We start from the raw sequence: 41,592 nt of genomic DNA on the forward strand, positions 1-41,592 counted from the left end.
AAATTTATATGTTTTTATAAAGTAAAGACAAAAGAGATATTTTCAGGAATGAAAATATCTCTTTTGTCAACGGTCTGTACGAAGCTACTTTCATATGTATGAAAGTAGCTTCGTGATTAGTTTTTGTTAAATTCTTTTATTTTTTAATTTCTTCTTAATAAATTAAATCTTATCTAATAATAAGTTTCTTAGTTCTTTAAAATCAGAAACTTCATAGGTTGGACTTAATTCAGTTTTATTTTCTAATTTATTAGGATTAAACCAGCAAGTTTCTATATTGTAATCAATTCCACCTTTTATATCAGAATGTAAAGTATCTCCTACTATAAGAATTTCGCTTTTGTTAAAATTACCAAGATTGTTTATAGCATGCTCAAATATAGCTGGATTTGGCTTTGATACACCTATTTCTTCTGAAATTACTATATCTTTAAAAAATTTTGATATAACAGATTTTTTAATTCTTCTTTCTTGAACTGATGTAAGTCCATTAGTTATAATAGAAAGTATGTAGTTTTTGCTTAATTCTTCCACAAGTTCACTAGCTCCATCTAATAAAAATGAATTATTACCTAAGTGATTCATATAAGAAGTTGCAAACTCATTTTCATTAAAACTTATATTTAATTTTTGACTTAATCTTTTAAATCTTTCTAATTTCAATTTTGATTGAGTAATAAGACCTTCTTCAAGTTCTTTCCAAATAGCTGTGTTTATTTTTTTGTATATATTAAAATGATAATTTTCATCATAATTAATACCAAATTCTATTATAGTATTTTTAAAAGCTTCTTTTTCAGACTTCTTAAAATCAAATAAAGTATCATCAGCATCGAATAATATTACTTTGTATTTCATAAATTAAATTCTCCTTTATAGCTTGTTTTATTTAAAGCATTCCTATTTACCTACAGGTTATATAAATAATCATTATCGCAAATTCTTTTTTGCCATGTATTAAAAGCCTTTTTATGAGGTAATCTAGTTCAACTATATCTGCTGGATGTTTGAACTTAGTAATGATACTTCTATTCCTAAGTAATTCTCTGACATATTCATTTAAATTATCTCTTTTAACTTTACCAAGCCAAACTACACTTCTTCTATGGCACATTCCTTCTACTTCAAAATTATCATCTATAAATCTTTTCATTAATTTATAGCCAATATTGTTTACATTCCAAAATCTAAGACTAAGATTTTGGTTGGTTTTATGTCTAATTACTTAAAAAGAGCCTTTAGAAAGTTGCTTTATTATACTCTCAGGCTTTTCCCTGAAACCATCTTTCACCCATTGATAGACAACTCCAAATAAGCCCCCAGCAAGAAAAGCATCAGCGTAGAGATTTTGAGCTTGTTTCCTTGGATCCATCACTGTACTTACATAAAAAATTTCAAAAATAATATCTGTCAGTCCGTTTTTATAAAGCCATATAAACTGCTCTTTTTCTTCATAAAGATAATTCATTAAAGCTTGTGATAAATTCGTTTTTATACTCTCTGGATGATTTTCAGAATATATTCCCCAGGCACGAGATATTTTATAAAAAACGACATCCTTCTTTCCATCTGAATTGTTGAAGTACCTGTAAAATGTCGTCCGACCAATTCCTGCTCTTTTACATATATCCACCACGCTGATCTCATTGTAAGACTTTTCTTTTGCCAACTGTGCTAGAGCTTCAGCAACACAATCTCTTATAAATAATTCATCTATATTTTTTCTGCGCATAATAGGAACAAAATCTCCTTTCTGTTCCGCTATTTGATTTACATATTGATTTTTTTAATATGTAAACCTATAATTAACTAAAAAAGGAACAACTGTACCTAAATGATAGCAAAATTTTTCACAGTTGTATAGGGGGATAAAATATGTTCTTGAAGAAAAATGAAAGACAAAGGGAGAAATCAGGAAAACCAAAAAGGAGAAAAATGTGGAAAATTATTGTTACTGTCATGTTAATTACTCTTGGATGCTTTGTAGGTAATCTTATAAATGAAGGAAATCATGGAAAGGGTGCTTTGGCATTTCTGTGTTATTTACAGAATCCTGGCGCATTAGCTGAAACACAGTACAGCTATCAGGAGACAGCCATTGAAGTAGCGAACAATGGTGAGACTATTCGAGGTACACTCTATGTGCCAGATGATAACAGAGAGGCAAGAGAAATTCTTATTATCTCCCATGGATTTAATTGTCAGTCTGCACTTCTTGCAAATAAAGCAAAGTCACTGGCTGCATCTGGAATTGCTACACTTATCTTTGATTTTCGTGGAGGTTCTCTCCGTGGACAAAGTGACGGAGCTTTCGAAAACATGACATACTTGACGGAAATTTCCGACCTAGAATGTATGATGAAAAAAGTAAAAAGCTACAAATGGGTAGATCAAAGTAAAATTTATCTTATGGGCGAGAGCTTTGGTGGATTGGTTTCAGCACTTACTGCAGCTCAAAATCCTGATGTTGCAGGGTTAATTCTTTGTTTTCCTGCACTTAGTTCTGTGGACTCAGCAAGAGCTAATTTCACTTCCATAGATGATATTCCAGATACACTTGCTGTTGGTAAAATGTCCACAGGGAAAGAATTCTGGAAAACTTTATATAATCTTGATGTGTACAATAAGATTGGAAATTACAAAGGAAGAGTTATTATTATGCATGGTACCAAAGACCAGAACGTGGATCCTAAATATTCCATCAAGGCAAATAACGTATATAAAAATTCGGAGCTTTTCCTAATTGAAGGCGCTGGACATGGATTTGGAAGTAAAGATGCACAGAGCACCTTAAAGACGATTTACCAATTTGTCACACAAAAAAATTAGCACCCTTTATTAAATAAAATCTATGGATTAAAACTGAAACAGATTAAAAATAACCTCCATGATTACCAGATAATCTCATCTAGTGGTCAAAGAGGTTTCTTAACCTATCATTAATATTAAAGTGACTATATTTAATTGGAATGATGCTAATCTTTGCCTTTCATCTTATCCTTCACCAAGCTAACATAACTCCCAAGTAGCGCAAGACTCCTCACCAATTCATCTAGATCAAAATTCAAAGTATGATTTTTCCTCATTAAGTCCTCTTTAAGCTTAAAAAGCATAGCTCCACCTTCCTTTAATCCTAATTCATTACAATTTACAGCTATTCTATTTACTTCTTTCAAAGTACCTTCTCCAACCACACTAACACCACTTAATAAAATTCCATCTAAAAGTATTTCTATATCCTCAATCACGCTCTTTAAGCCTTCATTATTCGCCACGAAATCCCTCCCTTCATATAGTCAAGTTCACTAAAGCTCCATCTTCATAATAGGCTGTTATAGGCACTGCTATAAATCCAGATTCTCCTAAGTATACTCTAGTCAAAAGCATAAAAGGATAGTTTTTCATTCTTTCCATCCTCTCCAGCTTTTCTATAAGCTTCTTATTAAATATAGAATACTTAACCTCAATACTTACACTTTCTTCTCTTTCATCATATAATGTCATTTTGAAAAGCTGCTGAATTTTATCAAAGCTACTTTCTCCAAACTTTGATGGCTTTATAAGGAATAAATCATAATTTTCTTCTCTTTCATTAAAGAATAAACCCGAGTTTTGTGAAACTGCTGAAAATAAATCCTTCCATGAGTTAAAAGTTTTATCTTTAAGGTATATGTTAGGAATATCTGTAGCTCCTATTATTTCCCCTTTACTGCTTTCACTGGAAGATAATCTAAACTCTCCATTTACCTTGCCATTAACAAGTTTTATCCTAGATTTTGAGAAGCTTTCTATATCGCCAGCAATTCCCCAAGGGTAAGTTTCCCTACTATAGATGTTTTTCCTATCATAAGCTGAATTTCTAGATAATGTGTAAGTAAACCAGCGGTTAAAGCCTTCTGCTGTAAAATAAAAGGTAGTTCCTTCATAACCAGACTCTGTTGTCCACTTTCTGGCTCCTATTGCTGTAAGTTCTATTGGAGGAATTTCATAATAAGAACTTTTATGCTCTCCCATTAATTCTCCCAAAGTCTTTTCATCACTGCAATTTTCAATGGCCATGGTTAAAACATAAATACTTTGTAACAAATATCTAAAGTCTTCTAAAGAAAAGGAGGCATTTTTACTAATATACAGTTTTAGCTTTCCTTGAAGTGATTTTATTTTCTTCTCCATGCTAGGAATGTCGCTGTTGTGACATATAATTGATAACTGTTCCAACTTATCTAAAAAGCTTTCAGGAATTCTAGCAAGGCCTGTAAAATATATTTCCTCTAAGGTTTTTCTAACTTGTTTTATGCAGCTTTCTAATTCTTCCCTACTTATAATCCTATCCTTATTAATTAAAGAAATAACTTCTTCCCTACTTATGCTTCCTTTGTAAAGACCATAATGGATTACTGATTCTGCCTTATGTCTGCAAAGCTCTTTACTTTTACAGCTACACAAAGAATTATTAACTATGCTACTATCATTTATGGATAAATCTTTCTTTTCCTCTCCCTTAACAGAAATAAACTTTACAGTTTCCTCCCCTTCAAATTCCACCTGAAGAAGAGCTCCTTCCTTTATCTCAGCCTTTAATCCAAATTCTATTCTTTTAACTAGGTTTCCAAATTCTCTATCCCCTAAAGCAGTCTTTATACTCTTTAAATTTATATTTAAAAGCTCTGAATAATCCTGAAGAAACTCCTCTTGCTCATCAGGAGCTTCCTTTAAAGAAGATGACTCTCCAAAGATTTCATCCATATGCTGTTTTACATATAAATAACTCATCACTGTATGCTTGCAAATACTTCTTGAAGGACAGCTACACTTAAAGGCTTGTATATCTTCATTAATACTACATACATTACCATCTGGCAGTTCACATTTTACAGCCTCTTCTTCTACTGTTATTTTTACAGCAGCACCTGAATTTAGGTCCTTTGAAGCTCTATTAAATATGCCCTTATTAGTAACCCCTATAAGATATTCATCATTAATAGAAAGAATATAAGATTTTAACTTGCTTAAGAAATTATCTTTGCTATCCATTTAGCTAATCCTCCTGGCGTCATTGCTGCAACTTCTGCTCCGAGTGTAGCCATTTTAGCTGCAGCTTTCTTATCATACATACTATTGGCCTTATCATCTAATGCTGTAAGAATTATAAGCTTAGCCCCTGTTTCAATTATTGCCTTAGCTCTAGCATACATTACATTGTAATTATAACCATCATAAAGATCTGTCACCATTACAACTATAGTTCTAGAAGGGCTTTCTATTAGTTTTTCTGCATAACCTAAAGCCTTTCCTATGTTAGTTCCTCCACCTAGCTGAACACTCATAAGTGTTTGAACTGCATCATCCACATAAGAGGTTAAATCAACTATCTCTGTATCAAAAATGAAAAGGCTGGTTTTTAGCATAGGAAGTTTTGAAAATATTCCTGCCATTATGGCACTGTGAATAACAGAAGAGAGCATACTGCCACTTTCATCTACTGCAACTATTATGTTCCATGGGTTGTACTTTCTTACTCTGCCATAAAAATAAACTTTATCTACAATTATCCTCTCTTTTTCTCTATCATAATTTTTTAAATTAGCTCTTATAGTCTTTTTAAAATCAATGTTTCTTGCAGACTTTACAGCACTTCTTTTGTTTCTGTCCACTTTTCCCATGATTGTCAGCTTTACTTCATTTTCTAAGGTTTTAGTTATTTCATCTGCTACCTTCTTAACTATTTTTCTGGCAGTATCTAAAACCTCACCCTTCATTAAATGTTTCATCTGAAGTATATTTTTAAGTAAATCTGCATTAGGCTCCATAGCCTCCAGTACCTTTTTATCTGTTAAAAGCTCCTTCATATTATATTTTTCAAGGGCATGCTTTTCTAATATTTCCACTGTTTCTTTAGGAAATAAAGTTCTTACTTTAGTTATCCATGAAGGCACTGTAAGGTTTGAGCTTCCTCTTCCACCTCTTTGACCATCTGCTCTTATTCCTCTCTCTTCATCATAATCCCTATCATATAGGAATTCTAATAAATCACTAAGCTCTGAATAATTGCTACTGTCTTCTGAGAACTCTATACTGTCCTCTGCAAACTTTCCAAGTACTAATCTCCATCTATTTAAACCAATTAAATCTTCTTTCATATCTTGTCCTTCCTCTTGTAAACCTGCCACTTTTCTAAAAGCTCCACTGCATATTGGTCTAGTGATACTGCTAAGATTATATCCTCTTCCTTTAGGGCATTTTCATATAGAATATCCTCTTCATTAGTACTGTACTTTTTGGCTACTTCTTTTGCAAGGCTATCAATTTCTCCAGGATTAAAGAAAGTAAAACTAAATCTTAAATCAGGAAGAAGTGTCATAAAGTGTTCTTCTTCTATATTTCTAAGGAAGTTATCTATTCCTTTAAGCAACTCCTCTTCCCCAAGCAATAAATCCTTAGCTGTAGAAAATAGTCCTTTCAAAAAGCTTCCTGACTTCATAAGCTTTTCCCCTGTTCCATAGAGATACTGTACTGCTTTATCTGCCACTTCTTTAGAATAAATAGAATTTAATCCATATAATATTCCTAAGGCTGCTCCTTCTACTGCACTGTTACAGTCTTTCTTAGAAATAAGCACATTTAAGCTGTCTATTAAAGTTTCACTATCAAAATTAACTTTATTAGAAATATGATAAATGTCTTTTAGCTTAGAGATAACTTCATTTTCATTATCATAGTCCACAGTATTCAAACTAGTTATTTGAGAAACAGCTTTGTTATAAGCAGTAGTAAAAAATTCCTGCAGTATTTCTTCCATATGAATGTTAAGTAAATCCTCTGCGTTACACAAAAAATTTAAATTGTAACAGGAATTTGTAATAGAAATAAAATTATCATCTCCATTTAAAATTTCTCCAAAGGAAGGTAGCAAACCTTGAAGACTACTTTCAATTCCCATAAGTGCAGCTTCTATTAAAAGTAGTGAAGCTTCTCCTGATTCATTCTCACAGGATATGAACCTTTTTGTAAGTATTGAATTTGCTGCTTCCTTTAAACTTCCTCCCTGCATAGAAAGTTCTATAAGAGTACTTTGAAGTTTAGTAGTCCATTTGTACTTCCATACTTCTCTTACTAAATTAGTATTTTTCCTTCTAATAAAATCTGGTCCCTTTTCCATAAAGCAAAAGTTAGTATCTAAAAACTTCATCATATGAAAAAACTTACTTTGCTCTCTATGTTTTTTACTCTTATAAATACTAAGGGGCACGCCATTTTCTAAAGTAGTGGTTTTTATGTTAAACTTTTTACACAATTCATTAAAATCCTGTACTATAGGAGGAACTTCTGCTAAGGCACAAAGCTTTCCTATTTTATTCCCTGTAAGTATTTCTCTTAGATACTTTAAAGAAACCTGTGATTCTGCATCCATTTCCCCCTTTACAAAAGCAGAAGTTATGCCATCCTTAAGCTCAAAAACTCCACATTCATATTTATCTCTTAAAGATTTAAGTCCCATTGCCATATTAAAAGCTTCTATTTCATCTGCTGTAGAAAGATTTCCATAATTTTTTCTTATATGTTTTCCTGTATGTACAATAAAGTTAAGCACAGCTTCTTCATAAGGTTTATCCACCTGCTTCTCAATATTATTCCAAACTCGCTGATAAAAAGCAGGATGAATCATTCCACTGGCATATCCATTTAATTGATCACTTTCCTCAAAGGAATAAGCCATGGCATATACTCCAGTATCAGCTTCAGCTATATTATGAAGCTTTATTTCATCATTAGTTTCTAGTCCATCAATAAGTGTAGAAGTGTGAAAACCTCCACTTACTACCAAAACTTTATTATACTTTTTTACTGCTTCCCTTATTTTCATACTCATAAAGGTTTCTCTAGCAAAGCAACCATCTTCCTTAAGCATTTCCTCACTATAGCCTACTCTAGATAGATAACAGGAAAATATCATATTTTCTATGAACTTCTCTGTGCTTATTTTAAGTCCATCTATTTCAAATAACTTTTCCCAAAGCTCATTGTAGTTTCTGCAACCTTCCTTTTCACAAATTGCTTTAATAAAAACACTTTCCTTCATTAAATAATCATCATTATAAGTATTCTTTTCCTCAGCCTTTCCCATAACCTCTAACTTCTTACTATTTATAAGTATTTCTGCATAGGATAAATCTATAAACTCACAGACTATCTCTCTCTTTTTACCTTCTCTTAAGGCTAAAAGCTCTGGTGAAAAATCTAGAAAAGGATAATAACACCTGTACTTTTCCTTGCTTTCTTCTATAAGTCCATTTCTATCAAAGTAACTATAGTAAATACAAACAGGAGCTTTAGTTTCTTCATGAGCTATATACTGTATAACCTTATTAGCCTCTGCTGGTCCTTCAATTAATATAATTTCAGGTTTATAACTGTCTATCACATTTTTAAGATGAAAACTGCAGGCAGGACTGTGGTGTCTTACTGGGAAAAACATTACCTTGCTTTCTAAATCATAGGCTTTTTTCACATAATACTTTATTTGATTGTCTATATTTTTACCCATAAATAACTCCACCTTTATTTAATCCACTTTTTAGCTTCATAGAACGCCTTCCAGTTACCACCCATTCTTGTACTCTTACCTTTAACTACAATGTTAAAATAACTTCTTAGCTTATCCACATCTTCACGGCTTTCCTTAAGTACAGATCCTAATATGTTTTGCACCATAGTACTCATATCCACTTTAGAATCCCCGTAGTAATAGCTACTCATAAGAGTTTGATAATAAACTGATACTGCCTCTGCAGTGCTCATTACTGCTGAAGGCTTGTCTATTCTGCTCCCCTCTGCAGATACTCCTTCTCTTAATTCATGGAAGGTTGTTGCAAGAATTTCTGCTGCATCTCTGTCCACTTCCATATCAATATTAGAATTCTTAATTAGCTTTTCCACTTCTCCCTCTATTATCTTAGCTTCTAAAGAAACATCATTTATTGGGAATACAGTTTCAAAATTAAATCTTCTCTTTAATGCACTACTCATTTCATTAACTCCACGATCTCTGGTATTGGCAGTAGCTATAACATTAAAGCCAGGTGTGGCACAAAGTAGTCCTTCTTCCCCAAACTCTGGTATATTTAAAACTTTATCACTAAGTATACTGATTAAACTGTCTTGTACCTCTGCTGGACATCTAGTTATTTCCTCAAATCTAGTTATAATTCCCTTTTCCATACCTATGTACAAAGGAGAAGGCACTAAGGCTTCCTTAACTGGTCCCTTAGCTAAAAGTAGCGCATAGTTCCAGGTATACTTAATCATATCCTCTGTAGTTCCTGCAGTTCCTTGTATAGTGTTTGTACTACTTCCACAAATAGCTGCAGATAATAGTTCACTTAACATGGTTTTAGCTGTACCTGGCTCTCCCACTAGCATAAGTCCTCTGTTTCCAGCTAATGTTATAATACATCTTTCAATAAGAGTATCATCTCCATAAAATTTCTTAGTTATATTAACGTTTTTTCTTTTTAATTTTAAAGGCTTACTGCTTCCTAAAATAAAAGTTCTCACAGCCTTAGGAGATAATCTCCAGTTTGCTGGTTTAGGTCCCTCATCATTAGCTTCTAATGCAGCTAACTCATCTGCATATAATATTTCAACGGTAGGTTTTAATGCTTTTATTTCATCCATAATATATCTCCTCTTTATATATCAATTGCTTTAGTACTTAAATTACACAACTGGAATATCATACATCACAATAAATAAATTCAAATTTTTATTAAGCTCATCTATTTTCTTGAATGCTGGATCTAAGGTTTCCTCTATACCATCAACAAATAGATCTATGTGGAATTTTAAAGTTGTTCCAAGTTGCCTGCCATTTGGTGTTACTGGTGGCAGGGCAAATGGTCTCAATTGAATTTTAGTGCCACCTCTAGCACTATCCCTAACAAACCAAGCTAGAAATTCAAGACTTTTAAGACTATCTAAAGAATTATCAATACTAAATTCAAATTGTATAAGGATTTCATTTTTAAGACCACCCTTTGTGCGTAAAAGAGTTGCATGTGGCAGATGTGAAAATTGAGATGTTTGTAATAAGAAGTCATCTACACCTTCTAAATTGTCTATGCCACTTTCTATTGACACAATACCCTTTAACTTTGAAATTGTATTATGAAACTTTTCTATTTCTATTGGATAATTACTCATATTACTCCCCCAGCTATTTATTTTTACCCCGCAATAGTTGCTGACTCAAAACTTCCATTTATATTTCCACTTACTATAATGCAGTGTCCTGCAAACAAATCTCCATCAGAAAGGAAAACCTCAAACTCACCTTCAGAATATACACTTATTTCCTCTATTAATTCCTCAATTAATTGATTTTTGCTCATTGGAAGATTTCTAGGTAACCTCTGAGATAACGAAACATCTCCCCTTAAAGATCTTTCCAACAAGCTATATTCTTTGTATGTTAATTCTATATCTCTATTAACTATCATGTTTCCTCCACTATCATAAGGTCTGTTTTTATACTCCTACATAAGTTAAAAACTAATTAGTCCCATTCATCTTTATTTTCTTCGTATTCTGATCTCATAGCTTCTAAAAATTCTATAATATTCTTATATATGGCTCCATCTATATCTGTATCACTGTCATGATCCCAAGATGTAAATGATAAGCCTTCATTATCTGGCATAAATGAACACAGCCAAAAGGAAAAATATCCATCAAAGCCAAAGGAAAACCACCCTTCACTTTTGAAAGGTTCAGCTTCTGAATCCTCTAAGGAATTTTCAATAGAATATATATATCCAAATGGTAAATCCACCTTTGAATATTCAGCATAAAATTCTCTTAAAGCGACAGGTGCCAATAACAAAGTATTTTCATCATAGGTACTTTTAGTTATCTCTACTTTATCACCATATATCTTAAGCATATTATCCATGTATTCACTAATCTTACTCACATTAATTTCTCCTTATTTCTCTTCTCTCCACTTATCATTAGTTCCAGTTTTAGAAACTAAGGCTTTATTTATTTGATAAAGAATTTCACTGAAAAATCTTTTAGGCAGTGTTTCTAATTCCACTACATTTTGTTCTTGTATTTTCTTATTTATATAAGCATACTTTGACATGGTTCCTAATTTGTAAAAACATAAATCATATACTGTTACTTCATCATTCTCATAGCCTACAGGTGCACCGCTGAAATTTAGTCCAACCTCTACTTTGTAACTGCTGTCTTCTTTATAAAAACCATAATATACTCCACCATCTCCAATAGATCCTCTAATCCATCCAAAGTCTGTTAGCTTGCCTAATAGAGATAAACCATTTAACATAGTGCCTCCAAAACGTTCCACAGTATTATTCTTCTTTTCTTCCTCTGTAACAGTAAATATTTCTCTATTTAACTGTTCAAATGGCTGCTTGATTTCATAGTTTTCAAATTGTTCCTTCCACAAAGACATGTCTTCACTATTTAATTCAATAGGGTGAATAATTCCTATTATCATTTCATCTTCTAATTCATACTCTTCCTCATCTTTAGTATTAAAGCTACCATCTTCCATATATCTAAAACTATCTACTAAAGAATTATCTTTATAAACTCCCCAAACAAGACCTATAGCAAATTTATGCATAATAGGATTTTGGACAAAAAGTTTTATCCATGAATCTTTAGTCCATTTTCTATTGCTGGACAAGGCCATTTCTAAACGAATAGCTTGTATATTTGCTACTGTTTTTAACTGTTTCTTCAAGTTTTTAAATTCTGTATAAGCTTCCTTTGCTTTAACTTCGTCATCCTTCTTAGCTGGAGCTGGAAGACTTTTTAGCTTTTTACCCTTTTCATCATTTATCTCTAAAGTAAGCTCTGGAGTAAGGATGGCAGTAAATTTTCTGTTTCCATAATCAAAAACTCTTTCTCCTCTTATATCAAAGCCTAAATTTGGAACTATTCTGTCGGAAAGCTCCTCTATATCTACTCCCATTTGCTCTGCTGCAAATTTAAGAGCTGAAGCTGCAGCAGTTTTAACCTGCTTAAATTTAAACTTTCTAGATATATTGTCTACTATTATTAAAGCTTCATTGCTTCCATTTAAAGCAAGAGATCTAACTGCGTCACTAGCTATTGCTCCTCTTGAATTCTTAGGCCATTCTTCTATCTTCTTTTTAAGCAAACTAATTACTTGATAATCCCCAAAAACTGAAGCAAAAGAAAGCACCCATTTCTTCTTACTTTCTGCACCTAAATCTAGCCATCTTTGTAGAACCTCTAAGGCAAGCTTTGATAAGTCCTTTTTATTTAAAAGTTCTCCTACCTTTAAAGCATCACTACTTATTCCAATTTCAATACATGAGGAATAACATACAAGCATATATTTTATAATTTCATTTTCTGCATAAGCTTCACTATCCTTAAACCTTACCTTTATCAAAGTATCACATTCAAGCCACCTTAAAGCTGCTACTTTATTTCCCTTTAAACCTTGCTTGCAGTATTCTAGAATATCTAATTCTTCATTCTTTTCTTCTAGAGTACTTTCTAAAGATAAAGCTTGTCTTAAAATAGTTTTTATCTTTTCACTTTTCTCTACTTCTAATGCTTTATTTAATGCTTCCAGAACCTTTTCATCACTGTTATTTAAAAGTATCTTTACTGCTGATTCTCTAACAGCTTGTTTTTTAGAGCTTAAACTAGGTATTACCAATTGATGATTTGCCTTTCTTGAACTTAGAATCTTTACCACTGTTTCTCTTACTACTTTTGAAGAATCTCCTAAATACTCTATAAGAATTTTTGTACTCTTAGTTTCTTCAAGAGTTTTATTTAACATTTCTAAAATACCTTTTCTACTTTCAGCATCACAATTGGATATATTTTCTATTACTTCCTCAGCTTTTGTTTCAATTATCTTTTCCATAATGCTAATTGCTTGGTTGTGTAAACTACTTCCAACATAACTGGTAAAAGCACAGCTTCCTAAATAGCTTATATAGTTTTTAACAGAAGCCCCACAACTATCTAATAATTTTATATATGAATTCAAATCATCATCTGATAGATTCCTGCCATTGTATTTAAGGTAATCATTATATATACTTCTTAATATATCTGAATTTCCTATGGTAATAAATATGTCCATAGCCCTTGAGAACATTGGAGATTCACCCTCTAACCAGAATAGAATTTTAGAAAAGTTAAAAGATGTCTCATATATTTTTATTTTCCTAAATAAGCCTTCTAATGATTTATCTATATCACTAAAAGAAGCATTCCCTTCTAAGTATTGTATAAAGTCTTCATAAACATCTCTTCCAATATCATACTTATTCATAAATGAAGAAAATTCATGTATAAAAATATCTTCTGCATCATTTATAAATTCATAGCCTTCTCCTTTTACCCAAAGAAGAAAAGCCATATATACTTTATTAACACCAGAACACATTGAAGTAGCTTTCTTAAATTCTTCCCTGTGTTTATTCACCTCTTTTTTTAGTTCTTTTTCAAAGGTATAGTCATATGCAAAGCTATTTGATTCTCCAAGCCATGCAATATACAATTCTCTTTTAATTTGAAGTGCATCAACAAGATTGGACATAATATTATAACTATTATACTTAATAGAGTTATGCAAATTATAAAAGAACTCTTTATAATCAAATGCAACAGCAAACTTAATAAATCTTTTTGACACTTCAGAGTTAACATATATAGTGCTACTAATTCCTATTAGAAATCTGAATATATATTTATTAAGGTTTAAAACTAATTTGCTATCACTTTTTATAATTTCCACTATTTCTTCTAAATCTGGAGTTTCACCTTTTAAATACTTAGTTATAGCTCCTACCTGTATTTCAGATATGTGATTATCGAATAAGTTTCCTATTGATTCAAGCAAATCTCTTTCTAACCACTGGATATATTCTTCATTATTTTCCTTATAAGCTAAATAAGTTGCAATTATAGCCTGTTCATTTGCTTTACTCATCTCAATTGCTTCTGAAAATGAATCCTTATACTTTTCATAAAGGCCATCATAGAACAAAATAAAGTCGCGGCTTAATGTCCTTTCTTGTTTAGTAATAGATGTGGCATAGTAAGCTATAACAAACTCTGGGCTTAAGCCATACTTTAGAAAATCTCTATAATAAGAAGCCCCTTTATAATAGCCTATCTCATCAAAAACAGAAAATAAAGATTCTTTTCCCATTTGAAATAGTGTTCTTAAGTACTTTGATAAATAATCATCAGCTTTATGCTTAACTAAAGAACGATAGGCACTAACTATTATCTCTACCTCTTCTGGCTTTAATTGTTTCATATCTATAGTAGGAAGTTTCTTAAAGAATTCTTCTTCTCCTAAGCTTTCTTCCACATATTCTTTAAAACTATCAGTAACTTCATAAGATAAATCTAAACTTACTAACACATTGATTATTTTTTCTGTTAAATGTTGTTCCAATATCATTATTATTTACACTCCTCTATCTTTTAAAATTAACGCCTCATTCTCCAATTATCTACAAAGCCAGTTTTAGCTTCTAACGCCTTGTCTACATCATAAAGTATTTCACTAAAAAATCGCTCTGGAACCTTAACTGGTAAAATAGTATTTTCATCAGTTACCTCATCATATACATAACTTCCTCTTTCTACTGTATTAGCTTTGTAAAAAATTAATTCATAAATAGTGGTTTCTTCATTTTCATAGCCAACTCCAAGGTAATCAAATTGAATTTCTACTCCAATGCCTATTTTGCTATCTTCTTTATAAAACTGATAATACCCACCAGCATCTTGTACAGAACCTCTGTACCAACCTGCTTTCATAAGCTTACCTACCATTGAAAGTCCATTAATTTTAGTACCAGCAAAACGTTCTATATTATTCATTTCCTGCTCTTCTTCAGTTATCTTGTAAGTCTTTCTTTGAAGTTGAGGGAATGGTTGTACTATTTCATAATCTTCAAATTGCTGTTGCCAGCTTTCAAGAGTTTCTTTATCCATTTCTAATGGATGTGCAAGACCTATGAAAGAATCCTCTAAAGTTTCGTATTCTTCCTCATCCTTCGTATTAAAGCTACCATCTTCCATATATCTAAAGGTATCCTTTATTTCCCCATCTTCATAAACACCCCATACTAAACCAAGTGAAAAATTATGCATTATAGGATTTTCTACAAAAAGCTTCTCCCAATCATTTTTCTTCCACAATCTATTAACTGCAAGTGCCATTTCTAGTCTCAAACTTTGAGTAGAAACTATAGTTTTTATTTGCTTTTTAAGTGCTTTAAATTCCTCTGAAGCTTCTTTTGCCTTTAATTCATCATCAGATTTATTTGGCTTTGGCAAAGTTTTAGTTACCTTACCATTGTTATCTATAATTCTTAAGGAGAAATCCAATCCTAGACTTAAAGTAAAACTTCTGCTTCCAAAGTCGAAGACCATTTCCCCTCTCTTATCAAAACCTAAATCTGGTACTATTCTATCTGCTAGATCATCTTCTGTTAAGTTTAGAATTTTTGCTGCTTCTATAAAGGCTCCTGCTGCTGCTTTTTTTATTTGCTTGTGTTTCACTTTTCTAGCTATGTTATCTATTATTATTAAAGCGTCATCACTGCCATTTAAGGCTAGTGCTTTTACAGCATCACAAGCAATAGCACCCCTTGCACCTTTAGACCAAGCATCTATTTGTGTTTTCAAAGTATTTACTACATTGAACCCTCCAATTGCTGAAACTAAAGCCAGCACCCATTTCTGCTTTGTATCTGAACCATTATTAATCCAAATACTTAAAATATCATTTCCAAGTAAATCTAAATCAGCCTTATTGCACTTCTCTATTACCTTTTCTGCTGTGAGATTTCTTTCTACTACATTTTCAAGAGAGTATTTACTTATTAAATAAGTTATTACATCTTTTGATAATGCCTGTCCATCTTCGTACTTTACCTCTGGTAGTCCACTTATTGGAATCCACTCTGGAGCAGTATAAGAAGTTTTCTTAAGTCTTTCACTGCAATAACAACTTATAGTATCGGCACTTTGAAGTATTTCCTTGTCTAAACAATCTGCATTTACAATATTTAGAAGCAAAACTTTAACTTTTGCATTTTTTTCTTTTTCAGCACAATTTTCAATTTCTGTTGTAAATTTTCTCATATCAAAATTCATTAAAATTTTAGCAGCTATTTCCCTAACAACAGCCTTTTTACTTGCTAGAACTCCTAAAACTTGTTCCTTACATTCTTCATACTCACTAAGGAGACCTGCAACCTTATCTCTAATAATCTTGGAATCATCTGATAAACTTCTCACTAAAACCTTAGAGTATTTTTCCTTATTAGCATTGAAAATCGCTTCTAGCACAACCTCCTTTGATTCAACCTTTAAATCTCCTATAATTTTTATAAGCTCTGTATTTCCTTCATTACATAACATTATTAAATATTCCTCAGCTTTTGGATTTAAAGCTTCATCAACCATTAAAATTAAATGTCTTTCATTTATACCTAAACTTAAAAGTTTTTTAGCAAGACTTATATAACTCATAGACTGACTTTTTACTAATTTGCACACAATTGAAGATGCTAAATCATATTTTTCAGCATTAAGCACTAAGTATAAAAATCTATATATAATTTCTTTAGTGTTTTCCATTGAATAAATTAATTCCAAGCAAAATCCGTGATAACGCAATGAATACCCATCCCATCTTCCCTTTTCAACTCTAGTAAAGTAATTATCTATGGATTCCTGATTTTTATTCTCCATAACATATTCTAAAATCTTAGATTTTTCTAGTCTGGTTACTTCATCAAAACCATTAAAATTATATATAAATCCACCTAAATAGTTTTTTACTTCATACTTAAATTCTTCAAAATCCTCAACTTCTCCAGAATTTTGATATATATATAAGGCAAGAGTAAGTCTTTCAGCCTTTTCAAAATTATTCCTAACTTCCTTACTTTTTTTAATAAAATCCAAGGTTTCTTTAAAAACTAATGGTATTTCTTTTATTTTATCTTTTATTTCCTTTAGTGCTTTTTTATCTTCATTCAAAATATACAATTCTATTAATCTCAATATATATAACTTTTTATCTATATTGAATTTTTCTGCAATATCATAACTTTTACTCTCAGCATCCTCCACATTAGCAAACTTCACCAATTCATTAAATATCCCTCTTCCATAGCTACTAAAACTCACCATATTGCTAATAACTTGTTTTAACACCTTACTTTTTTCATGTGCATAATATAATAATTGAACTAAATTTGTCTGTCTATATTCTAGGTGTATATTTACATTTTCATTATCTTGTAAATTCTTCTCTACAAACTTCTCTGCATCCTCAGACAATTCATAAGAATTCCCAACAGCTAGAATAGCTAAAATTAATTTTATATAAGTATTATCTGCTATGTTAAAGGTCTTTGAAATTATTAACTTATCTTTAGCCACCATAGCTTCTGAAATATTAATGATTTCTCTAATTAAGCTTCTATCATATTTTTTTAGAATCCATAATAGTAACCTTTCCTGGCTATCCATAGATTTTAGATATTCTAAAGCCTCATATGTAGAATAAAATCTATTGTACACCATTCCCAAAAAGCTTTCTTGTCCTATAGCAAAAAATACATTAAGTATTCTTTTAAAAACTTCTTCATTATCTATAAAGCTGTCCATCAACCCCCAAAAATCTTCCTTTATGTTATACTGATTTCTAAAGGTATCTTTCATATTGCACTGATAAATTTCATTTAAATTTAAAACATTTTTACCATTTTCAATGTAATCTCTAATCTTTATAATCTCTTCATCCTTTAAAACACAATTACAAAGGTTTACTTTTAATAAGTTTAGTAACTCTTCCATAACCATCCTCCTGTGAATATCTCGTGTATACACTTGTAAACGTCTTTAATTATATATCACTTAATTTATTTTTTTACATAATTATTTTGTTAGCTCAAGTTATATCGTATTTTATCACAATTTGTCTACAAAACATATATACTTCATAAATTTGCAAAAAAATTTTCATGGGACATTAATTTCATTCGCACCAGTATACATTTTTATATTATTGGGATTAAATAGAACCTGTAAACTTGTAAATTCATGCATGGGTTAAGGGGCTTTTTAGTGTTAGATAAAACATTTTGCTGCAAAACATACGCTTTGATATTGTAGTAATGTAAACTAATGAAAGAGATGTTTACTTTGGTAAAATAAAAAGCACTCAAAAACTAACCTTATAGTGTGAAAACACACCGTACCTACGGTTGGCTTTTGGATGCCTTATAATGCAATCATTCGGTGATGAAAGCATAAGCTTTTATTCATTATTATACTTTCCAAACTTGAATATTTTTTGAAAGTAATTTGAGTTGCTCTTCTTTAACATCTATATCAGTTATTAAATGATTAATTTTATTAAAAGTTGCAAATCTATATAAACCATCTATACTGAACTTCGAACTATCAGTTACTAAAATAACTTTTTTAGAATTTTCAATAATTCTTTGTTTAACATCTAATTCTTTATATGAGCCAGAGCATGGACCATCTGCATGAAATCCATCACACCCTATAAATGCTATATCTGCATGTATACTTTCTATAGCTTGATTTGCCAAATGACCAACAAAAGACATGCTTTTCTTTCCTAATTCGCCACCAATTACAATGAGCTGATTATTAGAGTTTTCCAAAATTTCTGCAACAATTAGAGAACTTGTAACAATAACTAGATTATTTTTTAAGTTTAATAATTTAGCAATTTGTAGAACAGTAGTTCCAGAATCTAAGATAACAACACTTTTTTCTGGTATCATTTCGACTGCTTTCTTAGCAATTTTAAATTTTTTATCTATATTCTCTAATAATCTATCATTGAAGTGTCTTTTTAAATAACTTGATATCAGAATATCACAACACTCTTTATCATTAATAGTATTATCTTCTAATGATGTTAAATCTTTTTTAATAGTTTTAATAGATACATTAAATTCATAGGCTAATTCTTCAATTGACATATTTCCCTTTGTCCGAATTAATTGTTCAATTTCACTTCTTCTTTTAATATCTAATGAGTTAAGCAATATAATCACCACATTTCTTAATAAATTATTTTTTATTTAAATTTACTTAATATCTTCATTAAATTCCAATTTTGGTTCTCTTCATATGAAGTATATTTAAAATTTAGATGATATATATAAACAAGTCAATACATATAAAGAAAATAGGCTATAAACGATAAGATTGTTTCATTTATTATTTGATAACTCAATTATTTTTGATAGATATTATTCATTCTTTAATTAATCTATTCATAAAAAAACTCAGTATTAGTATAATCAAATAAAAAAGAAAGATGATATATGAGTAATATAAATCTTAACAATATTTCTATTTTTAATTATTCAATTAGATTATCATCCCTTCAAAATGATCCATTTCATGTTGAATTATTTGTGCTGTAAATCCAGTAAAAACTTGCTTTTGCTTCTTGAAATTCCTATCAAGATACTCCACCTCTATCATTTCATATCTCTTTGTTTTTCTAAATCCAATTAAAGATAAACAACTCTCCTCTGTATCATAAGGATTTTCTTTCTTTAATATAACTGGATTTATCATAGGTACAATAAAGTTACCTACAGTAAATACCAATATACGCTTTTTTACTCCAATCATGTTTCCAGCCAATCCAACACAATGCTCTAAGTTTGCTCTTAATGTATCAATTAAATCATCAATTACTACTATATCATTTTTAGTTGCTTGTTCTGATTTTTGTCCTAAAAACAACACATCTTTTACAATTGGTTTTATCATATCTTATACCTCTTTATCAGTTATATTTTTCATTTTTCAATCAAAAAAATTATAACATAAATCATAAATAATCTGTCAAATTTCTATTTATCTATTGCTCAAGCTTGGTTCCTAACTTTATCACACCATATTTTGTAAATGAATTATTTCTTATGATATGTGTTTATAGAAATAGCCTTAACCAATTTAAATCAATGGTTAAGGCTATAAAACTCACTTATTTGTAATGGGATTCTCTGTAACACTTCCAAATGCGAAAATGTAAGGCTAACATCCAACAATCTCCTTAATCATAAACTCTTTCCCACCTAACACCTCAAAATGTATACCTCCACACTTTGGACACTTACTCCTATACTCAATAATATTAAATACCTTATTGCACTCTCTACAAATCCCGTTACCTGGCAACACATCTATCTTCAATTCTGTATTTTCAAGCATTGTACCATCTACAGCCGCTGGATAGCAGGCTTTTATATATCTAGGAACGACTGAGGATAACTCACCTATTTGTAGTACTAGGGTTTGAATTTTTGTAACTCCATTTTTTTTAGCAAAATTCTCTACTGTTTTAACTACCTCAACCATAATTCCAACTTCATGCATTTTTTAATCACCTCATTTAAAAGTAGAAAGTACAGAAAAGCCAGCCATAAAATACTGACTATACTACTTATTTTTTATTTGAAAAGATTGAACTTATTGATTTCTTTACTTTCTTAGCTGCAATAGTTCCTGAACGCTTAACTACATGCTTAATAACTTTTGCTTTCATGTCCTTAAATTCTACACCAGATTCATTATATTTTCTTATAAGTGATATTGCATCAAACTTACACTTGGTTGTACATACGCCACATCCTACGCATTGAAACTGATCTACAACTACAGCTCCACAGCCAAGACAGCGCTTTGTCTCTTCCTTTATTTGTTCTTCCGTAAAGGTAGTACGTAAATCAATAAAAGTTTCCTTTGATTTGCTTCCCTCTACATGAAATGCTCTTTGTCTTGGTAGACGATCATAACCATCAAGCTTTAAGCTTTCTTTATCTAGTGCATGATATTCTCTTTCACGGCTTATAGTTAGGTTGTCATCATGAACATAGCGGTGTATTGAGATGGCACCTTGTTTTCCTAATGCTATTGCATCTATTGCAAACTTAGGACCTGTAACAATATCTCCACCAGCAAACACATCTGCTTCACTTGTTTGGTAAGTTATATCATTAACACTTACTGTTTTATTTGGATTTAACTCTAGTTTTGAATCATTTAGCAATCCGCCCCAATCCATACCCTGACCCACTGAAATTAGTATGCAATTTGCTTTAACAATCTTTGTTTCATTTTCATTAAATTTAGGACTAAATCTTCCATTTGCATCAAATACAGATACACATTTTTTAAATTCAACCCCTATAGCTTTTCCATTTTCAACTATGATTCGTTTTGGTCCCCAAGAATTATTGATAGTAATGCCTTCCGATAAAGCTTCCTCAATTTCTTCTTTTAGCGCAGGCATTTCTTCTTTATTTTCTAAACAGAACATATCTATCTGTGTTGCACCAACTCTTTCAGCGGTTCTGGCAACATCTATAGCAACATTTCCCCCTCCTATTACAACAACTGGTCCTTCTGCTTTCAACTCTTCACCTAAGTTTACCTTACGTAAAAAGTCTATTCCAGTTATTACTCCTTCAGCCTTTTCACCTTCTATCCCCAAGCCTCTTCCTTCTTGTGCACCAATTGCTAAATAAAATGCTTTATAGCCTTCTTTTCTAAGGTAAGTAATGGTAATATCCTTTCCTACCTCAACACCGACTTTGAATTCTACTCCTAAATCTCTTAAAACTTCAATTTCTGAATTAACTATTTCTTTTCCAAGTCTAAAGGATGGTATTCCAAATGTTAACATTCCACCTAACTTTTCTTGCTTTTCAAATACAGTTACTTGATAGCCTCGAACAGCTAAGAAGTAAGCACAAGTAAGTCCTGCAGGACCTGCTCCAACTATAGCAATTTTTTCTGGTATACTTGTCATTTTTTCAGGGACAAATCGATGCTCTGCTTTTAAATCCTGATCTGCAATAAACTTTTTGATCTCATCAACTGCAAGAGGTTCATCCAATCCTGCTCTTGTACAAGCAGATTCGCACTTTCTTGGACAAATACGTCCACAGACTGCTGGAAAGGGATTTTCTCTCTTTATAAGCTCTAATGCTTCTTTATACCTTCCTTGAGATGCCATTTTTATATATCCTTGAACCGCTATATGAGCTGGGCATTCTGATTTACATGGACTTGTTCCAGTGTCAGCAACAACTTTTCTATGACGATATTCAATATCCCATTTATCTTTCCCCCACCAGGTATCAAATGGCCTGTCTATATCCTTTTTAACTTCTGTTTTATGATCCTTACATAAATTTTGTCCAAGTCTTAAAGCATTAACTTGACAGTTCTCCACGCACTCTCCACAGGCAACACACTTTTCTGTATCAACTTGTGCTACATAGTTTGATCTAGACCAATCAGGATTTTTATAAAGGTTAGCATTTCTAAGTCCAAAGCAAGAACATCCACAGCAATTACAAATAGCTAATGATTTTCCTGGTCCTGAAAGATTTGGTATTGAATGCACCAGCCCTTCCTTTTCAGCTCTCTTACATATTTCGATTGCTTGTTCTCTACTAATCTTTTTTCCTTTTCCAGTACGAATGTAGTATTCAGCTGCTTTTCCAAGTTGAATACACATATCCTCAACTGTATGTCCACAGCCTTCTCCAATAATTCTCATAGATGTACGGCAGGCACAATCTGTAACAGAAAAAGTTTCATGCTTATTAAGCAAATCAGCAATTTCCTCATAAGAAGCTCTTCTGGTATCTCCTTCAATAGCACTTTCAATTGGAATAACTCTCATTACTCCCAATCCTATTGGAATATTGCCAGCCATTAATCCTCCTAGTTTTCTTGTATATTCTTCAAAGCACCGAGCAATTATTGGAAACTTCTCAACATTTGCCTTATTCGACACCATGTACTCCATAACACCTGGTACAAAAAGCTCAAGGAAAAATTTATCTTCCCCATTATCATTTTCTACTTTTATGACACCATCATCAGCCATTTGAAGTAGAAGTTTTTCTACTTCCTCCACAGGTTTTTTACAAAGGGTTGATATCTCTTTTAAACTTTTGGGTTTACGAATTTCCAAATGAAGTGCTACTTCAGCCATTTCATCTGTAACTACTGGATCAAGAATTTTATATTCTGGGTCCGTTGGTTTTACTTTTATTATTCCACCAGTAATCCCAGAATTAATCTTATTGGCAAGTTCAAGCACTTTTTGCTTTACCATTATATAATGCCTCCCATTAATATTATTCAGCCTTCCATTCCTTAACTTCTTGACGTATCCAATTAGCCCATTCCTCAATTCCTTCTCCTGTTTTAGCAGAGATAGGAATAACCTTAATACTTGGGTTTAATTTTGTTACATTTTCTTTTGCTGCCTCAAAATCAAAATCAAAAATACTTACCGCATCTATTTTGTTTATTAATAAAACATCAACTATAGAAAACATTAAAGGATATTTTAGCGGCTTGTCATCTCCTTCTGGAACACTTAAAATCATGGCATTCTTTGATGAACCAGTATCAAATTCTGCTGGGCACACTAAATTTCCTACGTTTTCTAGGATAGCAAAATCAATTCCTTCTGTTCCAAGTCCCTTAAGGCCTTGTTTTGTCATATCAGCATCTAAATGACACATTCCTCCTGTATGCAACTGAATAACTTTTGCACCAGTTTTAGAAACAGTGCTAGCATCTACTTCTGAATCAATATCTGCTTCTAATACTCCAATAGACATTTCATCCTTCAAAGCTTCAATGGTTCTTAAAATGGTTGTTGTTTTCCCAGACCCTGGTGAGGACATTAAATTTAGTAAGAAAGTCTTATCCTTTTTTAATTCTTTTCTAAGGAAATTCGCTTGTTTATCATTATCTTCAAAAACCCTTTGCTTAATTTCAAGAACTTTATAATTATCCATAATATTTCCCCATTTCATATAATTTTGTTTTTTACTTTAAAAAGCTAGTTATAACATTAATATTCTTAGATATTAGTATCTTCTGAAAGTTCTTTTATTTTCTTGCTTTCTGATAAATCTGTATATAGCTCTCCAAGATAAGGATTTTTCTTTGTCTTAACAACCTTATAAATCATATAAACTAATACTGCTACATTGAAAGCTAAAGCAAGGAAACTAAATATAAATAGTGGTACTTTATTGTAGGTAGATGCAACTGCAAAAGCTCCTTTATCAAGAAAGTCTGGAAAAGTTTGTGCAAACATGCAAAAAATCGCTAGAGTCTGTGCTCTGTGTTGAAGCCATGCTCCCTTTCCTACTGTAAAATGGCATAATGTTGGTGCTAATAGCAAAGCAAACCCACAATACCATGCATGTCCTGGAAGGCAGTTATAAGTATAAGCAAAATTCCATAAATCATAAGCTATTATCCAAAACCAAAGCATATCAGGCCAAAGCATATCCTTACTGCCGTCCTTAGTTGTGACTTTTTTTATACAAATGCCAAACCATCCAGTTATAGTTATGATGTTTATAATACCCGCTATACCATTCATTATGTTCCAGGGACCACCAAGAACATACATAGCTTGGTCCACTAATTCACCACCACCAGCATATTGTATGCCAACTTGAAAATCTCGTGCTACTGCTTCTAAAATATTAATTGCAAGTATAAGTGGTGGAAAGCAAAGAGCCCATTTCTTATCAGATAGTTTCCACTCCTTGCCTGTGGCTTTATTTTTCCATTTAACATGTCTTATGCACCAAAAACCTATGCATCCAGCAGCTGAAGAATATACCTTTGCTAAATGAAACCAATCTGTATAAGTTGAATCTTTTAATACAGTAAACCACAATATTGAAAGTACTATAGGTAAGATAACAAATGAGAAAAAGCCAACGTATTTCCATCTTCTAGCAACTTCATTGAAGCCAAAGAGTGCTATAAAGACTATTATCCAAACACCCCATACACTTAATAATGATGCTCCTTCTGAGTAATTAAATACAAACAATACCTTTACCCCCATAAATTTATGAATATACCATATATTATTGTTCCTCCTCTCCTAAATATTCCAAATAGCAAAATAATTGCAACAAAGTTCTCAAAAATCTTCCTCTTTACCATAAGATCATATTAATAATTTTATTTTTCAATAAATAAAAAACTTTAACCACCTGTTATTGCGGTGATTAAAGCTTATAATTTATTTTTACAAACGTTTTAACCATTCCTATCTCATTCAGTCCAAATGTTTGAAGGATCTCATGTTCAGTTAACTCATGTCCTGCATAAGGTGATATGACTTTTTTAAAAGCCTCAATACACATAGGAATTGTGTCAGCTATTGTTCCATCAAAATCAAATGCTACCATTTTAATCATGTTTGCATTCCCCATTAATTTTTCGAATTACTCTACATGGATTTCCAACTGCTACACTATTTTCAGGAATGTCCTTTGTTACAACACTACCTGCCCCTATAACACAGCCATTTCCAATACTTACTCCAGGCAAAATAATGACACCTCCTCCAATCCAACATCCATCACCAATAGTAACAGGTAGTGCATATGTATGGCAAAAATATTCTTCACTTTCTATACTCCAGTTTGGTGTTAATCTCTCTTTGAGCTCTATTGGATGAGTTGCCGTATAAATTTGTACATTAGATGCAACTAGAACATTATTGCCTATAATGATTTTGTTACAGTCTACAAAGGTACAATTCATATTAATAGATACATTATTTCCTAAATAAATATTGCATCCATAATCACATATAAATGGAGAACCCACTGAAACATTAGTACCCACACTGCCAAAAAGATTCTGTAAAACTTCTCTTTTTTCTTCCTTGTAATCATACTGAAGGTTATTATATTTTTTAAGTAATATTCTTGTTGTATTTTTAAACTCTAAAAAAATTTCATCATGGCAGTTGTAAATTTCTCCTGCCATACATTTTTCTAATTCTGTTTTCATATTATCCCCCTTTCAAAACCCAGTTTAAATAAATTAAAGATTTTAGTATGCCTTATCCATAGTATAAAAAACATCTTGTTACATAGCTAGTAACAAGATGTTTCAAAATTCATATTCTTCCTGACAATGCCTCTATGAGAAATAATACTGGCACCTGTGTGGTAGTATTATATCCACCATTAGCTTTATGTATATCCATGTTATACGAAATATTCCAATCTGATATTTGAGAAATAGTACAATTAGATTGATTTGTTATGCTCAAAATATTACATTTATTAATTTTAAACCGATTTATTAACTCTATAACCCCTTTTGTTTCTCCTGAAACAGAAAGTGCGATTACAACAGCAGATTCCATATCTTTTGTAATTGGATACAAAGTATCTTCTAATCCTATGGAAAATTTTCCTAAATTAGAAAAATATCTTGCTGCATATTTGGCAAGTGCACCAGATGAACCTGACCCTATAAATATAATCGTTTTTGCTTTTCTAATGAAATGTGCACCTTCTTCTATTTTCTTCTCAAAGGAATTAGTGTTTGTTTTCTTAAAGTAATGTAATAGCTCAGCCAAATTGCTTTGAGGTGGTACTTTTTGAATTTGGTGTACATATTTCTTAAACCTTTTTTTGAATTCCTTATATCCATCACAGTCTAATTTATTGCAGAATCTAAGTATTGTTGATGTAGATACCTGAATCGCACCAGCAAATTCTCGAATAGTCATATAAGGAATTTTTTCTCCATTATCTACAATAAACTTATATATCCTAATTTCAGTTTCATTAAATTTTTGAATATTATCATATGAAAACATTATATCCTCCAATAAATCACTACTTATCATGATGGATTAATTATAACATGTTTTTTAACATTAGTTTACAATTTATCTCCATTGAAAACACATTATCTATCAACTTCCAATATACAGGTAGAACACCTCATAATGTATATGCATCAGCTACATATATTACACTAATAGTCTTTTCATTACACATTTACCTTTTCACTATTTAATATATGATATCCAATCTTTTAAATAATCTGTTATATTTATCTAACTCAGCTTTATCTTCAACCTTCAATCCTGTATTATAAAAAGTAATATTCCCACTACCTTCATTTAATAAATTCTTTTCTCTCAAAATTCTTTTTAAATTTTTTGCAGTCCCATAATTTCCATCTATTATATTAACATTTGACGAAAACAACTTTCTAAACATATCTTTATAGTAAGAAAAATGAGTGCATCCTAAAACAATAGTTCCATAATTACTTAAATCATATTTAAGTAATTGTTCTTTAAGATAAGGTAATACTATTGATTCATTAAACTCAAGTCTCTCCGAAAATTCTACTAATCCTGGAAGAGGTAATAATTCAATAACACGCTCTTTATCTAACTTGGTAATAAGGTTTTGTAATTTTTCTTCCTTTACAGTTAAAGCTGTAGCAGTTACCAAAACTCGCTTATTTATATCTTCATTATTCTCAACAGCAGGTTTTACAGCAGGTTCCATACCAATGATTGGAATATTGTATTTAGCCCTTAATTCCTCAATTGCTATGCTTGTGGCTGTATTACAAGCTATGACTATAGCCTTAACGTCCTGCTTAATAATAAAGTCTACAGCATTAAAAATATACTTTTTAACTTCATCTTTTGGTTTGCTTCCATATGGAACATTTAATGTATCTGCATAATATATATAATCTTCATTTGGTAATATTTTAAGAGCCTCATGTAATACAGTAATACCTCCAATACCTGAATCAAAAAAACCTATTTTCATTTCTGTACCTCCAAAAATCTAATTCTTTCATTACTTATTTTAATTTCTTCAATATATCAATCTAATATATGCCTTTTAAAAACTTTAGGATTAATTTACCAATTTCACCTGCATGTGTCTCTAATGCAAAATGTCCAGTATCTAATAAATGAATCTCAGCATTAGGTAAATCTTTCTTGAAAGCTTTAGCACCTGCTAAAATAAATGAAACATCATTTTTCCCCCAAACTGCTAATAATGGTGATTGATATTCACGAAGATACTGTTGAAATTGTGGATACAGCTCAACATTATTTTGATAATCAAATATTAAATCTAATTGTTTTTCATCATTTTCAGGTTGAGACATATATGCAATATCAAGAGTATACCCATCTGGGGAAACTTTGTTATTCTGTGTTCCATCAACATATTGATGTATAATAGTTTCTGGTGCAAAAGCTACTCTATAGCTTTCTCTTTTTTCTTTTGTTGGATTTCGCCAATAGTCTTCTCTAACTGCCCACTTTTCGCCCAAACCTTCATGATAAATATTCCCATTTTGACTGATTATTGCAGTCACTCGCTCTGGATGATGCATGGCTAAACGAAAACCAATTGGTGCACCATAATCAAACACATAAAGTGAATATTTCGTAAGTCCTAACTGTTCAACAAAGGCTTCAATAACTTTAGTTATATTATCAAATGTATAAGTAAATTGCAATCTATCAGGTGATGATGTATTTCCAAAGCCAGGATAATCAGGAGCAATCACATGATATTCTTTTTCCAATATAGGTATTAAATCTCTGAACATGTGACTTGAAGATGGAAAACCATGAAGCAGTAAGATTACTGGTTTACTTGGATCTCCAGCCTCACGATAAAATATTTTTAATTTCTCTATTTCTATAAAACTATATGTTGTCATATTATAATCTCCTATCTATATCATAAACATTTCATGATAAATTCTTCTTTTAAACTCAATTTCAAAAATTACTATATCAGCACCTTCTACAATAGTATATTTATTATTATACATTTATTTGGTTATATGCTATAATACAAAAAATAGATACTTGCCATCCTCAATAGAGATATCAAGATTTTAGTAATGAGACTTCAGTCATAGGAGGAACTTTATGGATTTACAAGCATTAAAAATTTTTCAGGTGGTTGCTGAGACGGGAAGTATTTCAAAAGCAGCTCGAGAACTTAACTATGCACAGTCTAATGTTTCCAATAAAATTCAGCAATTAGAAGCTTACCTACAAACTTCTTTGTTTTATAGACATAATCGAGGGATTACATTATCAGATAAAGGACAAATGCTACTTAAATATAGTGAGAAAATATTTCACCTTATAAATGAAACTACTTGTGCCATAAAGGATGATACTACTCCTCAAGGCACTTTATGTATCGGATCTATGGAAACAATGGCAACAGTCCACTTACCAAAGATGCTTTCAATATATCATAAAAATTATCCCAATGTAGATTTGACTTTAAAAACAGGAACAACTGAAAAAAATATTAATGAGGTTCTTCAATATAATTTAGATGGAGCTTTTGTGGCAGGCCCAATTGACCATCCTGAATTAATTCAAAAACTAGTTTGTGAAGAGAACTTGGTACTAATTACAGATACTGAACATCCCATGATATCATCTATCAAAGATATTCAAACTCGAACCTTGTTGACATTTCCTACTGGATGTTCTTATCGTAAAACATTAGAGCAGTTGCTACATAATGAGGGTTTAATACCAAACAAAATCATAGAATTTGATTCTCTTGGAGCAATTATTGCCAGTGCATGCTCCGGTTTAGGCATGAGTCTACTTCCAGTCTCTGTGGTAGAAAAATATGTTCAAGATGGAACACTTAGATATCATTCTATTCAAGATCCATGTGCAAATGTGCCAACGGTTTTCATTTACCGAAAAGATAAATTTATGTCTAAATCTTTGCTAAAGTTTATTGATATATTTAGTAACAAGGAATGTTTTTAGACTAAATGTTGCAAGTTACCAAAAAGACTTACTTCACTTTTGAAAACAGAATATTTATTCAAAGAAGGAAAAATGAAAGAATTGAGCATTATAGGTGGACAATCCCACCTATAATTTTACTTACATACTAGAAAATTGTCTATTGTTCTTCAAAACTTATAAACCTTGTGCATAAAGTATCCCTTTCTTAATTGCTTCTGATAATCCCTTCGGATTTTCCCAAGCCATGGAATGTCCAGCTGATTTTACAATTTCAATATTTATCATATGTCTCTCTAGTTCAGTTTTATCATCATCTGGCAAAGATTTTTCTCCAAAAATAAATGTTTTTTTGCATCGCAATGAATATAATATCTCACGCCATGATGGATTTCCACCTTCAACTGCTGACTTAGAAATTCTACTAATTGCTGTGGAAGAGCAAACTGATAGTGTAGCTGACCACATAGAATTTTCAACACTATTTTCATTAATAGCTTCATCAAATATGCTATTTATAAAGTCTTCTTCTTGACAAGTTCCAAACTCATAACTTAATGATCCTGGACTACTTTTATCTAAATTAGCTTCACTAAGAATGATTGTTTCAATACTGTCTCTACATTTATCTGCAAGTCCAAGTGCAATAGGTCCACCTAAACTATGTGCAAAAATAATGAACTTATTAAGTTTTATGGCTTTTACAAACTTTTGCAAATAGTTTATATGTTCTTTAATGGTATATAAATGATTATCTGGTTTATCACTAAATCCACTTCCTAACAAATCTATTAATATTCGTCTATGCCCAATTAAATCAGTTTGTGCTGCAACTTCGGGATAATCAAAAGACCCAGCACAGCCTAATCCATGAATAAATAATATTGGTGTATCCTCACCAGGTAAATCATGATACCTCATTTTATTCCTTTCATTATCTACCATATATTCTTTCATAAACCCCTCCATATATATAAATGTTTTAATATTCCTAATCATATGTATTCTCATCACTAATTTTATGATTAACATCTATCTATAACCATTTTAGCATTTTTATTTACATTTTTATAATAATTTTGTAAACTCCCTATTATTTCTTGAAAAATTTCATTAATATTTAAATCTTATCTCCTAAAACCCCTTTCTACTGCCTTTAGGAACTATATTTACACTTATGGTAAAATTTACATTGAATGACTTGATTAGTTTGTAAAATACTATATATGAGTTTAACATTGGTATAATCCTTTCAGTTTTAAGGTAGAAAGTAAGAAAAATCTTATTTTCTACCTTCTTTTTATATTTTACATTTCATTATTGAGCCTCTAAATCTTATAAATATAAAAAACAATTAACTTTATTGCTATTTATTGACATATTTTATTGAATATAGTATTATAAAGTTGTACAATGATTACAAATTAATTTCCAACCCATTGAGTGAGTAGCAACCCCTACTCGCTGCTCACTCGTTAACCCTAATTTATCTAAATAAGGAGGTTTATATATATGGACTACAATTATATAGAATCCCTAGTCATATCAGCAAAATCAGGAAACAAAACATCAAAAGAAAAACTAATCAATGAATTCAAACCTTTTATTATAAATTTCTCAAAGAAAACCTACATAGACAGATATGATTTTGAAGATGTTCAAAGTGAATGCTATATCATTCTCCTTCATGCTTTAGACAAATACAATCCTGAATCACATAGATTTGTAGCTTATGCTACTAATGCAATAAAAAACTCAATGTATGCTCTTATAAAAAAATCCATCAAAAATAATCAAGTCCAAGGGTTGAACACTCTTACTTTTGATGGAGATCTTAGCTCTTTAGATAAAAATAAATCAAATTGTATAGAAGATAATTTACTCTTTAATATAAATACCACTGAACTTTTTAATGCAATTGATAAATTAACTTCTTCTGAAAAAGAGCTTCTAGCTTTTAATATATTTAGAGGTAATACATTAAAATCTTATGCTGAATTAAAAAACATTTCACGTTCTACTGCTACTAAGCAAAAAGGATTATTATATAATAAGCTCCAACAGATAATTAATTAAATATTTGTTGGAGTCTATTTTTTTATAAACCTCCTAAAAAGCGTTTCTTATCTTCCTGTTTTATCCAATTGTATATTATGAAAATAAATGCTATAATACCCAACGGAAGGGGTGTAATGCTTAATTGAAAGACTTTAACAATTACAACAACAATTACAATAACAACAACTTTTACGGAAATGATAATTTGGGTTTTGAGCCCAATCAAACTAAAAATTTAAAAGGTCCACTCTTTATATTTTCTATAATATTTTTTGTGCTTGGTTTTCTAATATCATGTCTCCATGCTTTTATTGAGTTCCGACACAACGCCTATGATGCTTATAATATAGGTATTTCTATAGGTTATATTATATGGGGGATAGTATTTGCTGTAATCTTATATTTATTAGCTATGCATGTTTTTAAGAAAAAAGGAGTTCTTTTAGGACTTTCTATAATTTACATTTTAGGTACTTTTTCATCACTTGCAGGTACCATTGAAACTTTTAAAAAAGAAGCTGAAATGAATAAAGCTGCTGAAGCTAAATTAGTTAGCATTTGCAATAGTATAGCTGCTAAGAAAGATATAAGCGGTGAGACTTTTGATAAATCAGTATATGGAGATTTAACTCCTCTTTTACAGTTAATAAAAGATTATGGAACAGAAATTAATAATCTTTCAGCTAATATGACCAAAGAGCTTAGCTCTGTTGATTTTGCAAACATATTAAGCCTTGATACCTTAAGTAGCCAAGAAAAAATCAGTGATGCAAAGAAAAAAATAGACAATTCTCTAAGTGTTTTTGATAAATATGAAACTGAATACAACAATCTTGTAGCCAATTTAAATACTAGTGTTCCAAAAATAGAATTACCAAAAGCTTTTAAGAAAGATTTCATAAATGGCTTTAGAGATGGACAAGTTGAAAATCGTGATATTACAACTAAGTATTTCAAGATTGAAAAAGATTTGCTTTCTAAAACTAATGAAATACTGAACTTTATGCTTTCTGCTAAAGGAAATTACATTATTAGAAATAACCAACTATTATTTGAAACTGATGCTGATGTAAATAAATATAATGAATATATTAAAGATATAAAAAAACTTGCCGAGGATGAAGAAAAAATTCAAAACAGTATAAATGATAAAATGCAAAATAGACTTAATGAATTAAATAAATATAAGTAGTTTTAAATTTAACTGCTACTAAAAAAACACCTCTTATTGTAAAATTACTATACACAATAAGGGGTATTTTATATTTTTAGAACTACTAATGATAAACCTGCGACAACATATATTTATCATTATATTTTATTATATCTAATAAGAAATCTTTTTTTAGTACCCAATTATTTTCAGCTAGCTCTCCATCACCAGCAACCCACTGTTTACCTTCATCTGTGTACTGGATATCATAGATAATATCAACAGTAAACTTGTTTCCACTCTCTTTAATAAAGAAAACATCAGTAATTCTATAGTCTGTAAATGTCGGTAATGGCTTTCGATTCAGCTTCTTATCTTTAACTGTTTGCCAATCAGTTGAGTTTTTATTTATGTATTCTTCAAATAAATTTTTAGCAATTTCTTTTTTTCTATCCTCACTAATATCTTTAACAGAATATAAATCTCCCATTAAATTCTCTTTATCAGAATTTGATAGTTTATCTACTGATACTTTATCTGCAGATACTTTAGATAAGTCTTTTTTATTATTCTTATTATAAATCTCTACAGCCAAAAGTAAGTTTAATAAAATGCTTAAAGCTAAAATAGAAATAATAACTTTTCTTTTATTCATTATAAAACTCCTTCCTATATCTCCTACACTTGCTTGTACATGAATTGATTTTATTTATTTTTATGATTAAATATATTATTTTTCAAATATGCTCCTATTACTCCCAATAGCAAATAAATTATTACCAATGGAATCATACTGTCCATTTTATACCACCTTTTACTGAGCTATCTTAAATTTTACATAAACTACTGTATTTTGTAAATATCATAATAAAAATATATCCACTAAAAACAACTTTTTACATTATTACGAATTTATAACGCAAATAAATTTAAAACAAATGCTAATTGAGTTAAACAAACAGAATTTGTATAACGTTTACCTATTAATAATTTAGCATATTTTAGATAAATATGTTTTATTTTATATAAACTTATTATATAATCTACTAATAGCTTAGATTATTTTAGAAAATAAAGCTAAAAATATAAACAATACCTATAAAGGTATTAGAACAGAGGAGTTGTTAATTATGAATAATAAATCAAAATATTTAGTAAGCGTGACAGTTATTACAGGCTTAGTAGCAGGTGCATATTGTTTACAGCCAGAAAGACTTAATAATATTGTTTTAGCATCTACTAGCACTCAAGTTTTACAAAATAATAATAATAATAATAATAATAATAATAATAATGTAAAATTAATAATAGATAAAGATAACGAGAACGTATTACCTAAAAACTTTAGAATGTCTAGTGATCAAATTAATAAAGAATCTGTAGGCAATGTTAATTTAAAAGGATTATCAAACTTGAATGAATCAGGAAGTGGTGCTCTTAGTGAAAATAGTCTTAAAATGATAAAGGACAAATTTAAAGCTAATAAAGAAATCAAAAATATCATAGATGTGGATTTAAGGCAAGAAACTCATGGTTTTATTGATGGAATGGGCATAAGTTGGTATGGGGAAAGGGACCAAGCTAACATAAATAAAGATAGAGATGATATTATAAAAGATGAAAAAGATAAATTAGAAAAAATAGAAAAAGATAAATATGTTGCCTTTGATAAACTTGCAGAAGGCAAATCTGTTAACACCATTCCTGAAATCACAAATCCTAAAAAAGTTCAGACAGAAAAAGAATTGGCAAAATCTCAAAATATAGACTATTTAAGAATTACTGTAACAGACCATTTAAAACCTAAAGATGATCAAGTAAATTTATTTATAAAAGAAATACGAAAAGTATCTAATAACAATACTTGGGTCCATTTCCACTGTAGAGGTGGTGTGGGAAGAACTACCACTTTTATGGCAATGTACGACATGATGCATAATGCAAAACAAGTAAGTTTTGAAGATATAATGAAACGTCAAGTATTAATAGGAGGATCTGATATATTAAAAAAAGATGCTGAAGGAAACAAAAAAGGAGATGAAAATAGATCTGACTTTTTAAAACAATTCTATCAATATTGCAAAGAGAATAACGATAATTTTAAAACATCTTGGAGTGACTGGTGTCATACCTAAGAATTTATTAAGCATTTTTACTTTATCCCAAAACAATAGTAACATTTTTATAGTCAATATGTAGTTTAAAAAGATAGAATTTATGTGCAACGACATAAATTCTATCTTTTTCTTTTATAATTTAATTTTTAAGAGCATTAACAGTTTTGAGTTCATTAATCTATAGATATTTCACCTTTACCTAGCACCACAATAGTAAAATTAGGTTCTAAGGCAATTACATCATATTTGGATGAATTAGGGGGTAATTGTACAGCCTGTAGAATTTTTTGATTTTCATCAAAAAATTCTATAAAAGAAGAATCAGTTTTTGAAAAATTTTGAATAGTATAAAATTTACTTTTTGGAATAGATAAATCACTTACTTTATAAATCCCTTGTTTAAGTGTATTTTGAGCAAATGCAGCCATGGGATTACTAATATTAAGCAATATAAATACACATAAGAAACTTAAAAATAAAACCATAAGTTTTTTCATGAACATACAACCACCTTTCAATATTGTTGTGAAAAAGTAATTTCTTTATTAAATTTATTTCAGAACATGCTTTTGTAAATATCAGCCTGGAGAAATAAATATATCTCCTTTACCTAGTATTACAATTCGATAATCAGGCTTTAGTTGAAGCAAACTAATCTTTCTTGAAGAAGGTGGCAATCTCATATATTGTAGTACTTCTTTATTTTCATCATAAACTTGTACAAGTACATTATCATTTGATAAATTTTGAACTGTATAAAGATTACCTGTTGAAATGTTTAAATCACTTACTTTATAAATTCCCTCTGTATATACATTTGAAGGCGGAGGATTTATTGCATTAACAGAATTATTAAATAATAAACATAAAAAAATTAAGCATAGAATAATAACTTTCTTCATTAAGCACCCACCTTTCAACTATATTTTGTGTAATAAATATAATAATATCCAAGTTTATTAAAAATACAAACATCATTATTTTTTTCAATATTGAGATTTCAAAAAATCAAGAAATTTGATATTTAAGTAGTTGCTTTTACATACGCTTCAAATGGTATGAAAATTATCTTTCCTGTTTTATCAAATTTATAATCAACACCTTCAAGAGGCTCTTTACCTGAAACTAAATTCATTCCTATAATATAAAGAGCATTTGCAAGTAATCTAGTATTTTGCAGAACAGTACCAGTCATGAAATCTTTTTTTATTAACTCTTGAGCTTCTGGCACTCCCCCAATCCCAAAAATCGGGATAGTCTTTGCTTTATTCCCCATATTATATCCATACTTTTGAAGTGCCTTAATAGCACCTATTGCCATAGAATCATTGTTTGAGATTATAGCTTCAATTCTGCCACCATACTTAAGAAATAATGGAGATATTGCACTTTCAGCTGTTTCTGAATTCCAATTAGCAGACACTTTTGCAAGTTCTTGTGTTTTTATTTCTGAAGCATTAATTGTTGAAATAGAATATTTTGATCGTACTATTGCTGCAAAACTTTCTGATTCACCACCTAACATAACATATTGTAATATGTTATCACCATTCTTATCTATAAGTTTCTCCTTCTTATTCCATTCATCAACAATCATTTTTCCTTGTAAAATAGATGCTTGGATAGAATCAGTATTTATAGCAAGGGTTTTTGAATATTCTTTAAACAAATCTAAATTAGCAGGATTTGTATTAATAAAAATCAATGGAATATTTTTCTGTTTAGCTTTATAAATAGACTCTTGAACTAATTCAGGTGCTTTCTTATCAACTATAGCTAATAACAAAAGATCATAATTACTTTGAATCATGTTATTTATAATTTCACTTTCTATAGCTAAATTACCCTTTCCATCAAAAAAACTAAATTGAACTTCATTTTTATTTTCTGCTTCAATATCTTCTAAACTTTTCTTTATTTCTAAATTATATGGATTATAAAAATTATTTAATAATACCCCTACTTTAACTGGGCTTTTAAAAAAACTACTTGCCTTAATATTTATTACTTTTACATTAGAAAATGTCAGCATACTAATCATAGTGATAAATACTATTATCTTTTTAATTATTTTCATTAATAAATCCTCCATGTGATACAATCCTATTCTTATTATGTACTTTAATAAAAAATATATAGTTTTTTTATTTTTATACAGTAGTCTTTGGAGAGAAGATGTTCTTAAAGCTATACCTTATCACACTATTGTAATTTAAAATTATTAAATCTACATAATTTACATGGAATTAATCCCATATTAATATTGACTTAACTGTATATACATATTATAGTAAATGTAGAAAGGTTGGGAATAATGTATAATTTATTACCAATTAGTAATAATAAATATATTTTTGGACTTTTTTATAAAGAAGCATATTGCTAAATAATTCTTTAATGAAGAAAATCAGGTTAAGTTAAATTAGGACAAGCCTAATGCAAAAAAGAAGTATGTTTGTTCTATAATAATATATTTATCAAGGGGGATTTTAAAATGAAAAAATTAAGAATGAAAGTTACTACTTTATGTCTATCTTTAGGAATGGTTGCAGGTACTATACTTACACCAGTTTCTGCTTATGCAGCTACAGCAAATTCTACTGTTTCAAATGGTATTGAAACTAGCATTGCTGATAATAGTGATGCAAAAAATTACACATTCAATTCAAGTACAAAAAGTATTTATGAAGAAAGTAAAGCTTGGGCTCCAGGTGTTAATTTTAATGTAAATATTGATGTATTAGGTATTGCTAACAAAATAGCTAGTGCAGTAGGTAAAAATAACTACAATGGGCAAAGAGCTGCTTTTTGTAAAAATTTAATGGAAACTACTTTTTATGCAGCTGGGGGAAGATATAATGTAGTAGTTTTTGATTTATCACAAAATTATAACTACAAAATTTCTGGAGTAAAAATGTATGCTGGCTACCAATTTGATGGAACTACATATGGAGTTTGGGTTTTTGATAAAAATCAACCTAAAGGATCTTACTTTAGAAATGATGGTCGCAGAGGATGGGATCATTGGGCTTGCAGAGGTTGGCAAAAACAAGAAGGAAATGTAATGTGGTATAATAAATAAAAGAAATTTTATATATTTGGTACAAAAACTGTGTATTTATATATATGTAAACTATAAATCAACCCTAATGTGGAATAAATTCCACATTAGGGTTTTCTGTATTCTTTTCTTGTTTACTAAAATATAAAAATAAAATTTGCTTATGAAATTAGATTTTGAACTTATTAATAATTTCATCAAGTTTAGTTGAAATATCTTTAAGATTTTCAGTGTTACCAGAAACTATTTCCATAACACTTGTTTGTTCTTCCATTGATGCAGAAACTTCTTCAGTAGAAGCTGCTGCTTCTTCAGAAATAGCCATTATTTCTTCTATGGAGCTCATTACATAAACTTTTTCTCCATCAACTTCATTAATTTTATTAATTAATTCATCCATTTGTGCCATCATTTTTATTGTTGAATTTCTTATTGCTTCAAATGATTTTTCAGTTTCTCCCATACATTCAGTAGCTTCCATACTTATTTTTTGTGCATTATCTACATTACTATTTGCTATGCTAATTTCTTTTTGTATTTCTTTAATCATGTCAGATATATCCTTTGTTGAAACTGAAGCTTGTTCAGCAAGTTTTTTTACTTCTTCTGCTACTACAGCAAACCCTTTTCCAGACTCTCCAGCTCTAGCTGCCTCAATTGCTGCATTTAAAGCTAGTAAATTAATTTGTGATGCAATTGTCTCAATAGTACTTACAATTTCACCAATGGAATCTGATTTTGTTGCTAACATATTGATATTTTTAAAAGCTTCGCTAGTTGAATAATTACTCTGTTCTAATTTTGATGATAATGAATTTGTTGAATTAGCACCATTATTAGTTATTTCATTAGTTAAAACAGATTGTCCTTTCACTTCATTTGCACTTGTTACTACAAAGCTTATCTTATCAGTAAGATTTCTTAATTTTTGAACTCCATCAGTTGCATTTTTAGCCTGAACAGTTGAACCTGTTGCAATTTCAGTAATAGCTTTTGTAACTTCTTCAATTGATAAAGATGTTTCCTTTGCTGATTGAGCAACCTCATTTGTATTCTCAACTATTTTAAATGAATAATCTTTTAAGTTAGCAATAACTTTTCTTAATTCAGCTCGTAGACTAATGATAGAATTACCAATTATCCCTATCTCAGTAGAATCCTTAAGTATGTATTCATATTTTTTATTATCAATAGATATTAAATCTAGTTCTTTTGTTTCGTCAATAAGATTTGATAAATCTAGTATAGGTTTTGCAATTTTATTTGCTATAAACATAGAACAAATAATGGCTAAAATAATTGATACTATAATTATCACTACAAAATATAATATTAATGCATTTAATGGCTTTTGAAATTCTGATTTAGGTATTGCAAAGCCTACAGTCCATTTAGATATCTCAACCTTTGAGGATATAAAATATTTTTCAACATTATCATAATCTTTTAATGTCACTAATGAATCATCAGATGTATCTTTTACAATATTCATATAACTGCCATCAAAAACTTTAGAAATATTTTTATTTTCCTTTTCTGTAGGTTGAAAATCTTTATTTGGATGTATCATTATCCCATTATTTTGATCAAATAAAAAAGCATAACTGTTATCTATTGGTTTTGCCTGTTCTAAATTATCTGTAAGTGTACCTAAATTAATATCAGCACTAAGAACTCCAACTACTTCCCCATTGATTGAAATTGGTACAGATATTGATGAAACCATTTTAAGTGTTACCTTATCAAAATATGGTTCTGTATAAGTTAATGAATTATTGGCAATAGCTGATTTATACCATACTCTTGCTGTTGGATCATAATCTGCTGGTGGAACCCATCCTGAGCCATCTAGCATTTTTTTATTTTTAAGTCCAACATAAATATCAGTATTATTGGGATTGGATTTTAACTTTGTTTTTAAATATTCAACAAGTTCATTTTCATTAAGTTGCTTTTTACTTTCAATGTTGCTTTTAATTTCATTTAATATTTTACCTTGTCCATCAAGCCATCCATTAATATATTCTGCATATTTTTCAGAAGAGACCTTAACTTTGCTAGCAGTTTCAGTTTGTATTATCTTATAGGATACTTCATAAATAATAAAGCTAGATACTAATAAAATAACTGAAAAAAGTGTGAATATAATAGCTATAATTTTTGATTTTATACTTTTCATAGTTCCTCCTTTATAAATAAAAAAATTAAATTTAAATCCAAAGTAATTTAGAATTTATGTTCTATTTTATATTTCGAAATATTCTGACGATTATTTAGCTTTTATATTTTGGATATTCATACTTTTTTAATTTAACATTAAAACTTTTTAAAAAAGATAGCTTAATTTCATTACTTTCTTCTACTTAATTTTTATTAGATAGAGAAAATATATTATAAATAAAATATATGATTAAAGACAAATAATAATAGATGTACAAATATGCTAAAAATATTATTACTTTGAAAGGATTAAATGCTAATGAAAAAACTTCAAATATTTATATTATTATTTATTTTTTTATTTTCAAACTACGCTAATATATTTATTAGATGTAACAAAACATTAAATCCTTCAGCTGCAACAGATAATGATAGATTGGAAAAAATAAAAGAAAAAGGTGTGTTAACTATAGTTTCAGCTAATAGTCCTCCTTTTTGCTATTTAGATCCTGATACAGGCAGCATTACAGGTATAGACGGAGATATCATAACCGAAGTTGCAAAACGACTTGGTGTTAATAAGGTGGAAATGAAAATTACTATATTTGATGAATTGTTCACTAGATTACTAGAAGATGATGAAATAGATTGTGTTGTTAGTGGAGCTTTTGATACTCCTGAGCGAAGAAAATTAGTTAACTTTACAACTCCCTGGTATAAAAGTTATGAAATTTTTGTTGTTCCTAAACTTTCAAATATACAGTTTAAAGAAGATTTAAAAGATAAAATAATGGGAATTCAAGCTGGAACAGTAGATCAACCCTATGCTGAAAAACAAAAAGAACAAGGTCTTATAAAAGATTTGGTGCTATTTCCAGATCAGATAACTCTATTAAATGATGTTAATTTTAGTAAAATACCTGTTGGTATGAGTGATGCACTAACCTTTTCATATATAACCAATAAATATACTAGATTACATCTAAGAGCATTAATAGATATTCCAATTAAAGGTGAGGCTGCTGCTGCTTTAAGATATGAAGATACTACTTTAGTAAATGCAATGAATGAAAAAATTAATGATATGAAGCGAGATAAAACCTTTAATAAAATTATAAAAAAATATGGTTTAGATGAAAAAAATATTGTTCCACCGCCTCCATATTTTTAAAGGTTATATTCCATGAAAACATGAAATATAACCTTTTTATAATGCTATTTCTTAGTGTTTTTTACCTTTTCAAAATCATTTCCACCATTACCACTTGCTTGGCAATTTGTTAGTGTTAATTTTCCTGGA

Annotated in this window: 37 protein-coding genes; 7 read left to right on the top strand and 30 right to left on the bottom strand. The window is 30.0% G+C overall.

What is annotated here, in order from left to right; translation table 11 throughout:
- Positions 1-162: 162 nt before the first annotated feature.
- The 3 genes from NNC19_RS18405 to NNC19_RS18415 all read right to left on the bottom strand — a co-directional run bounded on the left by NNC19_RS18405 (position 163) and on the right by NNC19_RS18415 (position 1,732).
- Positions 163-858: a YjjG family noncanonical pyrimidine nucleotidase gene (locus tag NNC19_RS18405; protein ID WP_310940149.1), complete on the bottom strand. Its 696-nt coding sequence runs from the start codon at positions 856-858 to the stop codon at positions 163-165.
- 46 nt (positions 859-904) lie between these two features.
- Positions 905-1,153 carry a hypothetical protein gene (locus NNC19_RS18410; RefSeq protein WP_310940150.1) on the bottom strand — a complete coding sequence of 83 codons (249 nt, stop codon included), beginning with the start codon at positions 1,151-1,153 and terminating at the stop codon, positions 905-907.
- Between the two features lie 72 nt (positions 1,154-1,225).
- On the bottom strand, positions 1,226-1,732 hold the full coding sequence (locus NNC19_RS18415; protein WP_310940151.1) for a TetR/AcrR family transcriptional regulator: 507 nt from the start codon (positions 1,730-1,732) through the stop codon (positions 1,226-1,228).
- A 143-nt stretch (positions 1,733-1,875) separates the two neighbouring features.
- Here NNC19_RS18415 and NNC19_RS18420 point away from each other — a divergent pair, with 143 nt between their 5' ends.
- Entirely contained in the window at positions 1,876-2,829 is a 954-nt protein-coding gene (locus NNC19_RS18420; RefSeq protein ID WP_310940152.1) for a serine aminopeptidase domain-containing protein, read from the top strand.
- Positions 2,830-2,975: 146 nt separating this feature from the next.
- Here NNC19_RS18420 and NNC19_RS18425 read toward each other — a convergent pair whose 3' ends face one another.
- From NNC19_RS18425 to NNC19_RS18525, 21 genes are all read right to left on the bottom strand, one after another.
- The gene (locus tag NNC19_RS18425; protein ID WP_310940153.1) at positions 2,976-3,275 is read right to left on the bottom strand and encodes a hypothetical protein; all 300 of its coding nucleotides are present in this window, start codon (positions 3,273-3,275) and stop codon (positions 2,976-2,978) included.
- A 13-nt stretch (positions 3,276-3,288) separates the two neighbouring features.
- Positions 3,289-5,034, bottom strand: coding sequence for a hypothetical protein (locus NNC19_RS18430; RefSeq protein WP_310940154.1), 1,746 nt, complete (start codon positions 5,032-5,034; stop codon positions 3,289-3,291).
- On the bottom strand, positions 5,010-6,140 hold the full coding sequence (locus tag NNC19_RS18435) for a VWA domain-containing protein (RefSeq protein ID WP_310940184.1): 1,131 nt from the start codon (positions 6,138-6,140) through the stop codon (positions 5,010-5,012). The genes NNC19_RS18430 and NNC19_RS18435 overlap by 25 nt, the downstream gene beginning before the upstream one ends.
- Positions 6,137-8,545, bottom strand: a complete 2,409-nt coding sequence (locus NNC19_RS18440) for a DUF5682 family protein (RefSeq protein WP_310940155.1) — start codon at positions 8,543-8,545, stop codon at positions 6,137-6,139. The genes NNC19_RS18435 and NNC19_RS18440 overlap by 4 nt, the downstream gene beginning before the upstream one ends.
- 14 nt (positions 8,546-8,559) lie before the next feature.
- Entirely contained in the window at positions 8,560-9,675 is a 1,116-nt protein-coding gene (locus tag NNC19_RS18445; protein ID WP_310940156.1) for an AAA family ATPase, read from the bottom strand.
- Between the two features lie 42 nt (positions 9,676-9,717).
- On the bottom strand, positions 9,718-10,200 hold the full coding sequence (locus NNC19_RS18450; RefSeq protein WP_310940157.1) for a hypothetical protein: 483 nt from the start codon (positions 10,198-10,200) through the stop codon (positions 9,718-9,720).
- A gap of 23 nt (positions 10,201-10,223) precedes the next feature.
- The gene (locus NNC19_RS18455) at positions 10,224-10,496 is read right to left on the bottom strand and encodes a DUF2262 domain-containing protein (RefSeq protein ID WP_310940158.1); all 273 of its coding nucleotides are present in this window, start codon (positions 10,494-10,496) and stop codon (positions 10,224-10,226) included.
- A gap of 56 nt (positions 10,497-10,552) precedes the next feature.
- Positions 10,553-10,969, bottom strand: a complete 417-nt coding sequence (locus NNC19_RS18460; RefSeq protein ID WP_310940159.1) for a hypothetical protein — start codon at positions 10,967-10,969, stop codon at positions 10,553-10,555.
- A 12-nt stretch (positions 10,970-10,981) separates the two neighbouring features.
- A complete protein-coding gene (locus tag NNC19_RS18465; RefSeq protein WP_310940160.1) occupies positions 10,982-14,488 on the bottom strand; it encodes a DUF4132 domain-containing protein in 3,507 nt (1,168 codons plus the stop codon).
- Between the two features lie 29 nt (positions 14,489-14,517).
- Positions 14,518-17,907 (bottom strand): DUF4132 domain-containing protein, encoded by a 3,390-nt coding sequence (locus NNC19_RS18470; RefSeq protein ID WP_310940161.1) that lies wholly within the window; start codon positions 17,905-17,907, stop codon positions 14,518-14,520.
- A 473-nt stretch (positions 17,908-18,380) separates the two neighbouring features.
- Positions 18,381-19,136, bottom strand: a complete 756-nt coding sequence (locus NNC19_RS18475) for a DeoR/GlpR family DNA-binding transcription regulator (RefSeq protein ID WP_310940162.1) — start codon at positions 19,134-19,136, stop codon at positions 18,381-18,383.
- A 328-nt stretch (positions 19,137-19,464) separates the two neighbouring features.
- Complete coding sequence (locus NNC19_RS18480; RefSeq protein ID WP_310940163.1) at positions 19,465-19,875, bottom strand: peptide deformylase; 411 nt, start codon at positions 19,873-19,875, stop codon at positions 19,465-19,467.
- A gap of 267 nt (positions 19,876-20,142) precedes the next feature.
- The gene (locus NNC19_RS18485) at positions 20,143-20,484 is read right to left on the bottom strand and encodes a hydrogenase maturation nickel metallochaperone HypA (RefSeq protein WP_310940164.1); all 342 of its coding nucleotides are present in this window, start codon (positions 20,482-20,484) and stop codon (positions 20,143-20,145) included.
- Between the two features lie 67 nt (positions 20,485-20,551).
- Entirely contained in the window at positions 20,552-23,239 is a 2,688-nt protein-coding gene (locus NNC19_RS18490; protein ID WP_310940165.1) for an FAD-dependent oxidoreductase, read from the bottom strand.
- Positions 23,240-23,261: 22 nt separating this feature from the next.
- Positions 23,262-23,933 carry a hydrogenase nickel incorporation protein HypB gene (gene hypB / locus NNC19_RS18495; RefSeq protein WP_310940166.1) on the bottom strand — a complete coding sequence of 224 codons (672 nt, stop codon included), beginning with the start codon at positions 23,931-23,933 and terminating at the stop codon, positions 23,262-23,264.
- 65 nt (positions 23,934-23,998) lie between these two features.
- Complete coding sequence (locus NNC19_RS18500) at positions 23,999-24,991, bottom strand: DUF5692 family protein (protein WP_310940185.1); 993 nt, start codon at positions 24,989-24,991, stop codon at positions 23,999-24,001.
- A gap of 181 nt (positions 24,992-25,172) precedes the next feature.
- Positions 25,173-25,379, bottom strand: a complete 207-nt coding sequence (locus NNC19_RS18505; protein ID WP_310940167.1) for an HAD hydrolase-like protein — start codon at positions 25,377-25,379, stop codon at positions 25,173-25,175.
- Positions 25,357-25,965, bottom strand: coding sequence for a sugar O-acetyltransferase (locus NNC19_RS18510; protein WP_310940168.1), 609 nt, complete (start codon positions 25,963-25,965; stop codon positions 25,357-25,359). Before NNC19_RS18510 ends, NNC19_RS18505 begins: the two co-directional genes overlap by 23 nt.
- A 109-nt stretch (positions 25,966-26,074) precedes the next feature.
- Positions 26,075-26,785, bottom strand: coding sequence for a MurR/RpiR family transcriptional regulator (locus tag NNC19_RS18515; RefSeq protein WP_310940169.1), 711 nt, complete (start codon positions 26,783-26,785; stop codon positions 26,075-26,077).
- A 199-nt stretch (positions 26,786-26,984) separates the two neighbouring features.
- Positions 26,985-27,764 (bottom strand): glutamate racemase, encoded by a 780-nt coding sequence (murI, locus tag NNC19_RS18520; RefSeq protein WP_310940170.1) that lies wholly within the window; start codon positions 27,762-27,764, stop codon positions 26,985-26,987.
- 61 nt (positions 27,765-27,825) lie between these two features.
- Positions 27,826-28,677, bottom strand: a complete 852-nt coding sequence (locus tag NNC19_RS18525) for an alpha/beta hydrolase (protein ID WP_310940171.1) — start codon at positions 28,675-28,677, stop codon at positions 27,826-27,828.
- A 214-nt stretch (positions 28,678-28,891) separates the two neighbouring features.
- Between NNC19_RS18525 and NNC19_RS18530 the strand changes: the two genes are divergently transcribed.
- Positions 28,892-29,764: a LysR family transcriptional regulator gene (locus NNC19_RS18530; protein WP_310940172.1), complete on the top strand. Its 873-nt coding sequence runs from the start codon at positions 28,892-28,894 to the stop codon at positions 29,762-29,764.
- A 156-nt stretch (positions 29,765-29,920) separates the two neighbouring features.
- On the opposite strand, the gene NNC19_RS18535 is transcribed toward NNC19_RS18530, so the two are convergent.
- Entirely contained in the window at positions 29,921-30,700 is a 780-nt protein-coding gene (locus tag NNC19_RS18535) for an alpha/beta hydrolase (RefSeq protein WP_310940173.1), read from the bottom strand.
- A 555-nt stretch (positions 30,701-31,255) separates the two neighbouring features.
- Here NNC19_RS18535 and NNC19_RS18540 point away from each other — a divergent pair.
- Together NNC19_RS18540 and NNC19_RS18545 are read left to right on the top strand one after the other, a co-directional pair.
- Positions 31,256-31,819, top strand: a complete 564-nt coding sequence (locus tag NNC19_RS18540) for a sigma-70 family RNA polymerase sigma factor (RefSeq protein WP_310940174.1) — start codon at positions 31,256-31,258, stop codon at positions 31,817-31,819.
- 394 nt (positions 31,820-32,213) lie between these two features.
- Positions 32,214-32,993, top strand: a complete 780-nt coding sequence (locus tag NNC19_RS18545) for a hypothetical protein (RefSeq protein ID WP_310940175.1) — start codon at positions 32,214-32,216, stop codon at positions 32,991-32,993.
- A gap of 85 nt (positions 32,994-33,078) precedes the next feature.
- On the opposite strand, the gene NNC19_RS18550 is transcribed toward NNC19_RS18545, so the two are convergent.
- The gene (locus tag NNC19_RS18550; RefSeq protein ID WP_310940176.1) at positions 33,079-33,609 is read right to left on the bottom strand and encodes a hypothetical protein; all 531 of its coding nucleotides are present in this window, start codon (positions 33,607-33,609) and stop codon (positions 33,079-33,081) included.
- Positions 33,610-34,084: 475 nt separating this feature from the next.
- Between NNC19_RS18550 and NNC19_RS18555 the strand changes: the two genes are divergently transcribed.
- Positions 34,085-35,089: a fused DSP-PTPase phosphatase/NAD kinase-like protein gene (locus tag NNC19_RS18555; protein ID WP_310940177.1), complete on the top strand. Its 1,005-nt coding sequence runs from the start codon at positions 34,085-34,087 to the stop codon at positions 35,087-35,089.
- Between the two features lie 155 nt (positions 35,090-35,244).
- Here NNC19_RS18555 and NNC19_RS18560 read toward each other — a convergent pair whose 3' ends face one another.
- The 3 genes from NNC19_RS18560 to NNC19_RS18570 all read right to left on the bottom strand — a co-directional run bounded on the left by NNC19_RS18560 (position 35,245) and on the right by NNC19_RS18570 (position 37,148).
- The gene (locus NNC19_RS18560; protein ID WP_310940178.1) at positions 35,245-35,568 is read right to left on the bottom strand and encodes a hypothetical protein; all 324 of its coding nucleotides are present in this window, start codon (positions 35,566-35,568) and stop codon (positions 35,245-35,247) included.
- A gap of 81 nt (positions 35,569-35,649) precedes the next feature.
- The gene (locus NNC19_RS18565) at positions 35,650-35,973 is read right to left on the bottom strand and encodes a hypothetical protein (protein WP_310940179.1); all 324 of its coding nucleotides are present in this window, start codon (positions 35,971-35,973) and stop codon (positions 35,650-35,652) included.
- A 122-nt stretch (positions 35,974-36,095) separates the two neighbouring features.
- Positions 36,096-37,148 carry a galactose ABC transporter substrate-binding protein gene (locus NNC19_RS18570; RefSeq protein ID WP_310940180.1) on the bottom strand — a complete coding sequence of 351 codons (1,053 nt, stop codon included), beginning with the start codon at positions 37,146-37,148 and terminating at the stop codon, positions 36,096-36,098.
- A gap of 417 nt (positions 37,149-37,565) precedes the next feature.
- Between NNC19_RS18570 and NNC19_RS18575 the strand changes: the two genes are divergently transcribed.
- On the top strand, positions 37,566-38,153 hold the full coding sequence (locus NNC19_RS18575; protein WP_310940181.1) for a hypothetical protein: 588 nt from the start codon (positions 37,566-37,568) through the stop codon (positions 38,151-38,153).
- Positions 38,154-38,301: 148 nt separating this feature from the next.
- Here the strand turns inward: NNC19_RS18575 and NNC19_RS18580 are convergent, their stop codons facing one another.
- Positions 38,302-40,311, bottom strand: a complete 2,010-nt coding sequence (locus NNC19_RS18580; RefSeq protein WP_310940182.1) for a methyl-accepting chemotaxis protein — start codon at positions 40,309-40,311, stop codon at positions 38,302-38,304.
- Between the two features lie 300 nt (positions 40,312-40,611).
- Between NNC19_RS18580 and NNC19_RS18585 the strand changes: the two genes are divergently transcribed.
- Positions 40,612-41,463, top strand: coding sequence for an ABC transporter substrate-binding protein (locus tag NNC19_RS18585; RefSeq protein ID WP_310940183.1), 852 nt, complete (start codon positions 40,612-40,614; stop codon positions 41,461-41,463).
- Positions 41,464-41,592: the final 129 nt, after the last annotated feature.

The organism is Clostridium sp. SHJSY1, from assembly GCF_031626875.1.
Taxonomy (GTDB): domain Bacteria; phylum Bacillota; class Clostridia; order Clostridiales; family Clostridiaceae; genus Clostridium.

What these genes read in the sequence shown, in the direction of transcription:
- NNC19_RS18445 (WP_310940156.1), bottom strand. Translation starts at nt 9,675, where the DNA reads ATGGATGAAATAAAAGCATTAAAACCTACCGTTGAAATATTATATGCA.
- NNC19_RS18545 (WP_310940175.1), top strand. Translation starts at nt 32,214, where the DNA reads ATGCATGTTTTTAAGAAAAAAGGAGTTCTTTTAGGACTTTCTATAATT.
- NNC19_RS18470 (WP_310940161.1), bottom strand. Translation starts at nt 17,907, where the DNA reads ATGGAAGAGTTACTAAACTTATTAAAAGTAAACCTTTGTAATTGTGTT.
- NNC19_RS18515 (WP_310940169.1), bottom strand. Translation starts at nt 26,785, where the DNA reads ATGTTTTCATATGATAATATTCAAAAATTTAATGAAACTGAAATTAGG.
- NNC19_RS18535 (WP_310940173.1), bottom strand. Translation starts at nt 30,700, where the DNA reads ATGAAAGAATATATGGTAGATAATGAAAGGAATAAAATGAGGTATCAT.
- NNC19_RS18450 (WP_310940157.1), bottom strand. Translation starts at nt 10,200, where the DNA reads ATGAGTAATTATCCAATAGAAATAGAAAAGTTTCATAATACAATTTCA.
- NNC19_RS18555 (WP_310940177.1), top strand. Translation starts at nt 34,085, where the DNA reads ATGAATAATAAATCAAAATATTTAGTAAGCGTGACAGTTATTACAGGC.
- NNC19_RS18510 (WP_310940168.1), bottom strand. Translation starts at nt 25,965, where the DNA reads ATGAAAACAGAATTAGAAAAATGTATGGCAGGAGAAATTTACAACTGC.
- NNC19_RS18420 (WP_310940152.1), top strand. Translation starts at nt 1,876, where the DNA reads ATGTTCTTGAAGAAAAATGAAAGACAAAGGGAGAAATCAGGAAAACCA.
- NNC19_RS18560 (WP_310940178.1), bottom strand. Translation starts at nt 35,568, where the DNA reads ATGAAAAAACTTATGGTTTTATTTTTAAGTTTCTTATGTGTATTTATA.
- NNC19_RS18570 (WP_310940180.1), bottom strand. Translation starts at nt 37,148, where the DNA reads ATGAAAATAATTAAAAAGATAATAGTATTTATCACTATGATTAGTATG.
- NNC19_RS18585 (WP_310940183.1), top strand. Translation starts at nt 40,612, where the DNA reads ATGAAAAAACTTCAAATATTTATATTATTATTTATTTTTTTATTTTCA.
- murI (WP_310940170.1), bottom strand. Translation starts at nt 27,764, where the DNA reads ATGAAAATAGGTTTTTTTGATTCAGGTATTGGAGGTATTACTGTATTA.
- hypB (WP_310940166.1), bottom strand. Translation starts at nt 23,933, where the DNA reads ATGGATAATTATAAAGTTCTTGAAATTAAGCAAAGGGTTTTTGAAGAT.
- NNC19_RS18550 (WP_310940176.1), bottom strand. Translation starts at nt 33,609, where the DNA reads ATGAATAAAAGAAAAGTTATTATTTCTATTTTAGCTTTAAGCATTTTA.
- NNC19_RS18490 (WP_310940165.1), bottom strand. Translation starts at nt 23,239, where the DNA reads ATGGTAAAGCAAAAAGTGCTTGAACTTGCCAATAAGATTAATTCTGGG.
- NNC19_RS18465 (WP_310940160.1), bottom strand. Translation starts at nt 14,488, where the DNA reads ATGATATTGGAACAACATTTAACAGAAAAAATAATCAATGTGTTAGTA.
- NNC19_RS18440 (WP_310940155.1), bottom strand. Translation starts at nt 8,545, where the DNA reads ATGGGTAAAAATATAGACAATCAAATAAAGTATTATGTGAAAAAAGCC.
- NNC19_RS18405 (WP_310940149.1), bottom strand. Translation starts at nt 858, where the DNA reads ATGAAATACAAAGTAATATTATTCGATGCTGATGATACTTTATTTGAT.
- NNC19_RS18565 (WP_310940179.1), bottom strand. Translation starts at nt 35,973, where the DNA reads ATGAAGAAAGTTATTATTCTATGCTTAATTTTTTTATGTTTATTATTT.
- NNC19_RS18505 (WP_310940167.1), bottom strand. Translation starts at nt 25,379, where the DNA reads ATGGGGAATGCAAACATGATTAAAATGGTAGCATTTGATTTTGATGGA.
- NNC19_RS18480 (WP_310940163.1), bottom strand. Translation starts at nt 19,875, where the DNA reads ATGATAAAACCAATTGTAAAAGATGTGTTGTTTTTAGGACAAAAATCA.
- NNC19_RS18530 (WP_310940172.1), top strand. Translation starts at nt 28,892, where the DNA reads ATGGATTTACAAGCATTAAAAATTTTTCAGGTGGTTGCTGAGACGGGA.
- NNC19_RS18580 (WP_310940182.1), bottom strand. Translation starts at nt 40,311, where the DNA reads ATGAAAAGTATAAAATCAAAAATTATAGCTATTATATTCACACTTTTT.
- NNC19_RS18410 (WP_310940150.1), bottom strand. Translation starts at nt 1,153, where the DNA reads ATGAAAAGATTTATAGATGATAATTTTGAAGTAGAAGGAATGTGCCAT.
- NNC19_RS18575 (WP_310940181.1), top strand. Translation starts at nt 37,566, where the DNA reads ATGAAAAAATTAAGAATGAAAGTTACTACTTTATGTCTATCTTTAGGA.
- NNC19_RS18525 (WP_310940171.1), bottom strand. Translation starts at nt 28,677, where the DNA reads ATGACAACATATAGTTTTATAGAAATAGAGAAATTAAAAATATTTTAT.
- NNC19_RS18485 (WP_310940164.1), bottom strand. Translation starts at nt 20,484, where the DNA reads ATGCATGAAGTTGGAATTATGGTTGAGGTAGTTAAAACAGTAGAGAAT.
- NNC19_RS18540 (WP_310940174.1), top strand. Translation starts at nt 31,256, where the DNA reads ATGGACTACAATTATATAGAATCCCTAGTCATATCAGCAAAATCAGGA.
- NNC19_RS18415 (WP_310940151.1), bottom strand. Translation starts at nt 1,732, where the DNA reads ATGCGCAGAAAAAATATAGATGAATTATTTATAAGAGATTGTGTTGCT.
- NNC19_RS18430 (WP_310940154.1), bottom strand. Translation starts at nt 5,034, where the DNA reads ATGGATAGCAAAGATAATTTCTTAAGCAAGTTAAAATCTTATATTCTT.
- NNC19_RS18455 (WP_310940158.1), bottom strand. Translation starts at nt 10,496, where the DNA reads ATGATAGTTAATAGAGATATAGAATTAACATACAAAGAATATAGCTTG.
- NNC19_RS18435 (WP_310940184.1), bottom strand. Translation starts at nt 6,140, where the DNA reads ATGAAAGAAGATTTAATTGGTTTAAATAGATGGAGATTAGTACTTGGA.